Genomic DNA, 48838 nt, shown 5'->3' with positions numbered 1-48838 from the left:
TTGCACTGGGTACAGGAGAGACCGAAACCAACGAATATGATGCTTATGGATTCCTTAAAAAAACAAAGGTTTTTATACAAAATGCCAATGCCAGTCATATCGAAAACACCTATGCTTTTAATGTACAGCGTGGTACCTTAACCAGCAGAACTCATAAAACTAATACAAGTGCGCATACGGGGACATATACAGAGGCTTTTGAGTATGATACACTGGATCGATTGACCAGGATTAATGGTCCTTTTGCAAAAAACCATACTTATGATAATTATGGGCGTATTACCAATAATTCGGCTATAGGAGGATTTGCCTATAACCAAGGGAGCAAGCGCTATCAAATGAAGGAGATGACCCTAAATGCTGCAGGAGCTGATTTCTATAAGAATAGAGCGAGACAACAGATTACCTATAATGCCTTTAAAAAACCTGTAGAAGTATACGAGGAAGGTAAAGGGCGTGTAAGTTTTGAATATGGTCCGATGAAAAATCGCACTCGTGCCTGGTATGGAGGATTACAAGAAGATAAAAACGCACGCAGGTATCATAAGCAATATTCTTCGATTATCCCAGCAGAGGTTGTACATGACAAAACAGAAAACAGTTATAAGTTTGTATTTTTTAATGGAGGTGATGCGTATAGTGCTCCGATAGCCAAAATTGAGAAGTTTACCAACGGAGCTAGTGATGGGGGTGCAATTTATCACCTGCAACGAGATTATCTGGGTAGTATTCTAAACATTACCAAACAGCTTGGCAGTGGTACAGCGACAACAGGAGAATTGGTAGAACGAAGACAATTTGGAGCCTGGGGTACAGTAGATGCCTATTGGGCAAAAAATGGCAGTACCAAGATGGGGTATGATAGCCTGCTGGACCGCGGATATACAGGGCATGAGCATTTCTTTGAGGTGGGGTTAATCCACATGAACGGGCGTATGTATGATCCTCAATTGGGGAGGTTCTTATCTCCTGATAATTATATCCAAAACCCGTATAACACCCAAAATTATAATCGATATGGGTATGTATTAAACAACCCATTGATGTATACCGACCCTAGCGGGGAGCATTGGGAAGAATCGAATCAAGAAGGTTCGGGTTGGTTATGGTATGCAGCCACGACAGGAACCAGTATTTATGAAAGCCTGAGAGGTGCACAGATTGGGCGTTGGCTAGGGACTAATACCAGAAGCATCGGTAGAGATATTAGCAGACCCTTTAGAGAGGTAGGTCGTTGGTTTAGAGGCTTGTTTGATCGCGGAGGAGAAGATATAGGACCCGTAATCACAGAAATACCACAGGATTATGCTATTGGTGATCCATTTATGCATTCAAACCCTGGAGTGTCTGAAGTGTTTATTAACGGAGGCGTTGCTTTTAGTTATGGTCAAATAAACAGTGTTTCACAAATGATTCAGGGAATAGCTACGATTTTTACTGATCCTTTATCATTATTTACATGGGATACATATTTAGGTGCAGTGTCCCAAGGATTAGGATCTGTTTTTCCTACACTTAAAACTTTCAGAACAAATGCAGAGATACAAAGAGCAGCTGCGACTGGGGATATTAACAATGTTTTTTATACCTTAGGGGGCATACATGTAGATGTTTTAACTGAGACATCTTCTATTATTCCAGCTCTTAGAGGTGCAAAGGCAGTATCAACAGCTGGAAAAGCTACAAGATTAGGAAAAATGGGAGAAGCAGCAGTTGGTATAGCTGGTAAAAAGACTAGGATACCATCATTATCTGGTACCGCAAAATTTAGAGTTCCCGATCAACTTAACAAATTCTCTTTAACCGAAGTTAAAAATGTAAAAAGATTAAGTCTGACAAGACAATTAAGGGACTTTTTTTTATATGCTGAACAAGAAGGGAAAGTTTTTATACTTTATACAAGGTCTAATACAATTTTAACAAAACCTCTTAAACGGTTAATTGAAAATGGATACATATTAAGACGTAATATACCTGGTTCATAATATAATGATTTGGTTTTAGGATAACCTATTGGGGTAATTTTGAAAATAAGAATATCTTTGATAAAAGATTACCCCTTGTGGTTTCCATTGAAATCTTAAACTCTTAAAAACTGTATTGATATGATAATGAATGAAAAAATTATACAAAATAGATTACTTCAGATAGGATTAAAAGTGGATAGTATTTATGATTTGGTTAATAATAATGAAAAGTATCCACAAGCAATTGAAACTTTAGTTAATTTATTGGATGAAAATATAGGCTTCACTCCAAAAATTACAGAAGGTATCGTTAGATCATTGGCCGTTAAAGAAGCCAAAGGCAAAGCAAATGATACTTTATTTAAATTATATCACAACTCAAAAAATGAACAGGATCTCTTTAAATGGGCAATAGGCAATACTATTCAAGTAATTGTTCAACCCAAAGATGAAGAAAAAATAATTAGGATTGTTAAGGACAAAACTAATGGGATGTCACGCCAAATGTTTGTATTGGCACTTGGCAAAATTAAGTCCAAAGCTTCTGAAAAAATACTATTGGATTTATTGGATGATGAAGATGTAACGGGTCATGTGATTTCTTCGTTAGGAAAATTAAAATCTAAAAAATCAGCTTCTAAAATTTCTAAATTCTTAAATCATAAAAATCCTTGGATAAGAAAAGAGGCGAAAAAAGCATTAGATAAAATAGGCTATCAGGAGATATAATTTAAAACAGAATAAACATGAAAAAAATTGGAGGTATTTTATTGATAATTTTTGGTAGTATTTTTCTAGTTTTTAACTTATTGTCAATACCAAGTTCTTTAATTTCTTTAGTTGACACTAATTATAATATAGCGTATTTCTTAGGATCACTATCAGTTATTTTTATTATGTTAGTATTTGGTGTACTTATGTTAGTATTAGGGATAAGACTTATTAGAAAAAGTAAATAACATTTTTAGAAAAAAGAGTTCAGGTTAATTTAAATAATCCTTAACAAGAGCTTTAGCACCGACCTTATTGGAACAGAATTAATCAAAATATGCTTGATGGTACTTATAATTAGGATGATTATGGTCAAATGCAAAAGTTATATTACACTGAGGTTAATTGTTATTTTTAGCTTGGTAACCATAACTATTATGAAAGCACAAGAAGGATATAAAGTATATGATAAAAAAGAGCTAGAAAAACTCTCAGACAAATTTAAAGGAGAGATGATAGACCAAATAGAATATAATTGGGCAATTGTGGAAAGGTTTAAAAAAACAGGAGAATTAGCTATTTTTCCGCAACTTGGAAATTACGCTATTCTTTTTAATTCTGAAGAAGCTTTCAACAAAATGGTTGAATCAAAAGTTTATCCTGTACCTCAAGAAACTGATTCTTTTTACGAAGAAGATAAACATTTAATTCAAGATTTAGATAAAGGTATGAACATCCTTATGGAAGAGTTTTTTAATCGACTTGGTATTGAACCCATTGATCTTGAAAATGCAAAGGAATCCGATTTAATTTTACTTGGTAATATTTTTAATAAGAAATATAAGGATGAAAATCTTGAATATAGGGATACTTATCTTTTAGGATTTTTTTTAGGAAACTATATGATTAACTTCATTGGTGAAGAACTAGAATGGTACTTGCATCGTGAATGTACATTAAACCCGCACTGGACTCCATATTTGAAAAAGAAAAATGATCATTGGAAGTTTAACTTTTGGAAACCTGTAGAAGATAATATTTATAGTTCAGAGGATATTGATTTACTTCGAATTATGAGAAGGGAGGTTGCCTTTTACAGAGGAATGGACCATATAGATGGAACTCCAACATTATCTCCAGAACATGCTGAGTTTTTAAGAAGTGGAAAGGTTGGTAATGATTAGATTTTAAGTAGAATTTTTAAAATTGATACAAAACAGCTATGATAGTAAAAATATTGTAGCTGTTTTTTAATTTGAAATAGTTTTTTAAAACCCTATTTAGAGAGGTAGGTCGTTGGTTTAGAGGCTTGTTTGATCGCGGTGGAGAAGATATAGGACCGGTAATCACAGAAATACCACAGGATTATGCTATTGGTGATCCGCTTATGCATTCTAGTCCGACAGTATCTGGGGTGTTTACTAGTGGGGGTGATGGATATTTTCCCGGGATACCAATAATTAATAGGTCAAATGGTACAATTAGTGCAAATCCGGAGTCTTGGGCTGAGAGTTGGGAAAGAGGTAATTTTATTCAGCAAACTATATATGGTATAGCAAACTCCTTTTCTATAGTAGGTCAGTCAATGAACCCTTTTGATGATCATGTTACATCACTAGCAGGAGAAGGACTTAATGGAACAGATAGAGGTGGCTACGGTGCTGAGGCAGCAGCTACTATTATAACTAGTGGAATAGGAAGAGGAATCACGCAAGGAGGTAAAACATTTGTCCAGTATAGAGCCGCTTATTGGTCGACTAGAACAAAACCAAAACTTGAACCTTTAATAAATACTAAAACTGGGCAGGTGTGGAAGCAATACATTGAACTACATCATAGGTTTATTCCTCAAAGATGGAAATGGGCTCCAAAATGGTTAAAAAATAATAGATTAAATTTACAACCATTAAATAGTTTAGAACATGCTTTAAAAGATCCCTATAGAGCAAGGTTCGCACCCAAATGGGTAAAAAAAATGTTTAACCTAAAATGGAAATAAATGCTAAAATTATTCAAAAGAAAAAATCGAATTAAAGAAATAGACTATACTTTTTTAAGTTTGATTTCTAAAAAGTTAGAAGCAAGTTATCCATATTTATTACAACAGGTTTCTAGTGATTTCATAATTGGGAAGAAGAAAAATAAGCTTGGAGAAATAGGTTCTTATACATTAATCTTGAATGCTAGTTTAGAATCAAAATTTTCAAATAAAAGTCTATCAAAATTTTTTATAATCGAAAAAATCAAAATTTGGAATAAGTTAAAGATGAAATTTGAAAATGTAGAATTACATATACTTGAAGGTATGTTAGCCGGCTTTAGATTAGAATCTGATTATGGAGATTTAGATCTTGATAAAATTGATATTCAAAATATTAAAGAGAAACACTTTAATAATCAAGACAAAGATGATCTTATTAAAATTCTTAAAATTGAAGACGAAAAGCTTTTAAAATTTATTGACCTAGAAAACACTTTTAAAATTGAAATTGATGAAGGAGATTTTTATGTCATTAAAGATTTAGAAGATGGTAATTATCTTGCAATGGATAAAAAAGGTGCTGTATATGGTATGATCCATGATCCATATGAGATAGAAAAGCTATATAATACCAAAGAATCTTTTTTTAATGATTTAGAGTTAGGTAAATTTAATATTGAAGAATATTATACTAAGAAGATGAACGGGTAAAATCAATAGTCTTTTTAATTAATAAAATGTTTTAAACGAGCAGCTACATCCTTTTTTTTGGTTGTAGCTGTTTTATTTGAAGTAGTTTTTTAAAACCCAATTAGAGAGGTAGGTCGTTGGTTTAGAGGCTTGTTTGATCGCAGTGGAGGAAGAGATATAGGACCAGTAATCACAGAAATACCACAGGATTATGCTATTGGTGATCCGCTTATGCATTCTAGCCCAACAGTATCTGGGGTGTTTACTAGTGGAGGTGTTGCTTATAGTGCTGCTCAAATAAACAGTGTTTCACAAATGATTCAGGGAATAGCTACGATTTTTACTGATCCTTTATCATTATTTACATGGGATACATATTTAGGCGCAGTGTCCCAAGGATTAGGATCTGTTTTTCCTACACTTAAAACTTTCAGAACAAATGCAGAGATACAAAGAGCCGCTGCAACTGGGGATATTAACAATGTTTTTTATACCTTAGGGGGCATACATGTAGATGTTTTAACTGAGACATCTTCTATTATTCCAGCTCTTAGAGGAGCAAAGGTAGCATCAACAGCTGGAAAAGCTGCTTCTACTACTAAAAGGTTACAATCTCATGTAACACGCGCTGCAAAAAAAGTAGATGCATTGGGGGATAAAGCCTTTACTCGAGGACAAAGAAGAGCTTTAAAGCGTAATCCATATCTAAGACCTGCATTTAGAGGTAATAGAATTGATGTTAAAGCACGAAGAATGATTGAAAACGACAGTAAATTAAATAACTTGCAAAGCAATTATAATAGAGGTCCTGATTTTGTCGATCCGGCTACCGGAAACTGGTGGGATATGACGACACCAGGTTCTTGGTCAAGTCATGTTAAAAAATATGGTCCTGGTGGAACTTTTTTAAATACACAATATTAGAAAAATGAGCAAAACACGTTTTCAAAACAGATGGGTAGAAGATGCTGCCAATAAAGAAGCGTTATTGAAAATCACTAAAATTGCCCAAAGAGGGGGTGTTCTTAAAAAAGAACACTCTCCTTATGGGATTACTGATAAAGGGCTGATAGATTTCAGAGGACTTCGATTAAGTGGAATGATCCTCAAAAAACTAAAGGTAAGTGATGCTGACATGTCATACTCTGACTTTTATGATACTTTCTTAGAACGTTCTCGATTTAACAATGTTGTTTTCCATCAAACCGATTTTTCGAAGTTCCGTGATATCGGGAATGAATTTACCAACGTTTACTTTTTAAAATGCAAGTTTATAGAAGCGTCCATCGGTTATAAAGGAACTAGGTTTCAATTGTCATTTCTCGAAGACTGTAATTTTAGAAGAGCCACTTTCACAAGGGCAGAATTTACCAATTGCAAAATAACTAATTGTAAATTAAACGGAATGGACTTATTCGGTTCTTCCTTTGAGAATAGTTCGTTTACTGGAAAATATCAAGATCTTTGGTTTAGAGGAGGATACCCACATTCTGATGATAGAAAAGAATTTGGGAAACCAAAGAAAAATACAATGCTGAATGTGTCATTTGAAGAGGCAACCCTTCAAGATATAACTTATAGTAACGATTGTGATTTATCTACCGTAATACTTCCAAAAAGTGGAAATTATAAATATTTTGACAATTGGGAGAAAAGACTTAGAGTTTTAAATGCTAAAATTAGCAAATGGAATGAAGGCGAGAGGATTGAAGCAGATATATTTGTAAGTTCACTTTTAGTCGATGCGGATACTCAACCGAATTATATATTAAATATTGATTTTATAGAAGAAGAGTTTGGAGAAGAACTCACAACAAAAATGATTAGTGAGTTAGAAAATGCTCTGTAAAAATGAGTAAAACAAAATTTCAAAACAGATGGGTAGAAAATGCTGCCAATAAAGAAGCGTTATTGAAAATCACCAAAATAGCCCAAAGAGGGGGTGTTCTTAAAAAAGAACACTCCCCTTACGGGATTACTGATAAAGGGCTGATAGATTTCAGAGGGCTTCGGTTAAACAGTATGGATATCAAAAAGTTAAAAGTTAAGGATGCGGATTTATCATTCTCAGAGTTTCACGATACATTTATCGAGCGTTCCAAATTTAACAATGTTGTTTTTCATCAAACAGATTTTTCAAAATTCCGTGATATCGGGAATGAATTTACCAACGTTTACTTTTTAAAATGCAAGTTTATAGAAGCGTCCATCGGTTATAAAGGAACTAGGTTTCAATTGTCATTTCTCGAAGACTGTAATTTTAGAAGAGCCACTTTCACAAGGGCAGAATTTACCAATTGCAAAATAACTAATTGTAAATTAAACGGAATGGATTTTTTCGGATCCTCTTTTGAAAATTGCTCTTTTATTGGTGAATATAAAGATTTATGGTTTAGAGGAGGATACCCTCATCCAGAAGACAAAAAGGATTTTGGAAGGGCAAAAAGAAACAAAATGAAAAACGTATCGTTTGAAGAAGCAACATTGATATATCTACTTTTAGTAATAACTGTGATTTGTCAGCAGTTAAACTTCCAAAAACAGGTGTATATAAATATTTCGACAATTGGGAGAAAAGACTCAAAATCTTAAATTCCAAAATCAGTAAATGGAGTGAAGAAGAATTCAAAGAAGCTGACGTTTTTATATATTCAGTTTTAGTTCATGCCAAGACGCAACCTAATTACATATTAAATATTGAGGAGACTGAAAAAAGGTATGGGAGGACACTTACAAAAAAAATAATGTTTGAATTAGAAAATGCTCTATAGAAAACAAATTCGACCAGTAGAGCATTTATTACTAATACCAAAATCACAATAAAAACTAAAAAGTATAGCAATGAGAGGTAAACAAATCATGTTTCATATTTTGAAAGAAGATATTTCTGACATTATTCAAGAAGTTGAAACCGAATTTGATGTTAAATATTTTAGAAGAGGATTATTTGACAATAAAGATATTATTACTCATAAATCACTACTAGAAGACTCCAGTATTGGATTCGCTCGTTCTGGTGATTGGAATGACTTAGACGCCTATTTAGTTATCCCAAATGATACTAAGTTAAATGTTAGAGATATTCCACAAAGAAAGGGAGGAACTAAATATGCTGTTGATCAATTAGAGAACCCTAAATCGGTTGAGATTAAACTTGGAGGAATATATAAGAATGGAGATCAGGTTAATATCGCAGGAAGAATTGGAACCGTTTCAGACGATCCATTCTCCAAACAAGTTTATAAATCTTTTGTCTCAAAAATCAAAAAGAAATTTAAACGAATTGGATCTTTCTATATTGGTCCAAAAGCCGAAGAGAAACTTCGAGAAGGGTGGCGTTTAGTTACCAATGAGAAAATGTCAAAAGATTTTGATTTACCTGTAATCAATTAATATTTATGTTAACCAAGTTGTCTTTAAAGACAACTTGGTTTTTTCATTTTTAACTTTTATTAATTTCTTAAAATGATAAATAACAGTAAGAAGCACAAAGAATATCTCCATAAAGTATGACTCAGGATTGATAGGATAGAACCTTGTAAATACAAATCCTAAGAATCCCTTAGGGATTCTTAGATCACTTGATATTAAAAGAAGTTATGGCAGAGCTAACGATGTCCTATTTTCAGTTATATGGAAATAGCTCAAACCTTTTAGGTTTTTTTAAATTAGTTATTGCTCAGCCTATAAGATGAATAAAAAACAATTTATATTGCTATAGACGACTGTTGCTGAAGAAATATTAGTCAATTTATTAGATGATGAAGATGTAACAGCTCATGTAATTTCTTCATTAAGAAAATTAAAATCTAAAAAATCAGCTTCTAAAATTTCTAAATTCTTAAATCATAAAAATCCTTGGATAAGAAAAGAGGCAAAAAAAGCATTAGATAAAATAGGCTATTAGGAGATATAATTTAAAACAGAATAACCATGAAAAAAATTGGAGGGATTTTATTAATAATTTTAGGTAGTCTTTTTCTAGTTTTTAACTTAATGTCTATACCAAGTACTTTAATTTCTTTAGTTGACACTAATTATAATATACCTTATATCTTAGGATCACTATCAGTTATTTTTATTATGTTAGTATTTGGTGTACTTATGTTAGTATTAGGGATAAGACTTATTAGAAAAAGTAAATAACATTTTTAGAAAAAAGAGTTCAGGTTAATTTAAATAATCCTTAATAAGAGCTTTAGCACCAACCTTATTGGAACAGAATTAATCAAAATATGCTTGATTAGTCAAAAAAATACAAGATTATGTTTTTGAAAAAAAAAGTAGGACAACCCAAAAAAGGTTCTTTAAATAAAATAGAGGAAAAAATTCTTGATTATTTATGTGATAATCTAGATGAGAAGAATTCTAAAAAGATCATTGAACAATTAGAGTATTTAGTAAAAATACTTAGGTTAGATTATACTAATGATACCATTACTGAACTTTATCCAGAAAATTTAAATGAGTTACCATCAGAAATTCTATTTGAAAGAAGAGAAGAATTTCGGCTAGCACATTTAAAATTTATGATTAATGAGGAAGTGTATATTAGTAAGATTAGAGCAAGTCTAGGTATTCTTTTTGATATAAAAATAAGACCTATCCCTCCTAAAAAAGTAGATTTTAGTTCAAAATTTGAGTTAATCCAAATAAAGCTGGAACCAAACCTTGATACTAATATTCATGGAAGAAAAACAAAAAATTAACATATTCTAATGTTAATGATAAAACCGTCTAAAAACATTTGGACAGTTTTTTTTTGATATCTTAAACCATTAATAAAGGATGCAAACTTTTTGTTTCACCGTTACTCATATGAGTAATAAGAGATTACAATTTTTTCCCGGTAATAATTATGTTGAAGTAAAAACTAAACCTGTTACTTTAACAGGGCAGATACAAACATTTATAGAGGAACTAGCTCAAAAAGGAGCCGTTTCGGGCCTTGCTAATCATCCGACCAGTTTAACTTTTGTTACGCCTGCAGATATTCATATAAGACAAGATGTATTTCGGGCAGCTAATCAAGCCATACGAGGTCCAGAACAAAAAGTGATTCATATCACAGCTTATTATAAAATGACAGGTGGTCGTATGCGATTAAGTTTTAGTACATCAGATAATGCATTTGCGCATTATTTTTCTAGAGATGTTTTTCTATATTAGTAATACTATTATTTATGTTAATTATGAAAATTAATTTTATATGCTTAGTGCTTTTTATGAATCAAAGCTTTGAAGTTCTTAAATCAGGAGACCCAAGAATTATAGAGATGCTCGAAAGTCATATTTCTTCTGAAGTTTGTGAGTTTAACAAGGCTAACATTTATGAATTACCAGATAACAAATATCTTGTGATACCACAGGAGCCAGGTAAATATAATTTATTGTATTATTCTAGAAGTGAATTAGATAAGCATATCGCAGAACAGTATTTTCCTGTTAATGATTATGAGATGGATGATTTAGTTGAGCCAGAAAAGAAAAATATCGAAAACATTGCCGAAAATATCCATATTTATATAGATTATATTGAGCAAAAGTTTGATATACAAGGTAGTTTTTCTGATAACACATCTTATCTGTTAAAACTTAAACGTCTAGATCAGAAAATTCAATCTTATGGGGTTTCCAAATTATTAGAATATGATATTCTGGCAATTGGATTATATCTTAATGAAATGTTTAGATTAGATACAAAGTTAATATGGAATCTTGAAAAGGTTTATAGTTTAAATCCGTATTGGTATCCAAATCTAGTCGATCACAATGGTCTTAAATATGACGTTGCAGGCGTAATGTATAAGTCATATTTTGATTATAACTATATAGATGTAATCCTACATTACAAATTAGAAAAAGCCAAACTTTTGGGTTACGAGCCTTTTTCGGAAGAGCATTTTCTGTATTTAAATTCAGATACACTAAATTGAAACTAAAAAACTTACTTTTTCTAATGTTAATGATCAAACCGTCTAAAAACATTTGGGCGGTTTTTTTGATATCTTAAACCATTAATAAAGGATGCAAACTTTTTGTTTCCCTTATTGTTCTTTGAAAAAGTAGCAAATCCGGAGTCTTGGGCTGAGAGATGGGAAAGAGGTAATTTTGTTCTCTTTTTAGGGGATTACATTATGTTTTCGGACAAAGAACTGTATTTTAGCAATTCATATAAAATCATTACTCTTGGGTAGTTTGTATAATATCTTTATTGCTGTTTTTAACGGGATACTTCCTGTTTTGAGACTATTAAGTCCTAAGCTAAAATTATTTGTAAATGGAAGAAAAACGGTTTTTCTGACTCTTGAGAATCATTTTTCTAAAGATGACCGTGTTTTATGGTTTCATTGCGCATCTCTGGGAGAGTATGAGCAGGGAGTGCCCGTTATGGAAGTCTTGAAAAAGAAATACCCTAATCATAAATTGCTGGTGACTTTTTTTTCGCCATCGGGTTATGAAGTAAAGAAAAACAGTACTCTGGCAGATGTTATTGTGTATCTCCCTATTGATACCAAATCGAATGTAAAAAGGTTTGTACAATGCGTAAAACCGGAACTGGCAATTTTTGTGAAGTATGAATTTTGGCCTAATTATTTAAAAGAATTAAAAGCAGAAGGTATTCCTGTAGTGTTTATATCCACAGCATTTAGAGAAAATCAGGCATTTTTTAAATGGTATGGCGGATTTATGAGAAAAGCATTACGAACTATAGATCATTTTTTTGTTCAGGACAGTATATCAGAAGGGTTAATAAAGAACCAGGGTTTTAGTAATGTTACACTAAGTGGAGATACTCGGTTTGATAGAGTTTCGCATCAGATTGAAATGGATAATTATGTTGACTTTATTTCAGAATTTGTTAATGAGAGGCTTTGTGTAGTAATAGGAAGCTCCTGGTCAGAAGACGAGGAGGTTTTTATAGATTTCATAAACAACGCTTCTGATCAGGTATGTTTTATTATTGCTCCTCATGAAATAAAAAATGGTAATGTAAATACTCTGAAACAAAAAATTAATAAGAATACTGTTTTGTATTCTGAAAAAGAAGGGGTGTCCCTAAAAGATCAGCAGGTATTTATTATGAATACGATTGGGTATTTGTCCAGAGTATACAGCTATGGAGATATCGCCTATGTAGGTGGTGCAATGGGAACTGATGGGTTACACAATATCCTGGAACCAGCAACTTTTGGAATGCCAATCATTATCGGTAAGAATTTTGAAAAGTTCAGAGAAGCTAAGCAGCTCCAAAAATTAGCAGGGTTATTTTCGGTAGCAACGGCAGATGGGTTTAATGAGGTTATGAATAAACTTACAGAAGATAAGAAATTTAGAGAAAAAACAGGAATGATCTCTGGGCATTTTATCAATAGCAATACTGGTGCTACGGCTATGATTGTAGATTATTTAGAGACAAAAATAAGGGGTTAAATAAACGGATGGGTTAATCTTAACTTTATTTTTTCCGTTAGAAAAAAAATTATACCGTTACGGCTTCATTAAAATAACGTCTAAAGGGAAGCATTTCTTTATAAACTTCGACTATCTTATCTGTAAAATCATCTTTCAGTACCTCTTCTTTGGTTAAAGGGTGAATTACAGCAAATGTACGATGACGAAGCAAATCTATATATTCATGGTCTGAAGTATACCCTTTTGGAGCTGTTTTTAACATGTCTCTATCGGTTAACATACCTCCAAAAGTAGATTTGAAACTCTTTTTGTTAAGTATTTTGATTAGTTCTTCACCGTTATAGTCTATGGCCTCTCTGATACTATTTAGTATTTTGTGATCTGGCTTCCAGTAACCACCAGCTAATTCACATTCATTGATACCAATTTGAATATAAAAATCTCCTTGTTTGGTGCGCTGATCTAACCCTGCTGCAAAATGATCTTTATATACAGGCTTGTTAGGATGAAAAAGTAGGTTGTTGTTTATACGATTAATTCCTTTTTTACCCGGAGTAGGGTAGTAATTAGGGTCGATTGCTTCGAACTTGGCGTCTAATTCATCTAGCCATTGAATAAAAGAATTACGAACTGCTTGATAGCGTTTTCTATTAGCATCCATCCATTCTTTATGGTTGTTATCCTGTAGATCTTGCAGAAATTGAAAGAGAACGTTAAAATCCATCTCGCTTCAGAGGTTTAGAATAATCCATTTAGTTCTGCATCGATACGATTGATGATGCTACCTAAATCTTCAGGGTTATCTACAAAATTAATGTTATCAACATCTACAATAAGAAGGTTGCCCTTGTCATAATCATGAGCCCATGCTTCATAGCGCTCATTGAGCCTACTTAGATAATCAATGCTAATTGTGTTTTCGTATTCACGACCTCGTTTATGGATTTGATTAACTAGGTTAGGAATACTACTTCTTAGATAAATTAATAAATCAGGTCCTTCGACAACATTTTCCATTAAGTCAAAAAGTGATCTGTAGTTTTCAAAATCACGATTGGTCATAAGTCCCATTGCGTGCAAGTTTGGGGCAAAAATATATGCATCCTCATAGATGGTTCTATCTTGGATAATATCTTTACCACTCTCTCTAATATCTAAGATTTGCCTAAAGCGACTGTTCAGGAAATAAATCTGAAGATTAAAAGACCAACGTTCCATTTTATTGTAAAAATCCTCGAGATAAGGGTTTTCTAACACATCTTCAAAATGAGCTTCCCATTTATAATGTTTAGCAAGTAACCGGGTTAATGTAGTTTTTCCGGCGCCAATATTTCCAGCTATAGCTATATGCATAGTAGATAGTTTTTCTTGAGGTGTTTTGTAAAAATGTGTGTTAAAGTCAGGACGTAAATATAGTGGATTTTATGAGTAACATAAAAAAGGATGAGAAAGAATTTGAAGGAAAAGTATGATTGGAATACTTTGCGGCAATACAACACGTATTAAAAATAAGCGTAAGTAAGTTTTAGTATGCTAGTTTGTAGCCGTAACCTCTTACGTTAATGATTTGTATGGTTGCATCTTGTTTTAATTTTTTTCGAAGTTTGGAGATAAATACATCCATGCTTCTCCCATTAAAGAAATCATCATCTCCCCATAGTTTTTTTAGAATCATAGAGCGATCCAAAACCTGGTTTTTATTTTTAACCAGATGAAATAGTAAATGAGCTTCTCTATGTGTGAGTTGTTGTATTTCTTTTTGATATGTTAAGGTTTGTTTTGTGAAATCAAAGGTGTAGTTTCCGATAGTGATGATTTCTACATTTTTTTGTAGTGTAGAACGATGGAGTAGATTGTTTATTCTTACAATCAGCTCTTCCATGCTAAAAGGTTTTTTTAAGTAATCATTGCCGCCAATAGTAAACCCCTCTACAACATCCTGAGTTTGCGACTTGGCGGTAAGAAATATGATTGGAATAGTATTATCCTCTTGTCTAATTTCTTTGGCAAGAGTAAAACCATCTTTTTTTGGCATCATTACATCCAAAACAAGAAGTTTTGGAGATTTAGATTTATATAAATCATAAGCTTCCTCTCCATTTTTGGCAAGGTAGACTTCATAGTTTCTGGTCTCGAGACTTTCTTTAATGATTTGACCTAAAGAAGGTTCGTCTTCCGCAAGTAATATTTTGATTGTCTCAGCCATTGGGTAATGTTATTTTAAAATTAGTCTGGTCATGATCCAGCTCTAATCGTATTGTTCCTCCGTGTTTTTCGATAAGAGTTTTGGTATAAAATAAACCAATACCAAACCCTTTGATGTCATGAGTATTGCCTTTAGGGACACGATAAAATTTCTCAAATATTCTTTCTTTATGGGCTTTTGTTAAGCTAGAACCATTGTCCGCGATGTCTATGACAATATATGGGTTGGTGTTTTTGATACTTACATTTATGGCGTCTCCTCCATATTTAATAGCATTATCGATAATATTATTTATGGCATTTTCAAAATGGAACCGATCTATCTTTTTCCAAATATTTTTATGAGAATTGGTAAAAGAGATACTCTTGTTATGTGAATTTGTTTGATGTTTTTCTGTTATGGTTTGGACTAAAGTTGTGAGGTTACTTTCTTCCAAATTTAATTGTAGTTCTTCGCTATCAAGAGTAGCGGTTTCCAGGATTTTTTCGACCATTGTATTTAGTTTTTGTAGCTGATCAGAGGACATTTCAATATATTTTTTTGTTTTCTTCTGGTCGTTCTCTTTGTTGAAATTTAGAATCCCTTCGAGTGCCACACTTATTGTTGAGATAGGAGTTTTAAACTCATGAGTTATATTGCTTATCAAATCATTTTTGAGCTCTGCCATATGTTTTTGGTGATTGATGATTTTTAATAAAAACAAAAGACATGCAATCACAGCACCTACAAGTAAAAATGAGAGCAGGATACTTGCCATATTTTTCTTGAATATAGTCAGCTTTTCATTGGTGAAGAATAGCTCTAGAGAACTTGTTTTTGGCAGGTATGCTGATTCTGAAGAAGTGCTTAGGATTGAAGACTTAATAATTGCATTATGAGTTTCTCTTCTATCTCCAATAGAATTTGTGAATCGTAATCCATAATCGACGGCAATCTTTTTTCTCGATAATTCTTTTTGAACCAAAGAATCAACTTTTTGAAGCTGAAGAGAATCTTGTGTGATAGAAACAACAATCTTGGATGTGAGTTGTTCAAAAACCAATTTCCGGGCGATACTATCATTAGGTTTATCTGAGTCAAAAGATATAAGCCTCCGACCAGTTATATGATCATTCTCATCAGTATTAAAAATAGATATGTCTGTCATATCAAAGCTATCCGGAAGCTTGAGTCTTTTAAAATTAACTTCATCAGAATCTATTTTTTTTAATAAGTTTCTGAGTTCTCCTTTTTTTAATAAGCTTCTCCAGTTGGTAGAGTCAGAGGTGAACCTAATTGTATTTTTCTCAGCAAGTTCTGTGTAATATAAGTCTACAGCATTATCAAGACTAATCTGTACATCATTAATTAATTGCTGTTTTCCTGTTTGATAATTTTTGTAATTCCAGTATATCTGAATATCTAGTGTAATAATAATTACAATCGTAATAAAATACAGGATATGCTTGTAACTTCTTTTTTGCATGGTTCAAAAATAATACTCTTAATTCAAATAAAGCGAATCGGTTAACACACGTTAACATTGGTTAACCCTTTGATTAAGGTTGAGTTTTCATATTTGTAGCATAGTAATCAAAAAAAACAATTTGGTATGATACGAATCATGATATTATTATTACTCTTTGTATTCGAAAGCATTTTTGCTCAAGGTTTTCAGGGTAGCGTAACCTATAAAACAAATAGGAAAGTAGATCTTAATATGGAGGACTCTAAAGTTAATTCTGAGATGCAAAAGCATATTGAGAAAATGCTCAAAAAGCAATTTCAGAAGGAATATGTATTAAGTTTTAACTCTTCAACATCAATATATAAAGAAGAAGAGAGTTTGGAGGAGCCAAAAGCCGCTTCAGGAATGACATTTGTTATGGCAGGATCGGGAGCATCTGATATTTTGTATAAAAATATTAAAGAGAAGCGCTATGCCAGTAAAAGAGATCTGATGGGAAAGCTGTTTTTGGTAAAAGATAGTTTAGCAAAAATGGATTGGAAACTTGAGGGCGAAACAAAAAAAATTGGGAATTACACCTGTTATAAAGCCACTACAACACGAATGACTCAGCGAATACAAAGTATGAGTGTTAGAAGTAATGAAGATAGTGAAGGTAATGAGGAGGAAACAGCAGATCCCGAAGGAGAAGAGGTTACAATTACAGCTTGGTATACTCCAGAAATACCAGTGTCTAATGGGCCAGAAAATTATTGGGGATTGCCAGGGCTAATACTTGAAGTTAATGATGGAGTACAAAGTATGCTGAGTACCAAGATAGTATTAAATGCAAAGAAAAAAAGCGAGATTAAAGAACCTTCAAAAGGTAAAATAGTTTCTGAAGAAAAATTCAACCAAATTATGGAAAAGAAAATGCAGGAAATGAGAGATCGGGAACCTAGGAGAGATGATGGGCAATCAATACGAATACGTATAGGGGGATAAACTATAATCAATCAAAAAATGAAGAAGTTAGTAATCATATTAGTTAGCTTTATCACGCTAGCATGTTTTGCACAGGTAGAAACGATACCTTTTGAAGAGGATGATCTATTGTTTATAAAAGTAAAAGTCAATGAAGGAGATGAGTTGAATTTTGTATTTGACACAGGGGCTTCATTGGTTGTACTGGATAGTCTTGTGGCAAAAAGAATGGGGATAAAGTCTGATTATTCTCAGAATGCGCAAGGAGCAAATGGGATACAGTCATATAAGATCGCCTTGAACCAAAAAGTAGGTTTAGGGAAAATAGATTTGATATCGAATATGGTGTTAGTAAACCTAAAACCACTTTCTCAAAAATCAGGAAGAAATATTGATGGCATTATTGGCTATGATATTCTAAAGGATTTTGTGACACAGTTTAATTTTGAAGAAAAGAATATAAAATTGTATACCAAAGAGGATCAAATTGTGGATTTGAGTACTTATACTAAAATACCGATGAAATTTGATGGTACCCCAATTCCGCAAATAGATTTAAAATTTACCATGTTAGATGGAACCCAAAAGACTGGGAATTTTCTTTTTGACAGTGGAGCTAATTTAACCGTGTTATTTAATACTCCGTATGCAGAAAAACATGATCTTCAAAATAGATTAGATAAAACGATAAAGGCAAAAGCTAGAGGTCTTAATAAATCAACAGCTTTTACCAGAGGTAGTATTAAAAAGATTCAGTTTGATAATTTTGAATTTTTGGATTTACCAATAGATATAGCTAAAAACAAAGCGGGAGTATCAGCGTCTGAAGCATACAGCGGCATTTTGGGAGCAAAAATTATCAACAGATTTGATATGGTGCTGGATTATAAGCGTAAGCTGTTTTATTTTAAACCTAATTCTGGTTATAAAAAGCCATTTGTGTTTCCAATGAGTGGTCTGGGTATAGCTTTGATTGAGGGTAAGGTAACTGTATCTTATGTTATAGAAAGTAGTGAAGCATACAAAAAAGGGATAAGAGAAGGAGATGAGCTATTGTCTATAAACGATTATCATGGTAATGATCTTAAATTATGGAGAACATATTTTGAAGAGGATCAAAAAGAGGTATCATTAAAGATTAGAAACAGATTAGGAGATATAAATACTGTAACTATTTTGTTGAAAAGACTAATCTAATTTTCGGTGTTCTCTTAACAGATTGCTAAAAAATAAAGCTTCTATTTTCTTTTGTTGGAGTTGTAAAAATATTCAAAAAATAATGTGTAATAAACTAGTACTACTGGTATTCCTTTTTGGGATTACCCTGACATCTATTGCCCAAAAAACACAAATCAAAGGTGTTGTTAAAGATTCTTTGGGCATGCCTATAGAAATGGCCAATGTAATTGCGTATAAAAAATCTGATAATACAATGACTGGATATGGTATCACAAATGATCAGGGGGTATATAAAATTACTGTTCCTGGTAATAATGATTATATATTAAAAGTGAGTTTTATCGGTTTCACTTCAGAAGCAAAATCTGTCGCCATTACTACGTCTGATGTGAATGTAGATTTTGAAATAAGACCAGAGGAAAACAGTCTTGATGAAGTAGAGATTGTGTATGAAATGCCTGTGGTAATCAAAGGAGATACTTTGGTGTATAATACAGATTCTTTTACTAACGGGACAGAAAAAAAATTAGGAGATGTATTAGAAAAACTCCCAGGAGTAGGAGTTAATGAAGATGGTGAGATCGAAGTTGAAGGAAAGACTGTGTCCAAAGTAATGGTAGAGGGAAAAGATTTTTTTGATGGCGATTCTAAGTTAGCGACAGAAAATATACCTGCAGATGCACTAGATAAGATAGAGGTGCTGAGAAATTATGAAGATGTTGGACAAATGCGTGGTTTAAGTAATTCACAAGATCAAATAGCTATAAATATTAAATTAAAAGAGGGTAAAAAAGATTTTTGGTTTGGAGATATAACTGCAGGTGCCGGATTAGGAGAGACCGAGAGATACATCGTTAAGCCCAAATTATTTTATTATAGCCCTCAATATAGCATTAATATACTATCAGATATTAATGATATAGGAGAAGTACCATTTACCGCTAGGGATTATTTTAATTTTACAGGAGGTTTTCGAAATTTAGGACGAGGAGGGACATCTTTTAATATTTCTAGTAATGATCTTGCATTTTCGATTTTGCAGAATAACCGGGCTAATGAGATTAATACAAGATTTGGGGCTGCTAACTTTAGTCTTACTGCTAATAAAAAATTGGATCTAAGTGGATATGGTATTGTGAGTGATACCAAAACAGACTTGATAACCAACACCAATAGAGTGTATATTGATAATACTCAAGATCCAACAGATAATGTTGTTGAAGAAACCTTTAGTAGTACAAAGCAAAGAAGTACATTGGGGTTATTGAAATTAAGTGCAAGCTATAAGCCGAATACTAATTTTAGATTAGATTATGATATGTTGAGCAAACTTTCTGAGCAGACCGAAGATGGTTCTTTTCTTTCAGAGCGGCAAGGTGTCTCTGAAAATATAAACGAACGACTAAAGAACACTCCATTTTCAATACAACAAAACATGAATGCCTATTATACCCTTAGTACAAAGCATGTTTTTTCTTTTGAGGCTAGGTATTTGTTACAAGAAGAAGATCCTTTTTATAACGCCATAAGAACAGAAGTGCCATTTAGAGGTGTTTTTACGCAAATTAATGACCCTTTAGATATTGACTTGGATACTTTTGATCCATTACAAAAATCTGATAGATATGATATTAACCAAAAGAAAAAGGTTAAAACCCAGAAACTAGATGGAAAACTGGATTATTATTATGTGTTGAATAAAAAAAGTAATCTCAATTTTACTTTAGGTAACACCTTGAGTAATCAAAATTTTGATTCTTCAATTTTTCAAATATTGGATAATGAGGAACAAAATGAATTTGAAGATCAGGATTTTAGTAATGATGTGAAATATGATTTTAATGATGTCTATTTTGGTTTACATTACAAATTTATAAAGGGGATTTTTACTTTTAATCAAGGGGTTTCGGTACATAATTATGATCTCAGGGATACGCAATTAAATTCTGTTTCTAAACAAAATGAGTGGCAGGTGTTACCAGACCTTTTTGTGTTGGCACAATTAAAACAGAATGAAAGTTTACGGTTTAACTATTCTATGTCTACAGAGTACACCGATATCAATCGTTTAGCAAGAGGGTATGTGTTCAATAATTATAACTCATTGTTTAGAGGAAACAGAAATTTGGAAAATGCGGTATATGATAACTACTCGTTAGACTATTTTAGTTTTAATATGTTTAGCTATACCAATATTTTTGCACAAGTAAGATATAGTAATAGACATAATCCTATAAAAAGCACAAGCATATTTGAAGGTATCAATAGAGTAGATACTCCTGTGAATTCTTATTTGGCTGACCAGACACTTTCAACCAATGGAAGGTTTAATCGAACATTTGGTAAAATTGAAGGAAGGTTAGAGGTTAATGTCAGTTGGTCTGAGTTTAATAATATAATAAATACTTTACCTAGTAAGAGTAAAAGCTTTACCCAAACGTATAAAACCGAATGGGCAACAAACTTTAGAAAAGGACCCAATTTTGATTTGGGATATAGGCTTTCAGTTAATAATTATGATAATAACGGGACTAAAAATACTTTTTATACCAATCAACCATTTGTTAGGTTAGATTGGACATTTGCCAAGGGGTTTTTATTAAAATCTTCTTATAATTATTATAATTATAGAAATAGAGACGTTGCGCTAAATGAATATAGCTTTTGGGATGCTGATCTATTCTACCAAAAATCAAATAGTAAATGGGAGTATAAGTTATCGGCTACTAATATCTTAAATACTGAAAGCATCAATAGAGATAGTTTTAATGAATTGTATAATAGTACTTCAAGTTATATGGTGCAACCTCGTTATTGGATAATAAGCATAAAGTATAATTTGTAATTATTTCTGGTAAATGCGACCAACTTAGCATGTACTTTAAATAACTACTATGAGAATTTATAGAATATTACCTGTTTTACTAATGTTGAGTATTATTTCTTGTAATCAAAATCAAAATAATACGTCTAAGGACAAACAAATAAAATTGTTGAAGAAAATGGAAATCGGTAAAGCCCAAGGAGTGATTACAAAAACAAGTTCTCAAAATTTTGAAGACACCTATGCTGCATTAGTTGAAATCATTACCAATAACCCTAATTTAAAAATAATTGCACAGTTAGATCACCAAGCTAATGCCAAAAATGTTGGCGAAGAGTTAAATCCATCTCGAGTAATTATGTTTGGTAACCCTAGATTGGGAACCCCTTTAATGCAAAATTCTCAAATTACTGGTCTAGACCTTCCTCAAAAAATATTAGTATGGCAAGATGATATAGGAAATGTTAGTGTATCCTATAATGCCCCCGAATTTTTAAAAATTCGCCATGGAATTACTAACAACGAAGATGTTTTAGCTACGATTAGTAAAGCTTTGGATAATATTTCAAAAGTTGCAACTGGTATAAAGGAATAGTTTATAATTATTGAGTTAGCCCATATTTCCTTAGAAATTAGGAGTGTAATTTATGTAATTGATTTGCAAGTGTTTATAGGTTGTTTCGAGGAGTTAATTTTGTATATTTACTTTAATTGGGCCTCCACTAGAGACATAACTACCTCCGATTTCATCAATATTGATATCTAGTTCATCTCTGGTGCTTATGTCTGTAAGGTCTACTTTGAGCTTATCATAAGTATCAATGCTTTTAATATTTACATCTATCTCATTGGTATTACTTAGTCTAACAGTGATGGATCCGTCATCGTTTATTGGTAGTAACCCATAGCTAGTCGATGAAGAGGTGCTAGCATGTGCTTTGGGAATAATGTCTAGGTCTCTTATTACAATAATAACCAGACAGATTGCGATAATTGTGGTTATAAACTTGGTATATGCATCAGTTTTCATAAAATAAAGTTTTATATGTGAATACATTGCACCAATAAAGATGCCAAAATGTAGTTCTTACTTCGATGAAATCTTATAAAAAAGATTCTTTTGTTTATAAACGCCTTAAAATCAATACAGGAGTTGATAAAATTAACTAGATTTGCATTTTTTAAGAAGTAATACCTCTCATTAACTTGTTTTTTGAGAACGACCAAACCAAAGACCACAATAATGAACAAGCCTGCCAGTCGATTGCATTTTTTAGATGCAATACGTGCATTTGCTATTATCATGATGCTTCAAGGACATTTTGTACATTCACTTTTGAGTGATCTTTATAGGGATACAAATAATGTTGTGTATGCTACCTGGGAGTATTTTAGAGGGATAACAGCACCAGTATTTTTTACTATAACAGGCTTTATTTTTATATACCTATTACTAAAACAAAAGGTAGGAGGGTTAGAAAATCCTAGAGTTCTTAAAGGGATAAAACGAGCTGTTAAGATTATTTTTTGGGGATATTTATTACGCTTAAGTTTTTATTCACTGTTTACAGGAGCTGTAAATCCTTCTTTTTTTTATGTAGATGTATTGCAATGTATTGGCACATCTTTATTGTTGTTAATAGGACTATACCTTGTCTTATATCGAATTAATGCATCAGTATTTCTGAATTCAATACTTGGTTTTGGAGTAATAATCTTTCTATTACAGCCAATGTATGGAAGCTGTATTCTTGAATTTTTACCGCAAACAATTGCTAACTATTTTACAAATAGAAATGGATCAGTTTTTACCTTATTACCATGGTTTGGTTATGTGTGTTTTGGTAGCTATATGGCTGGTTTGTTTTTAAAATATAAGGAGCATAAGAACTTTTATTCTTACGCCATTATGGTGCTTCTATCTTTAGGAATTATACTGGTGTTCTTCTCTTCTGCAGTATTAATGTTGTTTTATGATTTTACTGGTATCACTATATTTAAGTCAGTGGCATATAATAATTTCTTGTTTATAAGGCTGGGGAATGTATGTGTGTTGTTTTCTGTATTTATAATGTTGAGGAATTATTTTACAAGCCAGGTGTTAACCAAAATCGGCGGGAAGACATTGTCTATTTATATTTTACATTTTTTTATTCTTTATGGAAGTTGGTTTGGGCTAGGATTAAGTCGTTTTTTTTATCATAGTTTAACCCCCCTGCAAGTTCTTATTGGGGCGTTAATATTCGTTGTAGGTATTTGTGTATTGGTTTTGTATTACTATAAATATGAGGAAGAATTAAAATTTAATGCGCGGACAATCATTAGCAAACTAAGTCAAAAGATCAAAACTACCATGCCAGAAGCAGTTATGCTTTTTAGGAATGATATTGTTCGCAAATATAGAAACATGAGGCGTTGATGATACTTTACTACATCTTTTGTATAACAGATATTTTTTTATTGTCTTAAAAATGAGTATCTTATAAAGGTGTAATCAATACTTTTTTGTCATGCCAACAATAAAATCATTAAATAAGTGGGCTAATGCACATACGTATTATCCATTAGACTTATTAAGAATAGCCTTAGGGGTCTTTTTGTTTATAAAAGGAATAAATTTTATTAGTAATAGCCAGGTTCTTGTAGATCTGATTAAACCCATTCAAAATCTAGCTGGCTCAATGATTATGATTCATTATGTAGCTCCTGCGCATCTGATAGGAGGTATACTTATCGCTTTTGGTCTGTTAACGAGATGGTCTGTAATGGCTCAGCTTCCATTGTTGATAGGAGCTGTGCTTATTAATTTTATAGGAGAAATGAATACTGTAAATCTTGTTGTTGCTAGTGTGATTTTAGTATTATGTGTATTTTTTCTGTTTTATGGATCAGGCAAGCATTCTGTTGATTATTACTTAAAAATGGAACAATAGAATATTAAGTTATTCTGTTTTTTTATATGTTAAAAGCAGAAAAAACCACTCATTAGATGAGTGGTTTTTTTGTTGTGTTTGGTCTGTTTGTATTAATAACCCGATAAACGAGATTCTCTTCTGTTAGCAGGTATTTGTATAAATATAGTATCCATTATTCTTGAAGAAGATATACCTTCCTTATGGTTTAACGCTTTTCTTTTATTTTTTAGAATTTGTTTTTTTATTTTATCCCACTTCTTATCGTTTAGAGAATTAGAACTATATTTTCTTTCATTTTTAAAGCCTTCTCTTGATGAGGTAATGTCGTGCGTAACATGGTGTTGTTCTGGTAATGAATCGTTGCTGATAAAACTGTAGTTACTAGCACTGTTTTGTCCAATTAGTATATGAGATGCTAATAATAATATAAAGGTTAACGTAGTTTTCATTTTTTTTGGTTTTGGAGCGTTAATATTTTTTTTTGAAAAACTGAAACCTATTGGAATGATCTTCGGTAATGATCGTGCGAAATCAATAGTTAATAAGTGTCTGATTTTCAAATACTAAGATAGTGATACTAACTGAGTTTGGGTTACGGAAAAACCGCAGAATAGTTTAGGTCTTTTTCCCCTGTATGGTAAGTGTAAGTGCTGTCGTTACTCATGTTTTAGCAGAGTAAACCGAGTTTTATTTTTTTAAACAATAAAAATAAGGTTTGGTAAGCAATTCAGCAATAATGAGGGATGAGGTGATTTTTGCAGAACAAGAAAAAACGAGTAAAATTTATCCAAAAAGGTACTTTTTAGATAAATTTTACTCGTTTTTTATATTTATCATTAATAGAAAACGACAGATTTAAGTAAAGAATAGTAATCTGCATTTTTCGAAAATCCGAATTACTTTACCATCCAGATAAACGAGATTTTTCATTGCTTAAAGATGAAGAAGTATTTAGATAAATTGTATCCAGAGTTTTATGAGTTCTGAATTCATTTTTAGCATTAGAGTACCTCCTTTTATTTTTTTTGAGCTGTTTTTTTATTTTTTTCCATTCCTTTTTACTATAAAAGCTCTTGTCTTTTTTTAGAACAGGAGTTTGTACAATCAATCGATCTGTCATAGCTATTTTTTCAGTACTATATTGTTCTTCCTGAATTTGATCGTCGATAGTTCTAAGTGAGGAAAGATCATTTTCATAGTCTTGACCAAAAGACATACCGCATAGTAATAAAAAAGCGATTTTCATTGTGAGTTTTAATTTCATTTCCCTAAATTTTAATACATTAAACTAATAGAGATACACTTAAGTTCTAAAAAAACATATCAAAATTTTTCCCCCTCTAAATGGATATGTTATGTATCTTATAATATAAACGCGATAAATGTAATCATAATACTTGATTTTATAGTGCGGAAAAACCGCATTTTTTTAGGGTTTTTCCTAAAAAATCGATAAACAAACTATTTAATCAGATAAAATGAAAGCTATACTTGGAAAGCCTTTTTAACAGCATCTACATAATCTAATTTTTCCCAAGTAAAAAGCTCTACTTCTTTTTCAACTCTACCAGAGTAAGGACTTTCAAAAACCTTGGTAATTACCTTCGGATCTTTGCCCATATGTCCATATGCAGCAGTTTCTTGATAGATAGGATTTCTTAGTTTGAGACGCTTTTCTATTGCAGATGGTCTCATGTCAAAAATCTGACCTACTTTTTCCGCAATTTCACCATCTGTTAATCCCAAAGTGCTGGTTCCATAAGTGTCTACAAAAATAGAGGTTGGCTCAACAACTCCAATGGCATAAGATACCTGTACTAAAACTTCACTGGCTACTCCGGCTGCTACTAGATTTTTGGCAATATGTCTTGAAGCATAAGCGGCAGACCTATCTACTTTACTAGGATCTTTACCAGAAAAAGCACCACCACCATGAGCACCTTTTCCTCCATAGGTGTCAACTATAATTTTCCTTCCCGTAAGACCTGTATCACCATGAGGACCACCGATTACAAATTTTCCTGTTGGATTAATATGGTAAGTGATTTGGTTATTAAATAATCGTTGGATGTATTCTGGCAATTGAGCGACTACTCTTGGTATTAAAATAGTAACAATATCATTTTTTATTTTAGACAACATCTTTTCATCATCCTTGTCAAAATCATCATGCTGCGTAGACACGACAATGGCAACTATACGCTGCGGTACATTGTCATCACTATACTCAATAGTTACCTGACTTTTAGAATCAGGACGTAAATAAGGAATTTCAGTTCCTTCACGTCTAAGCTTTGCTAATTCCAATAATATCTTATGAGAAATGTCAAGAGCCAAAGGCATGTAATTAGCAGTTTCTTTTGTAGCATAACCAAACATCATTCCTTGATCTCCTGCACCCTGTTCCTCTTTAGTCTCACGATCAACTCCTTGGTTTATATCCTGAGACTGTTCGTGGATTAAAGAAATTACACCACAGGAATCTCCGCTAAATTGATAAGCTCCTTTTGTGTACCCAATAGCATTGATTACTTCTCTAGCAATATGCTGTACATCCAGATAGGTTTTAGATTTTACCTCTCCTGCAAGAACTACCTGACCTGTAGTGACCAAAGTCTCACATGCTACTTTCGAATCAGCATCAAAGGCTAGGAAATTATCTAATAATGCATCACTAATCTGATCTGCTACTTTATCTGGGTGTCCTTCAGATACACTTTCTGAAGTAAATAAATATGCCATTCTTTTAGTTGTTTTTATAGAGAAAGTAAATAAGCGCGATTGTAGATACTAAGCTTTCGATAGAATATTCCTAAATCGAACTGCTTTAGCATTTTTATGATACAAAAAGTATAATCCAAGTATCATAGGGTTGCAATCAGTCAAATCCTTCCCTGAAAATATTTGGCAAAGGTAAAAAAATTGATAATATTAAAAAGCATTTAACGTATCATTAATTTTTCTATAATGATTAGTACTTTTAATGCACCATTTTTTCTGAAAAAATAAATTTTAAAGAAAAATGAGGTGTTTTAAAAATAATTACTAGATTTGCCTCGAAGTTTCTTATACATATTAGTAAGTTATTAAGAAAGGTGGAGGGAATAGACCCTGTGAAACCTTAGCAACCCTTTATATAGTAAAGAAGGTGCTACGTTCTATTCGTGAAAGCGAAGAAGATAACTCGATACAATTACATTTTCTGTAATTGTTGTTTCACTTTCTTTTTAATTTTCTTTATACAAACAGATGATATTCAGGTGTTTGGTGTATTTGAGTTTTATTTAATTAAAATTTAAAAGAAAGAATAATGAGTGTACAAAAATTTGCAACAGAAGCGCTACATGCTGGGCATGATGTATCAGCTAACGGCGGAACCAGAGCAATACCTATTTATCAAACAACATCATATGTGTTTAATGACTCTGATCATGCAGCTAATCTATTTAACTTAACAGAATCAGGGTTTATATATACCAGATTAAATAATCCAACAAACGATGTTTTGGAGCAACGTCTTGCTGCATTAGAAGGCGGTATAGCTGCTGTTGTTACCGCCTCGGGTACTGCCGCAATTAATACAACCTTGCTGACCTTGTTGAAATCGGGTGATCACATCGTAGCATCCAGTAGTTTGTATGGAGGAACTTATAATTTATTAAATGTTACTTTGCCAAGGTTTGGAATCACGACTACTTTTGTTGATCCATCAAATCCTGAAAATTTTAAAGATGCCGTAAAAGAAAATACACGCGTATTTTTTGTTGAATCTTTGGGTAACCCAAAGCTGGATGTGTTAGACTTGAAAGCTATATCGTCTGTAGCAAAAGCATACAAAGTACCATTAATTGTAGATAATACAGTTGCGACTCCAGCATTATTGAATCCTATTGAACATGGAGCAAACATTGTAATTCATTCCTTGACTAAATATATTAGTGGTAATGGAACATCTCTAGGAGGAGTAATAATTGATGCTGGTACTTTTGATTGGTCAAGTGGTAAGTTTCCCGAGTTTACTGAGCCTTCACCAGGATATCACGGTTTAGTGTATCATGAAGTGCTAGGAGCAGCGGCATTTATTGCTAAAGCTAGAATAGAAGGCTTACGAGATTATGGTGCTGCATTGAGTCCGTTTAATGCATTTCAAATTTTACAAGGTTTAGAAACTTTGGATATTAGAATCCAAAAGCATAGCAACAATGCATTAGCATTAGCCAAATGGTTAGAAAATCAAGAAGAAGTGGCTTGGGTAAATTATCCGGGACTTGAAAATAGCTCATACTATGAACTAGGACAGAAATATTTACCAAAAGGGCAGAGTGGTATTGTAACTTTTGGGGTAAAAGGAGGATTTGAATCAGCTAAAACAGTAGCCGATGAAACAAAAATATTCTCGTTGTTAGCTAATATTGGAGATACTAAGTCATTAATTATTCACCCAGCAAGTACAACACATCAGCAACTTGATCCAGTACAGCAAGAATCTACTGGGGTTACTCAAGATTTAATTAGACTATCAGTTGGTTTAGAGGATGTTGAAGATCTGAAAATAGATTTAAAAACAGCATTTGCTAAAATTGGTAAAACCGTTAAGTAAAAATTTCAGCTCTTTTTTATGCTTCAAAAATTAGATATTTCAAATTTTGTAACTGTAAAAGGTAAGCTTGTTGATCAGATACCTCTTACCTACGAAGTTTTTGGCAAACCGCTTCATCAAGCTCCTGTTGTGTTGGTAAATCATGCACTTACTGGCAACTCCAACGTGTGTGGAGAAAATGGATGGTGGAATGGGTTAATCGGGAAAGGTAAATGTATCGATACCGATAAATATACTGTATTGTCATTTAATGTTCCCGGAAATGGATATGATGGAGTTGAGGAAAATTTGATTAAAGAATATAAAATTTTTAAGGCAAGAGATATTGCAGCCATTTTTTTAGAAGGATTGAAGTTGTTAGAGATTCATAAAATACATGCTGCAATTGGTGGTTCAGTAGGTGGAGGGATTGCGTGGGAAATTGCCGCACTTAATACAAGCATAATCAGTAATTTGATACCAGTAGCGACAGATTGGAAATCAAGTGATTGGTTGAAAGCAAATTGTTTGGTGCAGGAGCAGATTTTGTTAAACTCTAGTAACCCTGTTCATGATGCAAGACTACATGCAATGTTGATTTATAGATCTCCAGAATCATTTAGGCAAAAGTTTGATCGTTCTTATAACGAAGATAAAGATATGTATAATGTAGAAAGTTGGTTATTACATCATGGGGAAAAATTAGATGGAAGATTTGAGCTTCCTGCTTACAAAGAATTAAATCATATTTTGGCAAATATTGATATTACAGAAGGGAGGGGTAGTTTTGAAGAAGTAGCAGCATCAATAAAATCCAATATCCATATCATAAGCGTAAGATCAGATATGTTTTTCACGGAAGAAGAAGATGAAATTACATTCGAAAAACTGAAACAAGTAAAACAAAATGTTACCCATGGTGTCATCGATTCTGCACATGGGCATGATGCTTTTTTAATAGAATTTGAAGAATTGAGTACATTGTTAAAAGAAGTGTTTTAAAGAAAAAGAAAAGATGAAAGTTTTAAAATTTGGAGGAAAATCATTGGCTAATGGGAAAGGAATTCACGCCGTGATTGATATAATTGAAGATAAAGTAAAGAATGGAGAAAATATTACTGTAGTGCTTTCTGCTAGAGGTAATACTACTGATGATCTCGAAAATATTTTGGAGAAAGCTGTTAAGAGTAAAAATTACAAAGAAGAGTTCGAGGCATTTAAGAAATATCAAATAGCAGATTTTGATAATGTTGATTTTTCTTTAGAGTTTGAAACACTTGATAAACTTTTTGAAGGCGTTTCGCTTTTAGGAGATTATAGTAAGAGAATAAAGGATCAGGTATTGTCTCAAGGAGAGGTTATTTCTGCTAAATTAATCACCCAGATTCTTCAAGAAAAAAATATCAAAGCTAATTTTACTGATAGTAGAGCTCTGATAATTACGGATGCCCAGTTTGGAGATGCTCAGCCCTTAGATAAACTATCCAAAGAGAATGTAGTTAATCATTTTAAAAAGCATAATGGAGCTACGGTGAATATCGTTACGGGGTTTATAGCATCCAATACTAAAAACGAAACCACCACTTTGGGAAGGAATGGAAGTAATTATACAGCATCTTTGTTGGCAAATTACCTCGAAGCCGAAGAATTGCAAAATTTTACTCATGTAGATGGGATTTATACAGCCAATCCAGATTTGGTGCCAGATGCAAAAAAAATAGAAAAACTATCATTTACCGAAGCTAATGAACTAGCTTATTTTGGAGCTAATATTTTACATGCTAAAACGATTATTCCATTAATAGAAAAAAACATTCCTCTTAGAATATTGAATACGTTCGATCATAAAAATAAAGGGACACTAATTACGGCTGAAACAAGTGAGAAAGGAATCAAATCATTATCTGTTTTAGAGCATGTTGCATTGATAAACCTTGAAGGAAGAGGGCTCTTGGGTAAAGTGGGAGTTGATGCCAGGATTTTTAAAGCATTAGCGCATCATAATATCAGTGTAAGTATTATTTCTCAAGGCTCATCAGAACGAGGAATTGGTTTTGTTGTAGAAGCAGACAAGGCCAAAGAAGCTAAATCCGTTTTAGAACAAGAATTTGAATCCGATTTTTATAAACGTGATGTTAGCGGTATTTCAATAGAAGAGAATGTATCTGTGATTTCTATAATCGGTCAGGATTTAAGTACATTTCATAAGCCTTACAATGCACTAATTAAAAATCAAGTAGTTCCTTTGTTGTTTAATAATACGGTTACTGGTAAAAATGTAAGTTTAGTGGTCAAAAAAGAACAACTGCATAGGGCATTGAATGTAATACATGGTGAAATATTTGAGATTTCTAAAAAGATAAATATTGCTATATTCGGTCATGGATTAGTAGGAGGAACCTTGATAGATCAGATCTTAAAATCTTCAGAACAAATTGAAAATCGAAAAAAGATAGACCTTAATATTTTCGCAGTAGCAAATTCCAGAAAAATACTTTTAGATAAAAATGGAGTAGATCAAAATTGGGAACAAGATATCAATGAAAAAGGAATTCCGTATACCATGGATGAGGTGATTCAATATGCAGATAAGCACCATTTAGAAAATCTTATTGTTGTAGATAATACAGCTAGTCAGGAGTTTACATCAAATTATATACATTTTGTAGAACATGGCTTTGATTTAGTGTCTTCTAATAAGGTTGCAAACACCTTAGGTTTTGAGTTTTATAAGAGGTTGCGAGCCACACTCGAAGAAAATCAAAAACAATACTTGTATGAAACTAATGTGGGTGCTGGTTTACCCTTGATTGATACAATAAAATTATTACATTTATCAGGAGAGAATATTACAAGGATAAAAGGAGTTTTTTCTGGTTCTTTAAGCTACTTGTTTAATACTTATTCTGTTGAAAAACGCCAATTTAGTGAAGTTTTACAAGAGGCAATTGATAGTGGGTTTACAGAGCCAGACCCTCGAGAAGATCTTTGTGGGAATGATGTTGGAAGAAAATTATTAATTCTTGCAAGAGAGTTAGATTTGAGTAATGAATTTGAGGATGTCAATATTCATAATCTAATTCCCGAAGAATTAAGGGATGGAGATGCAAAAGAGTTTTTAGGAAAATTAACAAAATTGGACTCTGTTTATGAAAAAATTAAAGAAGAGCAAAAGCCTGATCACGTATTGAGATATATTGGTGATCTTTGGGGAGATTTATCTCAGGAAAAAGGGAATTTGGATGTGAAATTAGTTTCTGTTCCTCAAAGTAGTGCTTTGGGACAAGTAAAAGGTTCTGACTCTATCTTCGAAATCTATACAGAATCGTATGGAGATCAACCAATAGTGATTCAGGGAGCTGGAGCTGGAGCAGCAGTAACAGCAAGAGGAGTGTTTGGTGATATACTTCGATTGGCAGAAAAAGGATAGTTCAATGTCTTGAAGTTCTCTTTTAATCAAGATCTTAAAAATGATAAAAATAAATAAAGTACACAATGAAAATACAACTCAAAAGAATAGACAATGATTATCATTTCGAATTAAAAAACGAAAGAGGTCATGTGACCCATATAGATAGTACGGCTCAGGTAGGAGGGCATGATTTAGCTCCTAGCCCAATGGAGTATGTGTTGATGGGAGTAGCGGGGTGCAGTGCTATTGATGTTATTTCTATCTTAAAAAAACAACGACAAGAAATTACCGACTATAGAGCAGAAGTCGATGGCGCCCGAGAAGAGATAGATGGGGCTAAACCTTTCAAAAATATTACAGTTACCGTATATCTCGAAGGAGATATTGCTCCAGAAAAAGCCAAAAGAGCGGCAGAATTATCATTTGATAAATATTGTTCAGTATCTAAAACCCTAGAGCCAACAGCCACGATAGAATACAAGGTGGTGGTTAATAATAAAGAAATATGAGTCTGAAAAGCCTAAATTTTGAAACACAAGCGGTAAGAACGCAAACCGAGAAGACACAGTTTTTAGAGCATTCTACCCCAATGTATCTGACTTCAGGATTTGTTTTTGAAGATTCTGAAGAGATGAGAGCAGCATTTGCTGAAGAAAAAGAACGAAATCTATATAGCCGCTTTAGTAATCCTAATACAACAGAGTTTGTAGATAAGATTTGTAAGCTAGAAGAGGCAGAAGAGGGGTATGCATTTGCAACAGGTATGGCAGCGGTATTCTCTACTTTTGCTGCACTATTAGATTCTGGAGATCACATTGTTTCTGCAAGATCTGTATTTGGGTCTACACACACCTTGTTTACTAAGTACTTTCCTAAATGGAATATAGAAACAAGTTACTTTAGAGTTGATGAGGTAGATAAAGTTGAAAGCCTGATTCAGTCTAATACAAAAATCATATATGCAGAATCTCCTACAAATCCGGGAGTAGATGTGCTAGATTTGGAATGGCTAGGGGAGATCGCAAAAAAACACAATCTACTCTTGATTATAGATAATTGCTTCGCAACGCCTTATTTACAAAAACCAATTAGATTTGGAGCGGATCTGGTAATTCATTCTGCAACTAAACTAATTGATGGTCAAGGAAGGGTTCTAGGAGGAGTGACTGTAGGTAAAAAAGAGCTGATAAGAGAGATTTATCTTTTTTCTAGAAATACAGGTCCATCACTCTCGCCTTTTAATGCATGGGTGTTGTCTAAAAGCTTAGAGACTTTAGCAGTTCGTGTAGATCGCCATTGTGAGAATGCCTTAAAGCTAGCTGAGTTTTTAGAAGCACATCCTAAAGTTAATTGGGTGAAATATCCATTTCTTAAGTCTCACCCTCAGTACGAAGTGGCTAAGAGACAAATGAAACTTGGAGGAAATATAGTTGCTTTTGAAGTAAAAGGAGGAGTGCAAGGAGGGAAAACATTTTTTGATAGTGTTCAAATGTGCTCTTTGTCAGCTAATCTGGGAGATACAAGAACAATAGTTACTCATCCGGCATCAACAACTCATAGCAAACTAGCAGAAGAAGATAAGTTGGTGGTAGGTATAACAGATGGTATGGTGCGTTGTTCTGTGGGATTGGAGCATATCGATGATATTATTAAAGATATACAATATGCTTTAGAACAAATATGATAACAATAAAAAGCTGAGAAATTTCTCAGCTTTTTTATTGTTGTGAGGAATCACAAAGTGTTTACTTTTTTGTCAAAGTAAAAATTTGACTTCCGGATACATTAAATGTGATACCTTCTTGCTCTACAGTCTCATCAATATCTTTTTTAAGACTTAATGTTTGAGAGTTTAATACTGTTATTTCAAAAGATTCTTCTTTGCCGCCAACAGTGGTTATTAGTTTAGAACCTTCTACTTTCCACTCACCAGAACCTATAAAATCAGGAACTATTTCTTCATGATCAATAGATTGAGTTGGTATCTTAATAGTAGCTACTAGAGTAAAACCACCAGAGCTAACAAAGGTATTGGGTAGATCTGGATCTGATGCTTCGGTAAACGTTACTTTGGCTGTATAGTCCTTTCCTGATAGAGAATAATCGCCCTTTACTGGGATGTTTTCAATTGTCGCAGAAACTTTTCCGTTTTCAGATTTGATTTCTGTTAAGCACCATTCGCCCGGAATTAAGGATTGATCAATTTGAATAGGGGAGTCGTCATCACTATTACATGACAAAAACATAGAAGTACTTGCTAAAAATAAAAGCATTGCAATTTTTTTCATTTTGATTATGTATTTTGGGTTAATACTCCATTAATCAACGGGATATAAGTTTTCATATTGCCATTTTTGCGTTTAGAACCTCTTTTTATACAATTTTTAAGGGTAATTAATAAGAATTTAATATATTTTCTGTAATGAACTTTTTAACGATTATAAGAATGTCTTAATAATCTACTAAGTTACTAGGGTTTTTATTAAAGATATCATAATTCTTGCTGTTTAAAGTAAGAAGTTTTTCGGATTTTACACTGTAACCAAAATATTATACATACATTTGTTTTATAATCTACTAATCCGATAGGGTAATAGAATTTAGTAAAAAAATGATTGTAGATCAAATGATATTAGATAAAGTAGCAACGCAGAAATCAACGTATCAGGATGATAAATCCTCAGAGAAACCAGTACGTAGTATTGTTAAAGCAGTAAGTTGGAGAGTGGTTGGTACACTAGATACATTAATAGTGTCTTATTTATTAACAGGCGAAATTGCGCTTGCAACGTCTATTGCATCTATTGATTTTGTAACAAAAATGATTCTCTATTTCTTTCATGAAAGAATTTGGAATCGTATTAAATGGGGGAAATAATTGCTGTACTAGAAAAAGAAGCATTGTAAGTTATGAGTATAACAGAGAAAGAAATAGAAAAATTAAATAAATCTTTAAAGGAAAAAACTCCTTTAGAAGTAGTGCAATGGGCAATTTTAAATGCGAAAAAACCTGTTGTGACGACAAATTTTAGACCTTATGAGGCAGCTATTTTAAATGTGTGTTCAAAAGCATTGTCGGATATGCCAGTGATATGGTGTGACTCTGGATATAATACTCCAAACACATATAGACATGCAGAAGAGGTGATAGAATTGTTACATCTTAATGTTAAGCTATATGTTCCAAAACAAACTACAGCTCATAGAGATGTAGTGTTGGGAATTCCTGATATTGATGATCCAAAACATAAAACATTTACAGAACAAGTAAAGTTAGAACCTTTTAAAAGAGCAATGGCTGACTTTAAGCCCGATGTTTGGTTTACCAATCTGAGAAAAGGACAAACTGCTTTAAGAGATTCATTGGATATTTTAAGTATGGGGAAAGATGGAGTATTAAAAGTAAGTCCTTTTTATTATTACACAGATGAAGAATTGGATGTGTATTTAGAGGAGAATAAATTACCAAATGAATTTAAATATTTTGATCCTACTAAGGTGTTAGAGAATAGAGAGTGTGGGTTGCATACTAACTAATTAATTACGAAAACGAAGCATGGAAATACTAGAAAAAAAAATAGAACAATTGGAAGGATCAGTAGGTAATTTGGCAGGTACATCAACTCTTAATGTAAATCCATTAGAGAGTGAAGCAATTTATATTTTTAGAGAAGTAGCAGCTCAGTTTGAAAAGCCAGTACTACTTTTTTCTGGAGGAAAAGATTCTATCACATTGGTGCGATTGGCGCAAAAAGCATTTTACCCAGGAAAAATCCCATTCCCTTTATTACATATTGATACAGGACATAATTTTCCTGAGACGATAGAATTTAGAGATAGATTGGTTGAAGAATTAGGAGTAGAACTTATTGTTAGAAATGTTCAGGATTCTATAGATCAAGGTAAAGTAGTAGAAGAAAAAGGAAAGTATGCAAGCCGTAATAGTTTGCAAACAACTACACTTTTGGATGCTTTAGAAGAATTTAAATTTGATGCTGCAATAGGTGGAGCCCGTAGGGATGAAGAAAAAGCAAGAGCCAAAGAGCGTATATTTTCAGTAAGAGATGATTTTGGTCAATGGGATGAAAAAAATCAACGCCCTGAGTTGTTTGATCACCTTAATGGGAAAATTGATCTTGGACAAAATGTGCGAGTGTTCCCAATAAGTAACTGGACAGAACTTGATGTATGGAGTTATATTCAGAAAGAAGGAATCGAAATTCCTTCGATATATTTTGCGCATACCCGAAAAACATTTGTTAGAGATGGGATGATTTGGTCTGCAGAAGATGGTGTGGTATATAGAGAAGATGATGAAGTAGTAGAAGAGCGATTAGTACGTTTTCGTACGGTCGGAGATATGTCATGTACAGCAGCCGTACTTTCTGATGCAATAACAATTGACAAAGTGGTGGCAGAGATAAGAGAATCTACAATTTCGGAACGAGGAGCTCGTATAGATGATAAACGATCTGAAGCGGCAATGGAAAAACGAAAGCAACAAGGGTATTTCTAAATAAAAAGAAGAAATAACTTCGCGATAAGAAAGATATATATCTTGTAAAAGGTAGAACAAAAAAAACAAAAAATCACTCCCAGTTATAAGGGAAAAGTAATAAAAGGAACGATGGACGTATTAAAAATAGCAACCGCAGGAAGTGTAGATGATGGAAAAAGTACCCTGATAGGTCGTATCCTATATGATACAAAATCATTAACAACAGATAAGTTAGAAGCAATCGAAACCAGAAGTAAAGCTAATGGATTTGATTATCTTGATTTTTCTTTAGCAACAGATGGATTAGTTGCAGAGCGTGAACAAGGAATCACAATTGATGTAGCGCACATTTATTTTTCTACAAAAACCAAAAGTTATATCATTGCTGACACTCCTGGTCATATAGAGTATACCAGAAATATGGTTACCGGAGCGTCAACTTCTCAGGCTTCTATCATTTTGGTAGATGCCCGTAAAGGTGTGATAGAACAAACATACCGTCATTTCTTTATCAATAATCTATTGAGAATTAAAGATGTGATTGTTGCTGTGAATAAAATGGATTTAGTAGACTTCTCTCAAGAAAAGTATGAAGCTATCAAAGCTGATTTTGAAACTTTGATTAAAAAGAGTGACTATAAAGAACAGAATATTACTTTTATCCCAGTAAGTGCATTACAGGGAGATAATGTAGTTGAAAAGTCCGAAAATACACCATGGTATACAGGGCAAACTTTATTAGAGCATTTAGAAGAATTAGATGCTCGTGATGTATATGAAAAAGCACAAGTACGTTTCCCTATCCAAACCGTAATTAGACCTAAAAAAGATGAGTTTCACGATTTTAGAGGATATGCGGGTAAGTTATACGGAGGTGATCTTTCTGTAGGGGATGAAGTAACAGTTTTACCTTCATTAACGACTTCAAAAGTAAAAGAAATATATTTCTTTGATCAAAAGTTTGAAACTGCGGGTAGAGGAAGTTCATGTACCATTACTTTAGAAGATGATGTAAATGTAAGTAGAGGAGATATGATCGTGAAATCATCAGAAAAACCTAGAGTAGAAAAACAATTGACTGCTACAGTGTGTTGGATGGATAGCAAGGATTTGAATCCGGGCACAAATTACTTTATCCAAAGCGGAAGTAGTAGGATTTTGGCAAAAGTTAAAAGTATAAAAGGAACCGTAGCTACAGATTTTTCTGGAGAGGATACCTCAAAAAGTACTCTAAGCTTAAATGAAATAGGGAAAGTTGAAATTCAGTTAAGTAAACCCTTAGCGATAGATTCTTATAGTAAAAATAAAGCTTCAGGGTCATTTATACTTATTGATTCACAGACTAATAATACTTCAGGAGTAGGATTCATAGAATAGTACATTAGGAAAGCTCTTCTTCTAATAAGAGGAGAAAAAACAAGAATTTTTTGATTCTTAAAACCGTTATACAAAAGTCATAACTATGTCCTTTTTTGAAGGATAGAAATACGTAAAAAGATGCAAAGTTTTAGAACCGAGATAGAAAACCCAGTTGTTCAAAAGGATATTATAGAATTAGCTAATAAAATTGAGCAATTTCATAAGGGTAAGATTGACGAAGAAAAATTTCGTAGCCTTCGCTTGGCACGAGGAGTGTATGGACAGCGTCAAGAAGGAGTGCAGATGATACGTATTAAATTACCGTATGGTAAAGTACTAAGCAATCAATTAAGACGTATTTGTGAAGTGTCAGACGAATATTCAAGAGGAAGACTTCATATTACAACTCGTCAGGATATTCAGATTCATTATGTAGATTTGAATAGAACTCCAGAATTATGGGCAGAGTTAGAAAGAGATGATGTAACTTTAAGAGAAGCCTGTGGTAATACAGTTCGTAATGTTACTGCTTCAGAAACAGCAGGGATAGATCCCAAAGAACCATTTGATGTGTCCCCATATGCAGATGCATTATTTCGCTTCTTTTTAAGAAACCCAATCTGTCAGGAAATGGGACGTAAATTCAAAGTGTCCTTCTCAGGTAGTGATGAAGATACTGGATTGTCTTACATGCATGATTTAGGCTTTATTGCCAAAATAGAAAATGGTGAAAGAGGGTTTAAAGTAATGTTAGGAGGAGGACTTGGTTCTCAGCCTAGACATGCGGATGAGTTGTATAGTTTCTTGCCAACAGATAAGATTATTCCTTTAATGGAAGGGGTTTTGAGGATTTTTGATCGTCACGGAGAAAGAAAAAGTAGAGCAAAAGCCAGAATGAAGTTTTTACTAAAAGATATTGGTCTCGAGGCTTTTAAAGAATTGATAGAGGCAGAGCAAAATGCCATAGCACAAAAAACAGTTGCAATTGACGCCGAAGCTTATCAAGTTTCTGTACCGGTATCTGTTGAGGCGCCAGAAGTAGAAATAAAAAATCAAAAAGCCTTTGAGTTATGGAAATCAACTAATGTGATCTCTCAAAAACAAGATGGGTATGTAGCTATAGGTATTAAAGTGCTATTAGGTGATTTTTATACTGATAAGGCAAGATTATTAGCCGATTTGGTAGAAAAATATGCTGCAGGAGAGTTGAGGTTATCATTACGTCAAAACATTTTGATTCCTTTTGTGAAAGAAGATTTGATTCCGTTTTTTTACCAAGAACTAGAAAAACTAGGATTCATTGCCTCTGGATATAATAAAGCAATAGATATTACAGCTTGTCCGGGGACAGATACATGTAATTTAGGGATAGCAAGTAGTACAGGTATAGCAGAAGAGTTAGAGCGAGTGATTAAGACCGAATACCCTCAGTATCTTGAAAAAGAAGATTTGGTGATTAAGATTAGTGGATGTATGAATGCTTGTGGGCAACACAACATGGCTAATATTGGTTTTCAAGGAATGTCCGTTCGTACAAAAGATAAACTAGTAGCGCCTGCATTACAAGTGTTGTTAGGAGGAGGAAATTTGGGTGATGGTAATGGTCGTTTTGCCGATAAAGTAGTAAAGATACCAAGTAGGCGAGGACCAGAAGCATTACGTAGAATCCTTGATGATTTTGAAGCTAATGCAGAGACTAAACCTTTTATAGAGTATTATAAAGAAAAAGGAGAAAAATATTTCTACGAATTGCTTACCGATTTGTCTAATGTTGATCATTTAACTCAAGAAGATTTTATCGATTGGGGAACAACAGAAGAGTATGTAAAAGCTATTGGAGTAGGAGAATGTGCAGGAGTAGTTATAGATCTAATTGCCACTTTATTTTTGGAAAGTGAAGAAAAGATAGAAAACGCAAAAATTTCTTTTGAAAATGAAATATATTCTGATGCTGTATATCATGCTTATAGCTCTTTAGTAAATTCGGCAAAAGCATTATTATTAGCTGAAAACAAAAAGACTAATAATCATGCTGGAATCATTCGTCAATTTGATGAAGAATTTGTAGCTAGCGGGAAAATAACACTGGAAGGAACGTTTGCAGATTTAATATATCAACTTCAAAAGAATGCACCAACTAGAGATTTTGCAGTTGATTATATCAAAAACGCAGAGCAATTTTTACAAAAAGTACAAGAATTTAGAGCGGTAGAGGTAGAGAAAGCGTAAAAAAAACACATCCATTATCTTTAGTGTTGAAGAAAAATATAACTTAGAGAATATAATGCACTAGCTAAAGAGAAGTGTTTTAAATAAAAGAATGATGAGTTACAAAATACCAAAATTAACTGTAGTAGGGGCAGGTCCTGGAGATCCAGATTTGATTACCCTCAAGGCTGTTAAAGCTTTAGAGTCTGCTGATGTGGTGTTGTATGATGCGCTTGTCAACAAAAGTTTATTGGATTATGCTTCTGGTGCGGAAAAAATATTTGTAGGAAAAAGAAAAGGATGTTATGCATATCAGCAAGAGCAGATCAATGAACTTATTGTTAATAGAGCTAAGAGTCATGGACATGTAGTAAGATTAAAAGGAGGGGATCCATTCGTTTTTGGGCGGGGAGCAGAAGAAATTGATTATGTACAACAATATGGGATAGAAACTCATATGGTGCCTGGGATATCTTCTTCCTTAGCAGTACCCGCATATCAAGGAATTCCCTTAACAAAAAGAGGGTGTTCAGAAAGCTTTTGGGTCATTACAGGAACCACAAAATCTCATAAATTATCAAAAGATATTTATCATGCGGCAAAATCAAATGCTACTGTGGTAATTTTAATGGGAATGGGTAAGTTAAATGAAATAGTTAGTATCTTTGAAGCAGAAAACAAACATGATATTCCTGTAGCAATTATTCAAAATGGAACGACTGAAAATGAACAATACGGATTTGGAACCATCAGCACCATTGAACAAGTAGTTTTTGAGAAAGAAATATCGTCTCCAGCTATTATTGTTATAGGAGAAGTGGTCAATCAAAGAAGTATTTTAGCTATAGAAGATGAAATTAGTGAAGAGATAAAAAAGATTTCGTTTGTTAACAAATGTGATAGCCATAGTGCCACAAAAGAAAAGAGCGGGAGTAAAGATTTTACTTTAGAAACAAAAGAGAAAAACAGGAATGATCTATATCCCGTTTTTTTGAAAGCTAAAAATCTTAATACTTTGATTGTAGGTGGAGGCAATGTAGCTCATGAAAAACTAACGTTCTTATTAAAATCTAGTCCAAATGCAAAAGTAACAATGGTGTCTCCAATGTATAGGAAAAACACAAAGGAACTTGCAAATAAACACGGAGTAGAAATGATAGAAGGAAAGTATCATGAGTATTTACTAGGAGGAAAACATGTTGTTATAGCAACAACAGATATTCCCGAAGTTAATGAGCAAGTATATTACGATTGTAGAAATAATAGTGTACTAGTTAATGTAGCAGATAATCCACCATATTGTGATTTTTATATGGGAGGGATTGTAACCAAGGGGAATGTTAAAGTGGCTATATCAACTAATGGAAAGTCACCAACAACAGCCAAGCGATTACGTCAATTTTTTGAAGAGGTAATTCCTGAAAATATTGATGATTTAGTTAAGAATTTGAATAAATATAGAGAAACATTAAAAGGTGATTTCGAGGAAAAAGTGGAAACACTAAACGAATTTACCAAAGGATTAATAGAAAAAAGAAGTTGAAATAATGATTAAGACTGATATTTTAATAATCGGAGCAGGACCAACAGGGTTGTTTACAGTTTTTGAAGCAGGATTACTAAAGCTAAAGACGCATCTTATTGATGCATTGCCACAACCAGGTGGGCAATGTGCAGAAATATACCCTAAAAAACCAATATACGATATCCCAGGCTTTCCTGAGGTTTTAGCAGGAGATTTAGTAGATAACTTAATGGAGCAAATAAAACCTTTTGAACCAGGTTTTACATTAGGAGAAAGAGCAGAAACTATTGAAAAATTAGAAGACGATACGTTTTTGGTTACAACCAATAGAGGAACAAAACATAATGCCCCAGTAGTAGCTATAGCTGGTGGGTTAGGGTCTTTTGAACCACGTAAGCCACCTATTCCTAATATAGCAGATTTCGAAGATAAAGGCGTCGCGTATATTATTAGAGATCCAGAAGTATATAGAGATAAAAAGGTAGTGATCTCTGGAGGAGGTGATTCAGCATTAGACTGGTCAATTTTCTTAGCGGATGTGGCAAGTGAAGTTACTTTGGTGCACAGACGTAATGAGTTTAGAGGAGCTTTGGATTCTGTAGAAAAAGTAGCAGAACTTTCTAAGTTAGGAAAAATAAACCTGGTAACAGAAGCAGAAGTAAAAGAGTTAAGAGGAGAAGAGTATCTTACAGGTGTCAATATTAAGCACAAAACTAAAGGAGATATTGCAATAGATACAGATTACTTTATTCCACTGTTTGGTTTATCTCCAAAATTAGGACCAATTGCAAACTGGGGGTTAGAGATCGAAAAAAATGCGATCAAAGTAGATAATTCTTATGATTATCAAACAAATATACCCGGTATTTATGCTATTGGAGATGTAAATACTTATAGAGGAAAGCTAAAATTAATCCTTTCTGGGTTTCATGAAGCAACTCTTATGTGTCAAAGCGCATACCAAAGAATTCATCCAGACAAGAAATATGTTATGAAGTATACGACTGTTGGAGGGGTAGAAGGATTCGATGGTTCGAAAAAAGAAGCTAAAAAAGAAACAGTAAAAGCTATAATTTAATAGAATAATTACTTTCAGGAGTTTTTGTGTAGCTAATATTCTATGTTATAAAACTCTTAAAGTGTATTTAAAATGAAATTCCTCGCAGATAATACTAATTACTTTTCGGTATATTTGCGAGGATTTTTATAGGATTAAGATAAGAAGTATGTCTGATGTTACCATAAAGATAAAGGATAGAGAAGGAGTTGTTCATGAAGTGCAAGCTCCTACAGATATGGCTATGAACCTGATGGAAGTTTGTAAAGCATATGAATTACCTGTAGAAGGAACCTGTGGCGGTATGGCGATGTGTGCATCATGTCAATGTTATGTTTTGTCAGATCATGAGTTGCCAGAAATGGGACAAGATGAGGATATGATGCTGGCAGAAGCGTTTTATGTCGAAGACAATAGCAGGTTAGGATGTCAAATTCCGATCACCCCAGAATTAGAAGGCTTAGAGATAGAATTAGCTCCAGAATCATAATTAATTTTATTGCTCGAGAATTTTGATAGTCACCTTTTTGGGCTTTTTTATTCTTACCGTGATTTTTTGATACTTCCATTTTTGCCCGTTTCGATGTGCTATAATATCCATTTTAGCTTTTTTTCCTTCAATATTTCGAATTCCTACGGTTAGGATGATTAGAGAGTTGTTGTTTTGATACGCTACTTCACCTTCTAATAAATGGAAAAAGTTATGTGAAGATAGTTTACCTAGTTTTTCGATAACAAGTTCATTCTCCTGAGCTTTTTCTAAAGCATTATTTACCAAATCAGGTTGAAGAAACACAGAACCATATCGAAAAGTTGCATCTCCGGTCATTATAAAAAAAGTAAAAGCAAAAACCACCAGAGTAGTTGATGGAAGTATCCATTTCCAGTTTCGATGCAACCATATTTTATTAAAAACTAACATGCTCATAAATCACACATATGTATTACTTTGTATAATATAAAACTTTAATTAGCATTATGTGTTACAAGTCATGTATATAATAAAGATTAAAACAGTATAAGAACTGCAAAAAAATGCAATAAATTTGCATAACAAAAGGCTATGTCTTTTATTTGTAGTCAAATTAACAGCAATGGCTGTTTAGTTCATAAATTTTTTTAATGTTATCAAGAAAGGTGGAGGGAATAGACCCTGTGAAACCTTAGCAACCCTTTATCCTGTAAAGAAGGTGCTACATTCTATCTGCCTGCGCAGAATAGATAACGAAAACTCATAGCTTAGCTATATTTTCCACCTGTTTTTCTTGATATGTAATTCTTTATTTTAATAGAGAATTAGCAATGTTTAATTATTCTGGCATCTGCTAGAACTTATGATAATACTTGATAGTTAATGAAAGATATACAGAAAATATTAGAAGAAAGAATTCTCGTGCTGGACGGAGCTATGGGAACAATGCTGCAGCGATATAAATTTACTGAAGAAGATTTTAGAGGAGAACGATTTAAGGATTGGACTATTCCTGTGCAAGGTAATAATGATTTGTTGAGTATTACTCAGCCAGAAGCTATCAAAGAAGTACATAGACTTTATTTTGAAGCTGGAGCAGATATTGTAGAAACCAACACCTTTTCGGGGACAACAATAGCTATGGCAGATTATGAGATGGAAGAATTGGTTTATGAGCTTAACTATCAATCTGCTAAAATTGCCAAAGAAGTGGCAGATGAGTTTACAGAAAAAGAACCAGATAAACCTCGTTTTGTTGCTGGTTCTATCGGGCCTACAAACAGAACAGCAAGTATGTCTCCCGATGTAAATGATCCTGGTTTTCGGGCAGTTACCTTCGAAGAGTTAAGAGTTGCATATAAACAACAAGTCGAAGCTTTGTTAGATGGAGGAGCAGATATCTTATTAGTAGAAACTATTTTTGACACACTTAATGCAAAGGCAGCTCTTTTTGCTATTGAAGAAGTTAAAGATGAACGATCAATAGAGGTGCCTATTATGATAAGTGGAACCATCACTGATGCAAGTGGTAGAACATTATCAGGGCAAACGGCAGAGGCATTTTTAATATCTGTCTCCCATATACCTATGTTGTCGGTAGGATTTAATTGCGCTTTGGGAGCAAGTCAATTAACTCCTCACTTGGAGGTGCTTTCTCAAAAATCAAGTTTTGGAATATCAGCACATCCTAATGCAGGATTGCCAAATGCATTTGGAGAATATGATGAAACTCCAGAGCAAATGGCAGAGCAGATAAAAGAATATATGGATAAGAGCTTAGTGAACATCATAGGGGGATGTTGTGGTACAACTCCAGAACATATCAAGGCAATAGCCGATTTAGCAAAACAATATAAACCAAGATCTGTAGAAGTTACCGTATAGTATATGAGTAGTAAAGAAAAAATAAAGTATCTCAAACTCTCTGGTTTAGAACCGATGATCGTTTCTGCAGAAACCAATTTTATCAATGTAGGAGAGCGTACCAATGTTGCTGGATCTCGCAAGTTTTTGCGATTAGTTAAAGAAGAAAAATTTGATGAAGCTTTAGATATAGCCAGGCACCAGGTAGAAGGTGGAGCGCAGGTTATTGATATTAATATGGATGACGGGCTAATCGATGGTAAAGACGCAATGGTTAGGTTTTTGAACCTGATCATGGCCGAACCCGATATTGCCCGAGTACCGATTATGATTGATAGTTCTAAATGGGAAATCATTGAAGCTGGTTTACAGGTGGTTCAAGGAAAATGCGTCGTGAATTCAATTAGCCTTAAAGAAGGAGAAGAAGAATTTATAGCTCATGCCAAAGCTATAAAAAGATACGGTGCAGCTGTTATTGTAATGGCATTCGATGAGGTTGGGCAAGCAGATAATTATGATCGTAGGATAGAAATTTCAAAGAGATCCTATGATATACTGGTTCATCAACTTAATTTTCCTCCAGAAGATATCATATTTGACCTCAATATATTTCCGGTAGCAACAGGAATGGAAGAACATCGCAAAAATGCCGTTGATTTTATAGAAGCTACACGATGGGTTCGCAAAAATCTTGCGCATTGTAGTGTTAGTGGAGGAGTGAGTAATGTTTCGTTCTCCTTTAGAGGAAACAATGTGGTGCGAGAAGCAATGCATTCGGTTTTTCTTTATCACGCTATTAAGGCAGGAATGAATATGGGGATTGTAAATCCAGCTATGTTAGAAGTGTATGATGATATCCCTAAAGATCTGTTAGAGCATGTAGAAGATGTAATTCTAGATAGAAGAGATGATGCCACCGAACGGTTATTGGATTTTGCAGAATCTGTAAAAGGAACTACCAAGGAGAGGGTAGTTGATCTTTCTTGGAGAGAAGAACCTCTGCAAGATAGAATAACAAGAGCCCTTGTTAAAGGGATTGATCAATATATTACAGAAGATGTAGAAGAAGCAAGGTTAGCAGCCGATAAGCCTATCGAAGTGATAGAAGGAAACCTGATGACAGGTATGAATGTCGTAGGAGATTTGTTTGGTTCTGGTAAGATGTTTCTGCCTCAAGTGGTAAAATCTGCTAGAGTGATGAAAAAAGCTGTAGCTTACTTACTTCCCTTTATTGAAGAAGAAAAGAAACAGAATGCGATTTCAGGAGAAACTATAAAAGAGAACGACTCTAATGGACGTATTCTAATGGCAACCGTCAAAGGAGATGTACACGATATTGGCAAAAACATTGTTTCTGTAGTATTAGGATGTAATAATTATGAGATTGTAGATTTAGGAGTAATGGTGCCTCCAGAAAAGATTATTCAAACTGCAATTGATGAACAAGTAGATATCATTGGGCTAAGTGGTTTGATTACACCATCATTAGACGAGATGGTTCATCTAGCAAAAGAAATGGAACGCAAAAATTTTAATATTCCATTATTAATTGGAGGAGCAACTACATCCAAAGCACATACTGCAGTTAAAATTGATCCGCAGTATAAAAATGCGGTAGTACATGTAAATGACGCATCCAGAGCTGTAACAGTTGTAGGAGATTTATTGAATAAAAGAAGTAATCAAAAATATGTCGGAGATCTGAAAGAAGATTATGAAAAATTTAGAAATGGATTCCTGAAAAGAACAAAACAGAAAGAATATTTAACAATTGAAGAAGCTAGAAAAAACAAATACTCAATTGATTGGCAAAACTCAGAAATAATAACTCCTAAAGAACTTGGAGTTAAAATTATAGAGGATTTTGATCTAAAAAAATTAGAACCATATATAGACTGGACTCCTTTTTTTAGATCATGGGACTTACATGGTAAGTATCCAGCTATTCTAAGCGACAATGTCGTGGGAGAACAAGCAACATCATTATTTAAAGACGCGCAAGAATTATTGCAAAAAGTATTTGAAGAAAAATTATTAGGAGCCAAGGCTGTTTATGGATTATTTGAAGCTAACACTGTAGATGATGATGATATTGAGGTGTCTACAGAGCAGGGAAGTTTTAAGTTTAGAACGCTAAGACAACAATTAAAAAAACATGCCAGTAAACCTAATTTTGCATTATCTGATTTTATTGCACCAAAAGAAAGTGGGATTCAGGATTATATAGGGTGTTTTTGTGTTAGCACAGGGTTTGGAACCAAAGAATTAGCAGAAGCTTTTGAAAAAGATCATGATGATTACAATTCTATTATGATCAAAGCATTGGCAGACCGTTTAGCTGAAGCCTTTGCAGAATATTTACATAAAAAAATACGTACCGATGATTGGGGGTATGCCAAGGATGAAGAACTTAGTAATGAGGAGTTAATAAAGGAAGTTTATAAAGGAATTCGACCTGCACCTGGATATCCAGCTTGCCCTGATCATCTCGAAAAAATCACAATTTGGGAATTACTTCAGGTAAATGAACAAATAGGAGTAGAGCTAACAGAAAGCCTGGCGATGTGGCCTGCTGCATCTGTATCGGGTTACTATTTTGGAAATTCTGAAGCAAGGTATTTTGGATTAGGAAAAATAAAAGAAGATCAAGTAAGAGATTTTGCAAAACGAAAAAGCATAGATCATCAATATGCAGAGAAATGGCTAAGCCCTAATATCTTGGATTAAGTACCAATAAAATGAATGTAAAGGATAGTATTAAACAATATAATGAAGTTTTTGGCGGAGAGCCGTGGTTTGGAGCTTCGGTATTAAGATCGTTAGAAAATATTCCTGTAAGCTTTTGGGATAGAAAACCAAAAAACACGTCACATTCAATATCAGAATTAGTATATCATCTCATAGATTGGAGAAATTTTGTAATACAAAAAATTAATGAAAACGAAGGTTTTAGTATTGAACTAAACTCTGAGCAAGACTGGAGAAAAGAGGTTACAATACAGACCGAAAAACAAAAAATAGATGTTCTTAAAGAACTCATAGAGACTCAGAACGAGATTTGTGAAGTATTAGGTGCCAAATCAGACTCTTGGATGAATAAAGAAGTGACTGGGAAACAATACAAAAATAAATACATGATTCGAGGAGTTATACAGCATGATGTGTACCATTTAGGGCAAATAAATATGATATATAGTCAATTAAAATAATAGATAGAAAGCGATAAACTATATAAGTGTAGAAACTATACTCTTGGAAAAAGAGAGTTTTGTCGGGAAACTCCGAAACGCTCCCCTGAGCAAGGAGAAGCTTTCGGGAAACTCCGAAACGTTCCCCTGAGCAAGGAGAGGTTTTCGGAAAACTCCGAAATGTTCCTCTGGGCAAGGAGAGGTTTTCGGGAAACTCCGAAACGTTCCTCTGAGTAAGGAGAAGCATTCGGGAAGTTCAAAATTATATGAAAGATCAAATAAGAATTATAAACTAGATGAAAGTAACAGATCACATAAAAAAAGCAAAGGGGAAAACTTTATTTTCTTTTGAGTTAATACCACCACAAAAAGGAAGAA

At 33.2% G+C, this 48838-nt stretch carries 48 protein-coding genes, 1 pseudogene and 2 riboswitches (1 of these 51 running past the window's edge); of the genes and pseudogenes, 39 read left to right on the top strand and 10 right to left on the bottom strand.

All coding sequences use genetic code 11. The annotated features are described in order from the left end of the window. The 15 genes from C1X07_RS23460 to C1X07_RS23390 all read left to right on the top strand — a co-directional run. A partial coding sequence (locus C1X07_RS23460) for a putative toxin (protein WP_241507321.1) occupies window positions 1-1985 on the top strand: 1985 nt, incomplete at its 5' end. Window positions 1986-2105: 120 nt separating this feature from the next. Further along, a complete protein-coding gene (locus tag C1X07_RS23455; RefSeq protein ID WP_103072490.1) occupies window positions 2106-2696 on the top strand; it encodes a HEAT repeat domain-containing protein in 591 nt (196 codons plus the stop codon). A 17-nt stretch (window positions 2697-2713) separates the two neighbouring features. Beyond that, a complete protein-coding gene (locus tag C1X07_RS23450) occupies window positions 2714-2926 on the top strand; it encodes a hypothetical protein (protein ID WP_103072258.1) in 213 nt (70 codons plus the stop codon). 189 nt (window positions 2927-3115) lie between these two features. Next, window positions 3116-3862 carry a hypothetical protein gene (locus tag C1X07_RS23445; protein ID WP_103072489.1) on the top strand — a complete coding sequence of 249 codons (747 nt, stop codon included), beginning with the start codon at window positions 3116-3118 and terminating at the stop codon, window positions 3860-3862. Window positions 3863-3987: 125 nt separating this feature from the next. Beyond that, entirely contained in the window at window positions 3988-4677 is a 690-nt protein-coding gene (locus C1X07_RS23440) for a hypothetical protein (RefSeq protein WP_103072488.1), read from the top strand. After that, window positions 4678-5370: a fibroblast growth factor gene (locus C1X07_RS23435; protein ID WP_103072487.1), complete on the top strand. Its 693-nt coding sequence runs from the start codon at window positions 4678-4680 to the stop codon at window positions 5368-5370. It abuts the gene before it with no gap. A 129-nt stretch (window positions 5371-5499) separates the two neighbouring features. Then, window positions 5500-6273 (top strand): hypothetical protein, encoded by a 774-nt coding sequence (locus C1X07_RS23430; protein WP_103072486.1) that lies wholly within the window; start codon window positions 5500-5502, stop codon window positions 6271-6273. A gap of 4 nt (window positions 6274-6277) precedes the next feature. Further along, window positions 6278-7198, top strand: a complete 921-nt coding sequence (locus tag C1X07_RS23425; RefSeq protein ID WP_103072485.1) for a pentapeptide repeat-containing protein — start codon at window positions 6278-6280, stop codon at window positions 7196-7198. Between the two features lie 2 nt (window positions 7199-7200). After that, a complete protein-coding gene (locus C1X07_RS23420; RefSeq protein ID WP_103072484.1) occupies window positions 7201-7941 on the top strand; it encodes a pentapeptide repeat-containing protein in 741 nt (246 codons plus the stop codon). A 249-nt stretch (window positions 7942-8190) separates the two neighbouring features. Then, complete coding sequence (locus C1X07_RS23415) at window positions 8191-8742, top strand: hypothetical protein (RefSeq protein ID WP_103072483.1); 552 nt, start codon at window positions 8191-8193, stop codon at window positions 8740-8742. Between the two features lie 346 nt (window positions 8743-9088). After that, window positions 9089-9256 carry a HEAT repeat domain-containing protein gene (locus tag C1X07_RS25500; RefSeq protein ID WP_128755384.1) on the top strand — a complete coding sequence of 56 codons (168 nt, stop codon included), beginning with the start codon at window positions 9089-9091 and terminating at the stop codon, window positions 9254-9256. A gap of 364 nt (window positions 9257-9620) precedes the next feature. Beyond that, window positions 9621-10058 (top strand): hypothetical protein, encoded by a 438-nt coding sequence (locus tag C1X07_RS23405; RefSeq protein WP_128755383.1) that lies wholly within the window; start codon window positions 9621-9623, stop codon window positions 10056-10058. Window positions 10059-10167: 109 nt separating this feature from the next. After that, a complete protein-coding gene (locus C1X07_RS23400) occupies window positions 10168-10518 on the top strand; it encodes a hypothetical protein (RefSeq protein WP_103072480.1) in 351 nt (116 codons plus the stop codon). Between the two features lie 23 nt (window positions 10519-10541). Then, complete coding sequence (locus C1X07_RS23395) at window positions 10542-11285, top strand: hypothetical protein (protein WP_128755382.1); 744 nt, start codon at window positions 10542-10544, stop codon at window positions 11283-11285. A gap of 253 nt (window positions 11286-11538) precedes the next feature. Then, on the top strand, window positions 11539-12783 hold the full coding sequence (locus tag C1X07_RS23390) for a 3-deoxy-D-manno-octulosonic acid transferase (RefSeq protein ID WP_103072478.1): 1245 nt from the start codon (window positions 11539-11541) through the stop codon (window positions 12781-12783). 49 nt (window positions 12784-12832) lie between these two features. Here the strand turns inward: C1X07_RS23390 and C1X07_RS23385 are convergent, their stop codons facing one another. From C1X07_RS23385 to C1X07_RS23370, 4 genes are all read right to left on the bottom strand, one after another. Then, window positions 12833-13489 carry a DUF2461 domain-containing protein gene (locus C1X07_RS23385; protein ID WP_103072477.1) on the bottom strand — a complete coding sequence of 219 codons (657 nt, stop codon included), beginning with the start codon at window positions 13487-13489 and terminating at the stop codon, window positions 12833-12835. A 14-nt stretch (window positions 13490-13503) separates the two neighbouring features. After that, complete coding sequence (locus C1X07_RS23380; protein WP_103072476.1) at window positions 13504-14118, bottom strand: deoxynucleoside kinase; 615 nt, start codon at window positions 14116-14118, stop codon at window positions 13504-13506. Between the two features lie 172 nt (window positions 14119-14290). After that, entirely contained in the window at window positions 14291-14971 is a 681-nt protein-coding gene (locus tag C1X07_RS23375; RefSeq protein WP_103072475.1) for a response regulator transcription factor, read from the bottom strand. Further along, a complete protein-coding gene (locus C1X07_RS23370) occupies window positions 14964-16436 on the bottom strand; it encodes a sensor histidine kinase (protein WP_103072474.1) in 1473 nt (490 codons plus the stop codon). The genes C1X07_RS23375 and C1X07_RS23370 overlap by 8 nt, the downstream gene beginning before the upstream one ends. A gap of 126 nt (window positions 16437-16562) precedes the next feature. On the opposite strand from C1X07_RS23370, the gene C1X07_RS23365 reads away from it, so the two are divergent. The 4 genes from C1X07_RS23365 (at window position 16563) to C1X07_RS23350 (ending at window position 21979) form a co-directional block, all read left to right on the top strand. Next, window positions 16563-17402 carry a GLPGLI family protein gene (locus C1X07_RS23365; protein WP_103072473.1) on the top strand — a complete coding sequence of 280 codons (840 nt, stop codon included), beginning with the start codon at window positions 16563-16565 and terminating at the stop codon, window positions 17400-17402. A gap of 18 nt (window positions 17403-17420) precedes the next feature. Then, window positions 17421-18578, top strand: a complete 1158-nt coding sequence (locus tag C1X07_RS23360) for an aspartyl protease family protein (protein ID WP_103072472.1) — start codon at window positions 17421-17423, stop codon at window positions 18576-18578. Between the two features lie 82 nt (window positions 18579-18660). Beyond that, entirely contained in the window at window positions 18661-21405 is a 2745-nt protein-coding gene (locus C1X07_RS23355; RefSeq protein ID WP_103072471.1) for a carboxypeptidase-like regulatory domain-containing protein, read from the top strand. Between the two features lie 49 nt (window positions 21406-21454). Continuing rightward, window positions 21455-21979, top strand: a complete 525-nt coding sequence (locus C1X07_RS23350; RefSeq protein ID WP_103072470.1) for a DUF302 domain-containing protein — start codon at window positions 21455-21457, stop codon at window positions 21977-21979. Between the two features lie 93 nt (window positions 21980-22072). On the opposite strand, the gene C1X07_RS23345 is transcribed toward C1X07_RS23350, so the two are convergent. Next, window positions 22073-22414, bottom strand: coding sequence for a hypothetical protein (locus C1X07_RS23345; protein WP_103072469.1), 342 nt, complete (start codon window positions 22412-22414; stop codon window positions 22073-22075). Window positions 22415-22627: 213 nt separating this feature from the next. On the opposite strand from C1X07_RS23345, the gene C1X07_RS23340 reads away from it, so the two are divergent. Both C1X07_RS23340 and C1X07_RS23335 read left to right on the top strand, forming a co-directional pair. Then, window positions 22628-23803 carry a heparan-alpha-glucosaminide N-acetyltransferase domain-containing protein gene (locus C1X07_RS23340; RefSeq protein WP_103072468.1) on the top strand — a complete coding sequence of 392 codons (1176 nt, stop codon included), beginning with the start codon at window positions 22628-22630 and terminating at the stop codon, window positions 23801-23803. A gap of 91 nt (window positions 23804-23894) precedes the next feature. Next, window positions 23895-24317: a DoxX family protein gene (locus tag C1X07_RS23335; RefSeq protein ID WP_103072467.1), complete on the top strand. Its 423-nt coding sequence runs from the start codon at window positions 23895-23897 to the stop codon at window positions 24315-24317. A gap of 92 nt (window positions 24318-24409) precedes the next feature. Here C1X07_RS23335 and C1X07_RS23330 read toward each other — a convergent pair whose 3' ends face one another. The 3 genes from C1X07_RS23330 to metK form a co-directional block, all read right to left on the bottom strand. Beyond that, window positions 24410-24748, bottom strand: a complete 339-nt coding sequence (locus tag C1X07_RS23330) for a hypothetical protein (RefSeq protein WP_103072466.1) — start codon at window positions 24746-24748, stop codon at window positions 24410-24412. Between the two features lie 452 nt (window positions 24749-25200). Continuing rightward, window positions 25201-25563, bottom strand: coding sequence for a hypothetical protein (locus tag C1X07_RS23325; RefSeq protein ID WP_128755381.1), 363 nt, complete (start codon window positions 25561-25563; stop codon window positions 25201-25203). 221 nt (window positions 25564-25784) lie between these two features. Then, on the bottom strand, window positions 25785-27041 hold the full coding sequence (gene metK, locus C1X07_RS23320; RefSeq protein ID WP_103072464.1) for a methionine adenosyltransferase: 1257 nt from the start codon (window positions 27039-27041) through the stop codon (window positions 25785-25787). A gap of 338 nt (window positions 27042-27379) precedes the next feature. Continuing rightward, a riboswitch (SAM riboswitch) is annotated at window positions 27380-27485 on the top strand. A gap of 124 nt (window positions 27486-27609) precedes the next feature. On the opposite strand from metK, the gene C1X07_RS23315 reads away from it, so the two are divergent. The 5 genes from C1X07_RS23315 (at window position 27610) to C1X07_RS23295 (ending at window position 33974) form a co-directional block, all read left to right on the top strand. Further along, window positions 27610-28899 (top strand): O-acetylhomoserine aminocarboxypropyltransferase/cysteine synthase family protein, encoded by a 1290-nt coding sequence (locus tag C1X07_RS23315; protein WP_103072463.1) that lies wholly within the window; start codon window positions 27610-27612, stop codon window positions 28897-28899. An 18-nt stretch (window positions 28900-28917) separates the two neighbouring features. Continuing rightward, window positions 28918-29880 carry an alpha/beta fold hydrolase gene (locus tag C1X07_RS25455; protein ID WP_103072462.1) on the top strand — a complete coding sequence of 321 codons (963 nt, stop codon included), beginning with the start codon at window positions 28918-28920 and terminating at the stop codon, window positions 29878-29880. A 13-nt stretch (window positions 29881-29893) separates the two neighbouring features. Further along, a complete protein-coding gene (gene thrA / locus C1X07_RS23305; RefSeq protein ID WP_103072461.1) occupies window positions 29894-32308 on the top strand; it encodes a bifunctional aspartate kinase/homoserine dehydrogenase I in 2415 nt (804 codons plus the stop codon). 65 nt (window positions 32309-32373) lie between these two features. Further along, on the top strand, window positions 32374-32799 hold the full coding sequence (locus C1X07_RS23300; RefSeq protein ID WP_103072460.1) for an OsmC family protein: 426 nt from the start codon (window positions 32374-32376) through the stop codon (window positions 32797-32799). Next, window positions 32796-33974: a trans-sulfuration enzyme family protein gene (locus C1X07_RS23295; protein ID WP_103072459.1), complete on the top strand. Its 1179-nt coding sequence runs from the start codon at window positions 32796-32798 to the stop codon at window positions 33972-33974. The genes C1X07_RS23300 and C1X07_RS23295 overlap by 4 nt, the downstream gene beginning before the upstream one ends. A gap of 61 nt (window positions 33975-34035) precedes the next feature. Here C1X07_RS23295 and C1X07_RS23290 read toward each other — a convergent pair whose 3' ends face one another. Continuing rightward, entirely contained in the window at window positions 34036-34578 is a 543-nt protein-coding gene (locus tag C1X07_RS23290) for a lipocalin family protein (protein WP_103072458.1), read from the bottom strand. A 323-nt stretch (window positions 34579-34901) separates the two neighbouring features. Here C1X07_RS23290 and C1X07_RS23285 point away from each other — a divergent pair, with 323 nt between their 5' ends. The 9 genes and pseudogenes from C1X07_RS23285 (at window position 34902) to C1X07_RS23245 (ending at window position 43427) form a co-directional block, all read left to right on the top strand. Next, the gene (locus C1X07_RS23285; protein WP_206604271.1) at window positions 34902-35168 is read left to right on the top strand and encodes a DUF2061 domain-containing protein; all 267 of its coding nucleotides are present in this window, start codon (window positions 34902-34904) and stop codon (window positions 35166-35168) included. A gap of 32 nt (window positions 35169-35200) precedes the next feature. After that, the gene (locus C1X07_RS23280; RefSeq protein ID WP_103072457.1) at window positions 35201-35827 is read left to right on the top strand and encodes a phosphoadenosine phosphosulfate reductase domain-containing protein; all 627 of its coding nucleotides are present in this window, start codon (window positions 35201-35203) and stop codon (window positions 35825-35827) included. Between the two features lie 19 nt (window positions 35828-35846). After that, window positions 35847-36806 (top strand): sulfate adenylyltransferase subunit CysD, encoded by a 960-nt coding sequence (gene cysD / locus C1X07_RS23275; protein ID WP_241507320.1) that lies wholly within the window; start codon window positions 35847-35849, stop codon window positions 36804-36806. A gap of 111 nt (window positions 36807-36917) precedes the next feature. Next, window positions 36918-38165 carry a sulfate adenylyltransferase subunit 1 gene (locus C1X07_RS23270; protein WP_103072456.1) on the top strand — a complete coding sequence of 416 codons (1248 nt, stop codon included), beginning with the start codon at window positions 36918-36920 and terminating at the stop codon, window positions 38163-38165. A 120-nt stretch (window positions 38166-38285) separates the two neighbouring features. Next, window positions 38286-40376 (top strand): HEPN domain-containing protein, encoded by a 2091-nt coding sequence (locus C1X07_RS23265; protein ID WP_103072455.1) that lies wholly within the window; start codon window positions 38286-38288, stop codon window positions 40374-40376. Window positions 40377-40470: 94 nt separating this feature from the next. Beyond that, a pseudogene (gene cobA / locus C1X07_RS23260) lies at window positions 40471-41217 on the top strand (uroporphyrinogen-III C-methyltransferase); the annotation flags it as partial. 129 nt (window positions 41218-41346) lie between these two features. Further along, the gene (locus C1X07_RS23255) at window positions 41347-41898 is read left to right on the top strand and encodes a precorrin-2 dehydrogenase/sirohydrochlorin ferrochelatase family protein (RefSeq protein WP_241507322.1); all 552 of its coding nucleotides are present in this window, start codon (window positions 41347-41349) and stop codon (window positions 41896-41898) included. A gap of 4 nt (window positions 41899-41902) precedes the next feature. Beyond that, window positions 41903-42958 carry an NAD(P)/FAD-dependent oxidoreductase gene (locus C1X07_RS23250; RefSeq protein WP_103072454.1) on the top strand — a complete coding sequence of 352 codons (1056 nt, stop codon included), beginning with the start codon at window positions 41903-41905 and terminating at the stop codon, window positions 42956-42958. 148 nt (window positions 42959-43106) lie between these two features. Continuing rightward, the gene (locus tag C1X07_RS23245) at window positions 43107-43427 is read left to right on the top strand and encodes a 2Fe-2S iron-sulfur cluster-binding protein (protein ID WP_103072453.1); all 321 of its coding nucleotides are present in this window, start codon (window positions 43107-43109) and stop codon (window positions 43425-43427) included. A gap of 6 nt (window positions 43428-43433) precedes the next feature. Here C1X07_RS23245 and C1X07_RS23240 read toward each other — a convergent pair whose 3' ends face one another. After that, window positions 43434-43865 (bottom strand): cytochrome c oxidase assembly factor Coa1 family protein, encoded by a 432-nt coding sequence (locus C1X07_RS23240; RefSeq protein ID WP_103072452.1) that lies wholly within the window; start codon window positions 43863-43865, stop codon window positions 43434-43436. A gap of 194 nt (window positions 43866-44059) precedes the next feature. Then, a riboswitch (SAM riboswitch) is annotated at window positions 44060-44165 on the top strand. Window positions 44166-44291: 126 nt separating this feature from the next. Here C1X07_RS23240 and C1X07_RS23235 point away from each other — a divergent pair. From C1X07_RS23235 to metF, 4 genes are all read left to right on the top strand, one after another. Then, window positions 44292-45293 (top strand): homocysteine S-methyltransferase family protein, encoded by a 1002-nt coding sequence (locus C1X07_RS23235; protein WP_103072451.1) that lies wholly within the window; start codon window positions 44292-44294, stop codon window positions 45291-45293. Window positions 45294-45296: 3 nt separating this feature from the next. Then, a complete protein-coding gene (gene metH, locus C1X07_RS23230) occupies window positions 45297-47999 on the top strand; it encodes a methionine synthase (protein ID WP_103072450.1) in 2703 nt (900 codons plus the stop codon). 11 nt (window positions 48000-48010) lie between these two features. Next, entirely contained in the window at window positions 48011-48481 is a 471-nt protein-coding gene (locus C1X07_RS23225) for a DinB family protein (RefSeq protein ID WP_103072449.1), read from the top strand. A gap of 275 nt (window positions 48482-48756) precedes the next feature. Continuing rightward, window positions 48757-48838 carry the start of a methylenetetrahydrofolate reductase [NAD(P)H] gene (gene metF / locus C1X07_RS23220; RefSeq protein ID WP_103072448.1) on the top strand. 872 nt of this gene lie beyond the right edge of the window, so only the first 82 of its 954 coding nucleotides appear in the window; it begins with the start codon at window positions 48757-48759; its stop codon lies off the right edge, out of view.

Origin of the sequence: Aquimarina sediminis (assembly GCF_002895435.1) — a bacterium.
Classification (GTDB): Bacteria; Bacteroidota; Bacteroidia; order Flavobacteriales; family Flavobacteriaceae; genus Aquimarina; species Aquimarina sediminis.
The sequence above is the reverse complement of the archived record's forward strand: the minus strand, read 5'-3'. Positions and strand labels throughout refer to the sequence as shown.

Coding starts and splice junctions, on each gene's coding strand:
- C1X07_RS23415 (WP_103072483.1), top strand. CDS start 8,191: ATGAGAGGTAAACAAATCATGTTTCATATTTTGAAAGAAGATATTTCT.
- C1X07_RS23355 (WP_103072471.1), top strand. CDS start 18,661: ATGTGTAATAAACTAGTACTACTGGTATTCCTTTTTGGGATTACCCTG.
- C1X07_RS23285 (WP_206604271.1), top strand. CDS start 34,902: ATGATTGTAGATCAAATGATATTAGATAAAGTAGCAACGCAGAAATCA.
- C1X07_RS23225 (WP_103072449.1), top strand. CDS start 48,011: ATGAATGTAAAGGATAGTATTAAACAATATAATGAAGTTTTTGGCGGA.
- C1X07_RS23375 (WP_103072475.1), bottom strand. CDS start 14,971: ATGGCTGAGACAATCAAAATATTACTTGCGGAAGACGAACCTTCTTTA.
- C1X07_RS23360 (WP_103072472.1), top strand. CDS start 17,421: ATGAAGAAGTTAGTAATCATATTAGTTAGCTTTATCACGCTAGCATGT.
- C1X07_RS23235 (WP_103072451.1), top strand. CDS start 44,292: ATGAAAGATATACAGAAAATATTAGAAGAAAGAATTCTCGTGCTGGAC.
- C1X07_RS23345 (WP_103072469.1), bottom strand. CDS start 22,414: ATGAAAACTGATGCATATACCAAGTTTATAACCACAATTATCGCAATC.
- C1X07_RS23350 (WP_103072470.1), top strand. CDS start 21,455: ATGAGAATTTATAGAATATTACCTGTTTTACTAATGTTGAGTATTATT.
- C1X07_RS23330 (WP_103072466.1), bottom strand. CDS start 24,748: ATGAAAACTACGTTAACCTTTATATTATTATTAGCATCTCATATACTA.
- cysD (WP_241507320.1), top strand. CDS start 35,847: ATGGAAATACTAGAAAAAAAAATAGAACAATTGGAAGGATCAGTAGGT.
- C1X07_RS23290 (WP_103072458.1), bottom strand. CDS start 34,578: ATGAAAAAAATTGCAATGCTTTTATTTTTAGCAAGTACTTCTATGTTT.
- C1X07_RS23270 (WP_103072456.1), top strand. CDS start 36,918: ATGGACGTATTAAAAATAGCAACCGCAGGAAGTGTAGATGATGGAAAA.
- C1X07_RS23295 (WP_103072459.1), top strand. CDS start 32,796: ATGAGTCTGAAAAGCCTAAATTTTGAAACACAAGCGGTAAGAACGCAA.
- C1X07_RS23435 (WP_103072487.1), top strand. CDS start 4,678: ATGCTAAAATTATTCAAAAGAAAAAATCGAATTAAAGAAATAGACTAT.
- C1X07_RS23280 (WP_103072457.1), top strand. CDS start 35,201: ATGAGTATAACAGAGAAAGAAATAGAAAAATTAAATAAATCTTTAAAG.
- C1X07_RS23420 (WP_103072484.1), top strand. CDS start 7,201: ATGAGTAAAACAAAATTTCAAAACAGATGGGTAGAAAATGCTGCCAAT.
- C1X07_RS23245 (WP_103072453.1), top strand. CDS start 43,107: ATGTCTGATGTTACCATAAAGATAAAGGATAGAGAAGGAGTTGTTCAT.
- C1X07_RS23455 (WP_103072490.1), top strand. CDS start 2,106: ATGATAATGAATGAAAAAATTATACAAAATAGATTACTTCAGATAGGA.
- C1X07_RS25455 (WP_103072462.1), top strand. CDS start 28,918: ATGCTTCAAAAATTAGATATTTCAAATTTTGTAACTGTAAAAGGTAAG.
- C1X07_RS23335 (WP_103072467.1), top strand. CDS start 23,895: ATGCCAACAATAAAATCATTAAATAAGTGGGCTAATGCACATACGTAT.
- C1X07_RS23450 (WP_103072258.1), top strand. CDS start 2,714: ATGAAAAAAATTGGAGGTATTTTATTGATAATTTTTGGTAGTATTTTT.
- C1X07_RS23370 (WP_103072474.1), bottom strand. CDS start 16,436: ATGCAAAAAAGAAGTTACAAGCATATCCTGTATTTTATTACGATTGTA.
- C1X07_RS23385 (WP_103072477.1), bottom strand. CDS start 13,489: ATGGATTTTAACGTTCTCTTTCAATTTCTGCAAGATCTACAGGATAAC.
- thrA (WP_103072461.1), top strand. CDS start 29,894: ATGAAAGTTTTAAAATTTGGAGGAAAATCATTGGCTAATGGGAAAGGA.
- C1X07_RS23325 (WP_128755381.1), bottom strand. CDS start 25,563: ATGAAATTAAAACTCACAATGAAAATCGCTTTTTTATTACTATGCGGT.
- metK (WP_103072464.1), bottom strand. CDS start 27,041: ATGGCATATTTATTTACTTCAGAAAGTGTATCTGAAGGACACCCAGAT.
- C1X07_RS23265 (WP_103072455.1), top strand. CDS start 38,286: ATGCAAAGTTTTAGAACCGAGATAGAAAACCCAGTTGTTCAAAAGGAT.
- C1X07_RS23240 (WP_103072452.1), bottom strand. CDS start 43,865: ATGAGCATGTTAGTTTTTAATAAAATATGGTTGCATCGAAACTGGAAA.
- C1X07_RS23445 (WP_103072489.1), top strand. CDS start 3,116: ATGAAAGCACAAGAAGGATATAAAGTATATGATAAAAAAGAGCTAGAA.
- C1X07_RS23395 (WP_128755382.1), top strand. CDS start 10,542: ATGAAAATTAATTTTATATGCTTAGTGCTTTTTATGAATCAAAGCTTT.
- C1X07_RS23380 (WP_103072476.1), bottom strand. CDS start 14,118: ATGCATATAGCTATAGCTGGAAATATTGGCGCCGGAAAAACTACATTA.
- C1X07_RS23340 (WP_103072468.1), top strand. CDS start 22,628: ATGAACAAGCCTGCCAGTCGATTGCATTTTTTAGATGCAATACGTGCA.
- C1X07_RS23250 (WP_103072454.1), top strand. CDS start 41,903: ATGATTAAGACTGATATTTTAATAATCGGAGCAGGACCAACAGGGTTG.
- metH (WP_103072450.1), top strand. CDS start 45,297: ATGAGTAGTAAAGAAAAAATAAAGTATCTCAAACTCTCTGGTTTAGAA.
- C1X07_RS23400 (WP_103072480.1), top strand. CDS start 10,168: ATGAGTAATAAGAGATTACAATTTTTTCCCGGTAATAATTATGTTGAA.
- C1X07_RS23300 (WP_103072460.1), top strand. CDS start 32,374: ATGAAAATACAACTCAAAAGAATAGACAATGATTATCATTTCGAATTA.
- C1X07_RS23315 (WP_103072463.1), top strand. CDS start 27,610: ATGAGTGTACAAAAATTTGCAACAGAAGCGCTACATGCTGGGCATGAT.
- C1X07_RS23365 (WP_103072473.1), top strand. CDS start 16,563: ATGATACGAATCATGATATTATTATTACTCTTTGTATTCGAAAGCATT.
- C1X07_RS23425 (WP_103072485.1), top strand. CDS start 6,278: ATGAGCAAAACACGTTTTCAAAACAGATGGGTAGAAGATGCTGCCAAT.